A 42,758-nucleotide genomic window follows, 5' to 3' on the forward strand; every position below is an offset into this window, starting at 1 on the left:
GTCCCGGGCCGAGGCCGTCGAGTTGGCGCGGCGGGCGCGCGCGGAGGCGCGGCGGCAGTGGCCTGTGGTGCGGGCGTGGAGCATTCGGCATCGGGTGCTGATCGGGGGGATGACGGCGGTCCTGGTGTTCGCGAGCGCGGACGGGGCGCTGGGGTTGATCCCCACCGACGCCGCGGTGAGTCCCGGTGTGGCGGTGCGTATTCCGGTGCGGTATCCGCTGCAGATCCAGGCCACGCAGGAATCCTCGAAGCGATACCTCGACGCCATCAACAATGGTGAGCACCTGCGCGAGCAGGCCGTGGTCTCGGCGGCCGCGGCGGCAACTCTGGAGCGCGCGAAGGCCGAGGCGGCAGCCGCCGTCGCCGGGCAGCCGCAGCCGTGGCTGACCCCGTCCCCGGACGCCACCCTGCCGCCGGGATTCGTGCTCCCCGGCGTCGGCGGTTTCGCGCTGCCCGCGAAGGGCCTGTTCACCTCCGGATTCGGCGCGCGCTGGGGCACTTTCCACGCGGGCATCGACATCGCCGCCCCCCTGGGCTCACCGATCTACGCGGTCGCCGCGGGCACGGTCATCGACGCGGGCCCCGCCCAGGGTTTCGGCCTCTGGGTCCGCATCCGCCACGACGACGGCGCCATCTCGGTGTACGGCCACATGTACGACTTCTCGGTCTCCGTCGGCGAACGCGTCCCCGCCGGCATGCAGATCGCCCGCATCGGCAACCGCGGCGACTCCACCGGCCCCCACCTGCATTTCGAGATCGTCATCAACGGCCAGCACGTCGACCCCCAACCCTGGCTCGCCCAGCGCGGTATCGTCCTGGGCTGATCCGGCCGAGACGCGATCAGTTCCCCAACGCGATCGGCCCGGGCCCGGGTCCGGCCGAGACGCGAGAGCGCCCGGGCGCGGAATATGGCCGGTCCACACCCGGATACGGGAACGCCCGTCCGAACCAGGTTCGGGCGGGCGTTCTTTCGTCGAGCGCGGCGCCGGAGTCGGCCGCGGCGAGCGGGATTCAGTTCGCGGACGGCACCGCGATGCGGCCCTCGGTGGCGGCCAGGGCGATGTCGGTGCGGAAGTGGCCGCCCGGCAGCTTGATTCCGGCGAGGCGGTCGTAGGCGTTCTTACGGGCCTCGACCAGGTCGGCGCCCTGGCCGACGATGGCGAGGACGCGGCCGCCGGCGGAGACCAGCGCGCCGTCCGCGCGCTGGGCGGTGCCGGCGTGCAGGACCTCGGATTCGACTCCGGTGCCGGTGGATTCGGCGCCGGTGATGACGTCGCCGCTGCGCGGGCGGGCCGGGTAGTTCTCGGCGGCCAGCACCACGGTGACGGCGGCGCCGTCCTTCCAGCGCGGCGCGGCGACCTGGTCGAGGGTGCCGGTGGCGGTGGCGTGCAGGAGTTCGCCGAGCGGGCTGTCCAGCATGGCGAGCACCGCCTGGGTCTCGGGATCGCCGAAGCGGCAGTTGAATTCGACCACGGCCGGGCCGTTCTGGCCGATGGCGAGTCCGGCGTAGAGCAGGCCGCTGAACGGCACGCCGCGCTTCACCATCTCGGCGGCGACGGGCTTGACCACGTCGTCGACGATGGCCCGCAGCGTGGCCTCGGGCAGCCACGGCAGCGGCGTGTACGCGCCCATGCCACCGGTATTGGGCCCGGTGTCACCGTCGCCGACCCGCTTGTGGTCCTGGGCGGGCAGCAGCGGCACCACGGTCTCACCGTCGACCAGGCAGAACAGCGACACCTCGGGGCCGTCGAGGAACGACTCCAGCAGCACCGGGTGGCCCTGCTCGAGCAATTCCGCCCCGTGCTCACGGGCGACCGACCGGTCAGGGGTCACCACGACGCCCTTGCCTGCGGCCAGCCCGTCGTCCTTGACCACCCAGGTCGGGCCGAAACGGTCCAGCGCCGCGTCCAATTCGCCCGGGTGATCCACGATCTCGCTGTGCGCGGTCCGCACGCCGGCCGCGTTCATCACGTCCTTGGCGAACGCCTTCGAGCCTTCGATCCGCGCGGCGGCGGCCGACGGGCCGAACACTGGGATCCCGGCCGCGCGCACCGCGTCGGCCACCCCGAGCACCAGCGGCACCTCGGGCCCGACCACCACGAGGTCGGCGGCCAGCTCCTGAGCCAGCGCCACCACCTCGTCGCCGGAGGAGGCGTCGACGGCCCGCACCTCGGCATGCTGGGCGATGCCGGCATTGCCGGGCGCCGCGTAGACCGCGGTCACCGCCGGGTCCTTGCGCAGTGCCAGGACGAGGGCATGTTCACGGGCTCCGGAACCGATGACGAGTACGCGCACGGCGAACAGCTTAGAGGGCTGGGATGACGCCGCCGGTAGCGGTCTGTTCGTGCGTGCGCGCGGGCTCGCGCGCCCGCGCGTAATGTCCCCCCCATGGCTTCTGTTTTCTCCGCAATCATCGACGGTCAGCTGCCCGGCCGGTTCGTCTGGGAGGACGACGAATTCGTCGGTTTCCTCACGATCGCCCCGGTGACACAGGGGCACACCCTCGTGGTGCCGCGCAAGGAGATCGACCAGTGGCAGGACGTCGATCCGGGCACGATGGCCCGCCTGACCGGCGTCGCCCAGAAGATCGGCCAGGCCGTGCGCACCGCCTGGGACGCCCCGCGCGCGGGCCTGCTCATCGCCGGGCTCGAGGTGCCGCACCTGCACGTGCACGTGTTCCCGGCCTTCTCGATGGGCAACTTCGACATCTCCGGCGCCGACCATCAGCCCAGCGCCGAATCCCTGGACGAGGCCCAGGCCAAGATCAAGCAGGCCCTGCGCGACCTCGGCTTCGGCGCGAACGTCCCGGAGTGACCCGATCGGGTGCGCGCCCACAGCGCGCACCTGGCGGTGGCCACGCCGCGTGACGCCACCTCCTGCGGCTCACCGCCCGCATTCACCCTTCGGCCCCTCCGCGGGGCTGACCTCTCGCAGCCCGGTTCACGACTCCGCGCGCGGCAGCCGCACGGTGAACGTCGTGCCCTCCCCCGGCACACTCGTCACCGACACCGCTCCCCCATGCGCCGCGACCAGCGCCTGCACGATCGACAGTCCCAGCCCCGTCCCGCCGCTGACCCGGCTGCGCGACACATCGGTGCGATAGAACCGCTCGAACACCCGCTCGGCCTGTTCGGCCGCCAATCCCGGGCCGGTGTCGGCCACCTCGATCAGCACCTCGCTCGCGGCGGGAGTGAGCCGCACCGCCACCTCCGCGTCGGGTGGGGTGTGCACGAGCGCGTTGTTGATCAGGTTGGCCAGCACCTGCCGCAACCGGGTCTCGTCGCCGAGGATCTCCAAAGTGCCGGGGCCGGGCCGGATTTCGAGGTCGATCTTGCGTTCCGGCCCTTCCGGGTGCTGCGCCGCCGCCAGGGCGCGCGCCCCGTGCACGGCATCGCTGGCCAGCATGAGCAGATCCACCGATCGCCGCTCGACGGGCCGCTGCGCGTCCAGGCGCGCCAGCATCAGCAGGTCCTCGACCAGTAATCCCATCCGGTTGGATTCACGTTCGATGCGGTCCATGAGCAGGTCCGGCTCGGTGATCGCGCCCTGCCGGTACAGCTCGGAGAACCCCTTGATGGTGGTGAGCGGGGTGCGCAGTTCGTGGCTGGCGTCGGCGACGAACCGCCGCATCTTGGCCTCGGAGCGCCGCGCCGCCTCCTCCGACGCCTCGGTGGCGGCGAAGGCCTGCTGGATCTGGGTCAACATGGTGTTCAGCGACTGCGAGAGATGATCGACCTCGGTGTCGGTGCCGCGCACCGGAACTCGCCGATGCAGGTCCCCGCCCGCGATGGCGGCCGCGGTGCCCTCGACCTCCCGCAATGGCCGCAGACTGCGCCGGATCACCATGCGCGCCACCGCGGCCAGGGCCGCCAGCACCAGCGCGCCGATCACCAGTTGCAGCACGATCAGCTTGTCCAGCAGCGAGTTCGTCTCGTCCATGCGCAGCGCGATGGTGCTGGTGCCCTGGTCGTTGACGGTTCGCAGCACCCGCCATTCCTCGCCGGCGGCCCCCACCGAGCCGACCGTGCGCGGCTTGCCGCCCAGGTCCGCGGGCACGTCGGGTTCCTGCACCCCGGCGGTCAGGGTCAGCGTCGGCTGCCCGGCCGCGTCGCGCACCTGCACCCAGTACAGGTGCGGCGGCCGTTCCCGCCCGCGCAGGGTGGGCAGCGGTTCGGGTCGTTGCGCGCCGGGCGCGGCCCAGCTGTGGGCGGCGTCGGACAGCTGCCGGTCGATGCGCTCGACCAGCACATTGCGCATGAGCGAGGTGACCGCGATGCCGGAGACCAGCAGCCCGAACCCGACCAGCGATACCAGCGCCAGCACCAGGGTGGTGCGCAGCGGCACCGCGGCGAGCCGGTCGGCGATCTTGCCGCGCAGTCCGCGGGCCGCCTCGGCCGCGTTCACTGCACCGCCGTGCGTCCGCGCGGCTCCCGCATCACGTATCCGACCCCGCGCAGCGTGTGGATGAGCCGATCCGGCCCGGTGTCGACCTTCTTGCGCAGGTACGACACGTAGGTCTCGACCACGCCGACCTCGCCGCCGAAGTCGTAGCGCCACACGTGGTCCAGGATCCGCGGCTTGCTCAGTACGGTGCCCGCGTTGACCAGGAAGTACCGCAGCAGGGTGAACTCGGTGGGCGACAGGGCGACCGGTTCGCCCGCCTTCCACACCTCGTGGGTGTCGTCGTCGAGTTCGATATCGGCGAATCGCAGCCGCGAGGACTTGGTCTCCGGCGCGGCCCGCCCGGCGCGGCGCAGGATCACCCGCAGCCGGGCCACCACCTCCTCGAGGCTGAACGGTTTGGTGACGTAGTCGTCGGCCCCGAGCGTCAGCCCGGTGATCTTGTCGTCCACGTCGTCGCGGGCGGTCAGGAACAACACGGGCGCGTCGATCCCGTCGGCGCGCAGCCGCCGCAGCAGCCCGAATCCGTCCATGCCGGGCATCATCACGTCGATGATCATGGCGTCGGGCCGGAAGGTCTTGGCCCGGTCGAGCCCTTCGGTCCCGCTGGCGGCGCTGGCGACCTCGAAGCCCTGATACCGCAGGCTCACCGACAGCAACTCGACGATCATCGGCTCGTCGTCGACGACGAGCACTCTGGCCTCGGGCTCGCGTCCTTGCGCAGGCACACCTGTCATGGCCTCATATTCTGCGCCGCACCCGCGAGAACGCTGGTCCTTCCCTGGGAGTTTCCTGGGAGAGCCGACTCCCGGCGGCTCTCAGGACCCGGATACAGGTGTGGGGCCGAGGGTGTACCTCGGCCCCACCTGTCATTGCCCTGGCAGCTTCTGCTGCCCACCGAGCCCCCTGTCAGGATTGAACTGACGACCTTCGCTTTACAAGAGCGGTGCTCTACCACTGAGCTAAGGAGGCGGAAAGCGGTGCCATCATAACCGGGGTGGCCGGCTGCGCGGAAAAACCGGCTTCCCGGTCGGAACGACACTGGCCGCGAACACCGGGACGCGGCCGGTCGACGCTCGTGGCATCGACGGCCGCGTTCGGAAGTCGTTCGCGCAGTATCGGACTAACCGCTGAGTGTCAGGACTGGGCCGCCTGACGAGCCGCGTCGTCCGCCGCCATGGCATCACGCAGGCTCTTGGGCCGCATGTCGGTCCAGTTCTTCTCGACGTACTCGACGCATGCGGCGCGGGAGTCCTCGCCGAACACGACTCGCCAACCCGCCGGAACCTCGGCGAAGGCCGGCCAGAGGGAGTGCTGTTCCTCATCGTTGACCAGGACGAAGAACCGGCCGTCTTCGTCATCGAAGGGATTGGTGCTCATTTCACCTCACTGGATACTGGCGCTGTGTACGGGTACGTAGACGGATCGTCCAGCCACCGCAGTGTTGGAACGAGCCCCCGACGTTGATTCGACCCTAGCAAGGCAGGCGTTACCGCTGGGCGGTTACCTACACTTCGTTCAGGCTACGAAGAATTCGACGAGGATCTTATTGACGACCTCCGGTTGTTCCAGGTAGCCGAAGTGCCCGGCGTCGGGAACCTCCTGGTAGCGGGCACCCGGAATGATATCGGCGACCTCGCGCGCGAGGTAGGGCGGGATCATCCGGTCGTCGGCGAAGCCCAGCGCCAGGCAGGGCACGGTGATGCCCCGGTAGGCCGCGGTGCGGTCGAAGTCGTGGTCCATGCGGCGCTGCGCCCGCACGCCCGGGGTGACCGGGCCGCCGGTGAATTCGAACAGGTCGAGCCAGTCGCGGGCGGCGTGCTGGTCGGCCAGCGAGGCCGGGGACAGGTTCATCAGGGCGGTCATGGCGGCCTCGTATTTGGCGGGCAGCCGCACCCCGGCGTCGTCGAGATCGTGCTCGCCGAGCCCCAGGGTCTTCTGGAACTGGTCCAGCCGGGCGTGCCCGGCCATGAACACGGCCTTGCGGACCAGGTCGGGCCGGGCCAGCGCGACTTCCTGCGCGACCCGCGAGCCCATCGACTGGCCGACCAGGAAGACCGGTCCCTCGCCGAGGAATTCGATCAGGGCGACGGTGTCGCGGACCAGGTCCTCGATGGTGATCCCGGCGGGCGATTCGAAGGAGGGCGCGATGCCGCGGTTGTCGAAGGTGCAGACCCGGTATCCGGCCGCGACCAGGGCGGGCACCTGGTGCAGTTCCCAGACCCGGCCGCCGCTGCCGGTGCCCATGATCATGACGACCAGCGGCGCGGACCCCTTGACGTCGGTGCCTTTGGACCGGTCTCCCTTGACCTGGTAGTTCAGCGAGATTCCGTTCACCGTCGCCAACGGCATGCTTGCGACCCCTTACATCAGGTGTTGCCACTCTTTTGTCCGTCCACCGTATAGGTCGGGACCGACGGAATGTTTCGTCCCCGCGCATTGCGGTTAGGGCTCGCAATGCACGCGGCGGCGAGGCCCGGCTCACCCGGCAGATACGATGGACTCCTCGCACCGAGCAGACTTCTCCGAGAGGACATGAGATGGCCGCGAAGACCGGCGCAAACGACATCGCGGACGACGATCTGGAGCCGCTCGCCGACGAGACCGCTCGCCAGGCGCAGCGCGTGGTGGCGGCGTACGCCACCGACGCCGACGAATGCCGCATGCTGCTGTCGATGCTGGGCATCGCTCCGACGCGAGGCGAATGACCCGTGCACCCGGATAGCTCCGGCTCCGGTTTCGTCGTCGTCGCCAACCGGCTCCCGGTGGACCTGGAGCGCCTGCCCGACGGAACCACTCGCTGGAAGCGCAGCCCCGGCGGCCTGGTCACCGCGCTGGAGCCGGTGCTGCGCAATAACAAGGGCGCCTGGGTCGGCTGGGCCGGCGTCCCGGACGTGGAGCTCGATCCGATCGTCGAGGACGGTCTGGAACTGCACCCCGTCCCATTGTCGGGCGACGAGGTCGCCGACTACTACGAAGGCTTCTCCAACGCGACGCTGTGGCCGCTGTATCACGACGTGATCGTGCGCCCGGTCTACGACCGCCAGTGGTGGCAGGCGTACGTGCAGGTGAACCGGCGTTTCGCCGAGTACACCGCCAAGGTGGCCGCCGAGGGCGCGACCGTGTGGGTCCAGGACTACCAGCTGCAGCTGGTGCCGAAGATGCTGCGCATGCTCCGCCCGGACCTGACCATCGGTTTCTTCCTGCACATTCCGTTCCCGCCGGTGGAACTGTTCATGCAGATGCCGTGGCGCACCGAGATCGTCGAGGGCCTGCTCGGCGCCGACCTGATCGGCTTCCACCTGCCCGGCGGCGCGCAGAACTTCCTGTACCTGGCCAGAAGACTGGCCGGACAGCCGACTTCGCGCGGCAATGTGGGTGTGCGCTCGAAACTCGGTGTGGTGCAGGTGGGTTTCCGCACCGTGCGGGTGGGCGCGTTCCCGATCTCCATCACCTCCGCGGAGCTGGACGAGTATTCGCGCCGCCGCGATGTGCGGGAGCGGGCCGCGAAAATCCGTGCGGAGCTGGGTAATCCGAAGACGATCCTGCTGGGCGTCGACCGCCTGGACTACACCAAGGGCATCGACATCCGGCTCGCCGCGCTCGAGGAGCTGCTGCACGACGGCCGCATCGACCCCGCGGACACGGTGATGGTGCAGCTGGCCACGCCGAGTCGCGAACGCGTCGAGTCCTACAAGCAGATGCGCGGCGATATCGAACGCCAGGTGGGCCGCATCAACGGCGAGTTCGCCCGCGTCGGTTACCCGGTGGTGCACTACCTGCACCGTCCCATCCCGCGCGAGGAGCTGATCGCGTTCTTCGTGGCCGCCGACGTCATGGTGGTGACCCCGCTGCGCGACGGCATGAACCTGGTCGCCAAGGAGTACGTGGCCTGCCAGGGCAGCCTCAACGGCGCTCTGGTGCTGAGCGAGTTCACCGGCGCCGCGGCGGAATTGCGCCAGGCCTACCTGTGCAACCCGCATGACCTGGACAGCGTCAAGGACGCCTTGATCGGCGCCATCGACGACGACCGCGACACCCGCCGCCGGCGCATGCGCTCCATGCGACGCCAGGTCCTCACCCACGACGTCGACCGCTGGGCCCGCGCCTTCCTCGACGCCCTGGCCACCGACCGCGTCGCGGGCAGCGCCCTGCTCACCGACGACGACGTGGACCCGGACCCGCGGCGCTGACGGCGACGAAACTCGAACGCCCCCTGGACTTCCCAGGGGGCGTTCGCCGTATCGCGGTCTATTCCGCTGGCTCAGCGCCGAATTCGCCTAACCGGTAGGTGACACCGGTGAGCCGCTCGGATTCGGCCCACACCCGCGCCGCCAATTCCGGATCGAGCGCCTGCGCACTGGCCTCGTTCAGTGCCGGGTAGCCCTTGGTGAACCCGCTCGGCCCGAACAGATCTCCGGGCTGGACGCCGGGATCGGTGGCCGCCCGCAGCGTCGGGAGCGCACCCATCTCGACGGTCTGCATGGCGAACCGGAACACCCAGCGCAGCGACGGCCGCGACAGGAAGGTGATGGCGGGCCCGAGGTTCCGGGCGAAATCCGATTCGGCCGCCCCGGGATGCGCGGCGATCGACATCATCTCGGTATCGGTGCCGTTGAGCCGCCGCTGCAACTCGAACGCGGTCAGCACATTGGCCAGCTTGGACTGCGCGTACGCCTGAAATCCCTTGTAGGGCCGCCGTTCGAAGAACAGATCGTCGAGATCGATCGGGGCCTCCTTCTTCGAGGCGAACCCCGTGGTCACGGCCACCACCCGCCCCGCCGGCGCGGCCCGCAGCAGGTCCAGCACCAGCCCGGTGAACGCGAACGGCCCGAGATGGTTGGTCGCGAGGGTGGTCTCGAACCCGTCCACGGTCAGACTCCGCGTCCGGCCCAGCATGCCCGCGTTGTTGACCAGCAGATCAACCCGCTCGACCTCGTCGTGCAATCGCGCCGCGGCCTTGCCGACCGAATCCAGCGAAGCCAGATCGAGTTCCACGAACGGCAATTCGGCGTCCGGCACCCGCGCCCGGATGAGATCCGCGGCCGCCCCGGCCTTCTCGGCGTTGCGGCAGGCCATGACCACCCGAGCGCCGTGCTCGGCCAGCCGCAGCGCGGTCTCCAGCCCCAGGCCGCCACTGGACCCGGTGACGATCGCGGTGCGCCCGTGGAGATCCGGAATGTCGGCGGCGGTCCAGCGCATGTTCTTGGTACCCATGCGTTACATCCTGAACGGTCGGCTTCCACTTAGCGCATCGAGCGTCCCCGAAATACCGCCTACCGCAGCGGCTTCCGTTCCGGAACCGACAAGGCCGTGGCGCGCAGGGTTTTTCCCGCACGCCACGGCCTTCGCATGGTGATCGTCAGATCGGGGTGACCTCCGAGACGAGCCAGCGGTTGCCGCTCTTCTCCAGGTCGACCCGCACCCGGCTGCCGCTCGCGGTGGCCTGCGGGTTCTCCTTGCTGGTGGTCATCTGGTTGAGGAACAGCAGCACCTTGGCGTGCTTGGTGTCGAGGTCGATGACGCCGCCCGCCTGCGTGGCGGCGATGACCGTGAGCTGCTTCTCCTTGGCGCCGGGGGCGATGGATTCGTTGACGAGCTTGAGGTAGTCGTCCTTGAACCCGCCGGAGAGATCGTTGGCGACCTTGGGCAGTTCCTTGTCGACGGAATTGAAGTTGTAGCTGAACATCGCCTCGACCGTCTTGCGGGCGGCGTCCACCGAATCGGTGCGCGCGTGATCGAGCTGCTTCATGTGCCAGGCGTCGTAGCCGAACCAGCCGGCCGCCGCCAGCATGGCCACCATGACGGCCGCGATGGCCGAGACCCGGATGCGCTTGTTGTTCACGAGACGAACTCCAGCTTCGAGGCGGTGAAATGGTCACCGTCGTGGGTGATCGTCACCCGGAATCGGTAGACGCGCTGCTGCGGCTGATCCGAGCCGGCGTTGGTGAGGTTCTGCTTGGCGGCGACCAGGATCTGGGCGGAGTTGTCGTCGTAGGACTCGACGGCGGTCTCCACGACCTGGCCGCTGGCCTTCACGTTCGCCTGCTTGATGACATCGGCGTAAGCATCGCTGCGCGAGGAGTATTCGTCCTTGAGCTGGCCCGACGCCACCGAGAGCACCCGGTTGATGTCGTCCTTGACGGTGTCCACCTTGATGGTGGTGATATTGAGGACGGCCTGCTTGGCGGTCTGGGTATAGTCCGCGCGCAGTTGCTCGTTCTTGTCCGCGGCATTGTGCGCCGGAATCCAGAAGATCAGGCTGGTCGCCAGCGCGACCAGGCAGAGCGCCGCCGCGGCGCCGAGCAGCAGGACCGGCCACTTGCGGCCGCCCTTCGTCTCGTCGTCCTCGGCGCCGGCCTCGGAATCCTCGGTGTCGGCCGCGACCGCCGGAGCGCCCTCGACCACCTCGAGCGACTCGTCCTCCGGCTCGGCCGATTCCGCCGTGACCGGAGCGTCGGCGGCATCCCCCGCATCGTCGCCGGCTTCCGGCGTCACGACCGTCTTCGCGATCGTCACCGTGGGTTCGGCGACCTCGGGGGTTTCGGCCTCGGGGGTCGCGGCGGCAGCCTCGACACCCGTGGCCTGCACGGTGGTGACCTCCGCTATGGGTGCATCCCCGTCGTGGACCGGCGGTCCTTCTGACCGCACGGCCTTCCGCCGGGTCTTGCTGTTCACCACCGTGGGATCACTCATCGTTGTTGCTCCTGAAGCATTGTTTGCCAGTTAGCCGGCACGATGCCGGAACCATCGGGCCCGATATCGGCCTGGCGGGTGAGTACACCGTCCGGCCCGAGATACGTGCCACTCTTCGGATCGTACGTTCTCGTCGTCACACTCGCAGGCGCGGCTCCCGGTTGCCCGCCGGTCTCCAGCGAACTCGGGGTGAACGTGGGCTTGCCATTGTTGTCCACCGGGTTCGGCTTACCGAAGGCCGGGTTGTCGCCGAGCGGCTGGTAGCCCTCGGCGGAGTGGCACTGTTCCACGGTGGCCGCACGCCTGCCCGGCACGTCCATACAGGGGTTGTTGCGGACACCGCGGACCACATCCTGGGAGTTCTGCGGAATCTTGCAGTACATCCCCTTCTGGGTCTCCGGAGTGGGCCCCGTGTAGTCGTTGGGCGAGCGCCGGTCCTCCGGCGCCAGGAAGCCCGTGGTGCAACCCTTCGGGTCATTGAGGCCGATCTTGAAGTCGACCTTGCCGCCGTACTCGGTCGGGCTGCCCTTGGCGAGGGTCATCAGCGCACCGATCAGCGGCGGGAAAACCACCAGCAACTGCTCCACGCTGGCGTGATAGGTGACGCCGACCTGACCGAGACTGACCAGATTCTGCGCCAGCAGCGGCACGGTGGGCTTCAGGTCCTCGAACAGCTTGGTCGCCTTGTTGAGGGCGCCCGGGCCGTGGTCGATCACGTTGCGCAGTGCCGGATCGTGTTCGCGCAGTTGGTCGGTCACCGTCGCCAGATCCTTGGTCCACCCGCGGATGGCGGAGTCGGACTCGATCTGGGTGTCCAGCAGCGGGCCGATCTTGTCGATCAGATCCTTGGTGGCGTCGGTGTTGGTCTTGGCCTCCTGGACCAGCAGCGACGCGGAGTCGAGCAGCCGTTCCAGATCCGGGCCCGCGCCGTTGAAGGCGAGGAAGGCCTGCTCGATCACCTGCTGCAGGCGGGTGTCGGCGACGCTGGAGAGCAGCCGGTCGGTGCGGTCCAGAATGCCGCCGATATCCATCGGCAGCTTGGTGCGATCCACCGGGATGACCGAACCGTCGCGCAGATTGCCGCCCTGCGGGTTGTCCTTGGGCACCAGATCCACGTACTGCTCACCGATGGCCGAGACCGACTTCACCCAGGCGTCCACATCGGACGGAATCTTGAAGTCGGATTCGATGGACAGCTTCGCGTCGACCCCCTGCGGGGTCAGCACCACCGAATTCACCTTGCCCACATTGGTTCCGCGGTAGGCGACATTCGCATGCTCGTACAGCCCGCCGGTAGCGGCCAGCTGCACCGTCACGTCATACCGGCCGATGCCGAACATGGCGGGCAGCTTCACGTACTCCCCACCCATCACCGTGATGCCGATGACGGTCAGCACGGTGAAGATGGCGAGCTGAATCTTGACGAAGCGACTCAGTTTCATTTGCCCGGATCCCCTTGCGGCACGGTGATTCCGGGAATGGCGGGCAGGCCCGGAATGTTCAGGCCCGGCATGCCGGGCACGGTCGGCGACGGCTGGGTCGAGGGTGGTTGCTGCTGCAGCGGAGTCTTGGCGGGATCGCCCTGATCGCCCGCCACACCGGCCCCTTGGCCGAGCGCGCCCTCCACACCGCCGAACCGTCCACCCAGCGGGGTTCCGGTCAGGAAGTTGGAATCCAGCCGGGCCGCGGTCAGATCGAAGGTGATCTTCACGTTCATGTAGTCACCGCGGATGTACCGGTCGATGTACTTGAAGGGGAACGGGAAGGTCAGCGCCATATTCAGCGACTTGGCGAAGTTGTCGCTGGTGTTGGCGATCTGTTCCAGAGTCGGTCCCAGATCGGCGATCTCGGCCTTCAGGTCGTCACCGGCGTTGTCGATGATCCGTTTCACCACATCGCTGAGGTCACCCGCCGCGGTCAGCGCGTTGGTGATCTGCTCCCGCTTGTTCGCGAGCACGGTCAGCGCGGGATGGATGTTGTCGATGGCACCGGCCACCCGATCCTTCTCCTGCGCAAGCGTTCCCGAGACACGATCCAGCCCGCTCATGGCGTTGATGATGTCGGTGGTCTGGGCGTTGAGCGTCCCGACCATCTGGTTCAACTGCGGCAGCAGGTCACGGATGGCGTCGGTGCGGCCGGTGAACGCGGTGTTCAGCTCGTGGGTGATGTTCTCCAGCTGGCTGATACCGCCACCGTTGAGCACCACCGACAACGAGGACAGCGTCTGCTCGGTGGTCGGGTACTGGCCCGCCCGCTCCAGCGTGATGGTGTCACCGTCGTGCAGCTGCCCGGTGGCGGGAATATCGGCCGGTGCGGCCAATTCGACGTGATTACTGCCCAGCAGTGAGGTCTGCCCGATCTTCGCGATGGCGTTCGCGGGCAGCTTCACGTCCTTGTCGAGTCCGATGCTGACCAGCGCGTGCCAGTCCTGCACCTCGATACCGGTCACGGTGCCGACGGTCACGTCGTTCACCAGGACCGGCGAATTGCGGGTCAGGGTGGTGACATTCGGCATCTGCACCTTGATGTGCCAAGCATCGGAACCGGTTCCGGCGGAACCCGGCATGGAGACGGTGTTGAGGCCGTCCCAATCACAGCCGGTGGCGCTCAGAGCGACCGCGACACCGATCGCCAGGCCCGCCACCCCGCGGCGACGAGTATTCATCAGTTCCCTCCCGGAATGGCGAGACCGGACAGCCCGTTCGGGATCCCGACCGGTGCCCGTTCACCCTGCGCGGCATAACGAGCGGCGACATCGGGCGTGCTGGGCACCAGCTGGTTCGGAAACGCCGCCGCGCCCGTGCCGTCGTTCATCAGCAGCGGCGGGTAGTTCATCGCCAGGTTCTGGATCACCGGGGCCAGGTACTGCGCGCACATCTTGGCACTCTGGTCGGCATTGCCGGCGGTGCCGAACGCGTCGATCGAGCCACAGATGAAGCTCAACGGTGAGTTGAAGCCGGCGAAGACCGGATAGCCGGCGACGGTGCCCTGCGCGGGGTTGTACAGCTGATAGAAGTTCACCAGCGCGGTCGGCGCGGTGTGCAGCACCTGTTCGATCTGCGGTTTGCTCTGCACCAGCGTGTTGGTGACATCGGCGAGCTGCGCCAGGTCGGTGCTCAGCGCCCCGCCGTGCGTGTCGAGGAACTTCTTCACGTCGGAGACCGCGGAGTCCAGATTGTCCAAACCCGCTCCGAGATCACCGGATACGCCCGCCAGCACCTGAGATACCGACGCCAGCCGGCCACCGAACTGCACGATCTGGTCATTGCTCTTGGAGAGCACGTCCACGAACTGCTGCAGGTTCTTGATGGTGCCGAACAGGTCGGTGCGACCGTCCGACAGCGTGGTCAGCGTGGCCGACAGCTCCTTGAGGGTGTCGCGGAAGGCCTGGCCGTTGCCGTCGAGGTTGTCGGCGGCGGTATTGACGAAGCGCCCGAACGAGCCCTGCTTGTCCTCGCCGACCGGGCCGAGAGACGTGGCCAGCTTGTTCAATTCGGTCTTGATGTCGTCCCACTCGACCGGGACGGCGGTGCGCTCGAGCGGAATGACCGAGCCGTCGTGCATCTTCGCGCCGCCGGTGTAGGCGGGCGCCAGCTGGATGAACCGAGCCGACACCACCGACGGGGAGACCAGCACGGCCTTGGCGTCGGCGGGGATGTCGATGCCGCGGTCGATGGTCATCTTGACCGTGGCCTTGTCCTTGCCCGGATCCACGGAGTCGATGGTGCCCACGCGGACACCGAGGATCCGCACCTCGTCGCCCTTGTACAGGCCGACGGTGGACGGGAAGTAGGCGGTGATCTGCGGCTTGCCGATCCGGGAGACCCCGGTGTACACGCCCCCGGCCACGATCGCGACCAAGGCCACGATCGCCGCCACGCGGGTCCAGCGCGGCAGACCGCGGATTTTACTGAGCAAAGTCGTCATTTCGGCAGCTCCGTGATCAGCGGGCGAGGCTGGATGCCGCCGCTCTGCATGTTCTTCAGCGCTTCGGGCAGGTTCTGCGGCCAGACCAGCGCGTCCGAAAGAGCCTGCAGCATCGGGCTGTTCCAGTTGACGACGTACGCCTGGAAGTACGGACCGCTGCCGACCTGCTCACCGAGCGCACTGGCGTAGGGGCCGAGCGCGTCGAGCGCGTCGGAGATGTTCTGCTTGTTCTTCTGCAGCAGTGCCAGCACCGAATTCAACTTGTCCAGCGCCGGTTTCAGCGCCGCCTGGTTGTCGTTGACGAAGCCGCTGAGCTGTTTGGCCAGGCCGTTGATGTAGGTGATCAGCTGGCTGATCGCGCCCCGGCGGGCATCCAGTTCACCGAGCAGGCTGTTGCCGTCCACGAGCAGCGCATTGATCTTCGCGGCCCGATCGGACAGCACCTTGGTGACGCCCTGGGCCTTGCCCAGCAGGTCGGTCAGCGCCTTGTCGCGGGTGTTGATGCTCTTGGACAGCTGGGTGATGCCGTCCAGGGCCGAGCGCAGCGGAGCCGGTGTGTCCTTGAAGGTGCTCGACAGCGCGTCCAGGGTCTGGTTGACCCGGTCCATGTCAAGGTCCTTCACGGTGCCGGACAGATCCTGCAACGCGTCGTTGAGCGAGTACGGGGACGTGGTGCGCTCCAGGGGAATCGGCTGATCGCGCTTCAGCGCGCCGTCCCCTTCCGGCGCCACCTCGAGCGACTTGCGGCCCAGCACCGTGTTGGTCTTGATCGCGGCGGTGGTCTTGGTGCCCAGCACGATCGACTCGTCCAGGGTGAAGGAGACCTTCACCTTCGGGCCGTCCAGCGCCACTTTGTCCACCCGGCCGGACTTCACGCCGGCCACCTGGACCTGATCACCCGGCAGCAGCCCGCCGGCGTCGGCGAAGTACGCGCTGAACTGCGCGCCCGAGCGGACGAACGGCAGCCGATCGAATTGCAGGGCGGTGAGGCAGATGCTCACGACCACGACGATGCCGATGACGCCGATATTGATGACGCGTTGTCCCATGACTATCCACACCTCCCGTCGAACTGGCTGCCAGGCAGGGCGAGACGCACGTCCTTGCCGTCGGGCCCAGTGAACATGATGTCGGTGCTGCACGCGTAGATGTTCAGGAACGATCCGTAGGCACCGATGCGGGTCAGCTTCTTGTAGGTACTCGGCAGCGCCGAGAGCACGGTCTGGAGCTCGTCGCGGCTGTCGTCGAGAGTCGTCGCCGCGCGGCCCAGCTGCTCCACCGTGTTCTTCAGGTCCGGCCGGGCCGTCCGGAGCAGATCGGTGAGATCACCGGTGGCTCCGGCGATCCGGGGCAGGGCCGCGCCGATCGGGTCCTTGTCTGCAGCCAATCCACTGACCAGACGCTGCAATTCGTCCAGCGTGGTGCCGAACGCCTTGTCGCGGTCGTCGATGGTGGCCAGCACCGTCTTCAGGTTCTCGATCACGCTGCCGATCAGGGCATCGCGTGAGGAGAGGGTCTTGCCGAAGTCGCCGCCGCTGTTCAGCAGCGAGACCAGCGTGCCGCCCTGGCCCTGGAAGATCTGCAGCAGCGCCTCGGTCAGGCTGTTGACCTGGGTCGGATTCAGGCCGCGCAGCAGCGGTTTGAACCCGCCCAGCAGCATGTCCAGATCCAGCGCGGGCTGGGTGTGGTCGAGGTCGATGGTGCCGCCGGAGCGCAGCGGGGTCGCCGTGCCCGGTCCGTCCATCAGTTCGAGGTAGCGGTCGCCGACCAGGTTCTCGTAGCGGATGGCCGCCTTGGTGCTGGCGTAGAGCTTGTACTTGCGGTCCACGTCGAACTCGACGTGCGCCTGGTGGTCCTTGCCGACGTAGACCCGGCTCACCGAACCGACCGGGACACCCGCGATCCGCACCTTCGACCCGGGCAGCATGCCCGAGGACGAGGTGAACACCGCGCGATAGCCGGTCTCGCGAGCGAACCGCATCTGGCTGAAGACGACCACCAGCAGCGCCAGGATCAGCAGCATGGCGATGCCGAAGATGCTGAGTTTGACCGTGGTGGCGTGTGGTTTGAATTTCACTTCTTACCCACCCCAGGCAGCTGGTCGAAAAGAATCTCGAAGACGGTCTTGGACGCGTGCGGCTGCGTCGGCGGCGCCCAGATGTGACCCTCCGAGGTATCGGTCATCAGGTAGTTGGCCTTCTGGCCACCCGTCAGGTCGTAGGTGTTCTCGCAGTGCGGGCCGCCGGTGGCGTTGACCTTCGGCAGGTCCTCGGGGAACGAGTACGGCGTACCGCTGGGCATGATGCCGGCGTTCATGGCGAAGGCCGGGTACCGGCCGCCGATGAGCTCGTCCATCAGGGGCACGTTCATACCGAAGGTCATGATCGTGCAGTACAGCGCCGAGCGGTACTCGAACAGCAGATCCGTGGTGGGCCGCAACAGGTTCAGCGACTTGATCAGATCGTTCTCGTTGGGCTTCAGCACCGAGTTCGAGGTGTCGGCCAACCCGATGAGGTTGGTCAGCAGATCGTCCACGCGAGCCTGCTCATCGGTAATCGTCTTACCGGTGACCTGCATATTGTCGGTGACGCGCAGCAGATCCCCCACGGTGTCGGCGTAGGTGCCGGTCACCGAGGCGGTCTTGCGCAGATCCTCCTGCAACGTGGGCAGCGAGGGGTTGATCTGCTTGAGGAACTCGTCGCTGTCCGACAGCAGCAGGCCCAGCTTCTCGCCGCGACCCTGCAGGGCGGTGCCCAGCGCGGTCAGCGTGGCGTTCAGCTTCTCCGGCTGCACCTTGTTGAGCACATCGCTCAAATGCTGGAACAGCGTATTGAATTCGACGGTCACGCCATCGGCCTGCACCACGGCTCCCGCGCGCAGCTGCCCCGACGGGTTCTGCGGCTCGATGAAGTTGATGTACTTCGCGCCGAACACGGTGGTGGAGTTGATGTCCACGGTCGCGTTGGCCGGCACCAGCTTCAGCTTGTCCGGATCCATGGAGAGTTCGATGCGCGCGCCCTCGGGCGTCTCGTCGATCGACTTGACCCGGCCGATCTCGACGCCGCGGATCTTCACCTTGGCGTCGCGATCCATGACCAGACCCGCGCGCGGCGAATTGACGGTCACCAGAGCGGTATTCGTGAAACCGCCGGCGAAACTCACCAGGCAGAAGACGACTACGGCGACCAGGCCGAGCACCAGGCCGGCGCCGGCCAGCCGGATCACCCACCCCTGGTCGAGGTAGCGCTTCGGCGCCGGCTTCTGGACGAACGGCGAGCCGATCGGGCTCGCCGTCCCGCCTTGTTGTTGGACCATGTTCGTCCCGCCCCTACCCGGAGAGATGGAAATTGCCGGAGGTGCCGTAGATGGCCAGCGACATCAGCAGCGTCACCGTGACGACTGCGATCAGCGAGGCCCGCACCGCATTACCTACCGCCACGCCTACGCCGACCGGTCCGCCCGCGGCGTTGTAGCCGTAGTAGGTGTGGATCAGCATGACCGCCATGGCCATGAAGATCGCCTGCGCGAAGGACCAGAGGATGTCGCTGGGGATCAGGAAGGTCGAGAAGTAGTGGTCGTACACACCGGCCGACTGCCCGTAGATCTGCACGGTCGCGAAGCGCGAGGCGATGAACGAGGCGATGACCGCCAGCGAGTACAACGGGATGATGGCGAGGATGCCCGCCAGCATGCGGGTGCCCACCAGGAAGGGGATGGGCCGGATGGCCATCACCTCGAGGGCGTCGATCTCTTCGGAGACGCGCATGGCGCCCAATTGTGCCGTGGTTCCCGCGCCCAGCGTCGCCGCCAGGCCGATGCCCGAAATGACCGGTGCCGCAATGCGAACGTTGATGAACGCCGCGAAGAAGCCGGTCAGGGCCTCGACGCCGATATTGCCGAGCGAGCTGTAGCCCTGCACGGCGATGGTGCCACCGGCGGCCAGGGTCAGGAAGCCGACGATGACGACGGTGCCGCCGATGACCGCGAGCGCGCCGGTGCCCATCGAGATCTCGGCGATGAGCCGAATGGTCTCGGTGCGGTAGTGCACCAGCGCCTTCGGCACCGACGCGACCGAGCGCGCGTAGAACACCGCGTGCTTGCCGACCGAGTCGAGCGCCTCGGTGAAGCGCTGAAAGCGCTTGGTCACCTTGGGAAAACGAGATTGGATCACGAAAGCCATCTGATCACCGAGCCGCGAACTTGATGCTGATGGCGGTCATCACGACATTGATGACGAACAGCGCCATGAAGGCGAACACGACCGTCTGGTTGACGGCGTCGCCGACGCTCTTGGGACCACCCTTGACGTTCAGACCCAGATAACAGGCGACCAGTCCGGCGACGAGACCGAACAGCATGGCCTTCACCTCGGAGATGACGAGCTCCGGCAGGTGGGTCAGCAGGGTGATGCCGTTGACGAACGCGCCCGGGTTCACGCCTTGCAGGAAGACCGAGAACACGAAGCCGCCCAGGATGCCGATCGCGGACACCAGGCCGTTGAGCAGGAAGGCCACGAACATCGAGGCCAGCACGCGCGGAACCACCAGGCGCTGAATCGGATCGATGCCGAGCACCTTCATCGCGTCGATCTCTTCGCGGATGGTGCGCGCGCCGAGGTCGGCGCAGATGGCCGTCGCGCCCGCGCCGGCCACGATGAGCACGGTGACCATCGGGCCGATCTGGGTGATCGCGCCGAAGGCCGCACCCGCGCCCGAGAGGTCGGCCGCGCCGATCTCGCGCAAAAGAATGTTGAGCGTGAAGACCACGAGCACGGTGAACGGAATCGCCACCATCAGCGTGGGAAACATGGAGACCCTGGCGATGAACCAGGACTGATCGATGAATTCCCGTCGCTGGAACGGGGGCCGTACCGCGGCGCGAGCGACAGCGCCGGCGAGTTCGAAGAACCCTCCGACCGCCCGCAGCGGTACGGCAAGGACTTCATTCATTCCCGCTATTCCTCCTGCCCCTGCCTAGCGATAGCACCGAAATCTGAATGTGATCTCGGTCCCGCCGAAGATTAGAACACGTTCTCATACGGTTCGGGAAGGTTTCCATTGCTTTGAACAGGCCCTCTTTCTGAACTGGTGTCCAGTTTCAAGAACATGTTCAGGTGAGCCTAACCGTCAGAGGTATGCCGCATTGTGAGGCGACACACATAGTTGATCCCCATTCCTACCAATGTTCGATCGCACGATCAACTGCAGGGTCGGGGGCCGGGTCCGTCAAGACGACACGCGGCCCCCGCACGGGGAAATCGAGGTGAAAACCTCAGCCCAGATCCTTCAGAGAGGAGGCCGAGAAAGTGGCGTCCGAACCACGGTCGGCGAAGTAGCCGCCCAGGGTCGCGGCCAGGCCCTCACGGGTGAACTCGCCCTCGGCGTCGAAGCGCTGCTCGACGACGGGGGCCGCCATCAGGGCCACCATCGGGCCGTAGACGACGAACAGCTGGCCGGTGATCCGCTCGGCCGCCGGGGAGGCCAGGAAGGCCACCAGGCGCGCGACGTGATCGGGCGACAGCGGGTCCGGACCCTCTTCGGGGGCCGCGGAGAAGACGTTCTCGGTCATGGCGGTACGCGCGCGGGGCGCGATCGCGTTGGCGCGCACGCCGACCTGCTCCAGCGCGCGGGCCGCGGACAGGGTCAGCGCGGTGATGCCGGCCTTGGCCGCACCGTAGTTCGCCTGACCGGCGGGGCCGAGCAGACCGGCCTCGGAGGAGGTGTTGATGATCCGCCCGTAGACCGGGGCGCCGGTCTCCTTGAACTTGGCCCGCCAGTAGGCGGCCGCGTTGCGGGTCAGCAGGAAGTGCCCGCGCAGGTGCACGGCGACGACCGCGTCGAAGTCCTCGTCGGACATGTTGAACAGCATCTTGTCCCGGGTGATCCCGGCGTTGTTCACCACGATGTCCAGGCCGCCGAGGGACTCCTCGGCGGTACGGATGATTGCGTCGGCGGTGGACCGCTCGGCAATGCTGCCGGCGACGAACTCCGCCTTGACTCCCAGCGCCCGGATATCGGCGAGGGTTGCGCTGACCGCGTCGTTTTCGGCAAGGTCGTTGACAATGACGGACGCGCCCGCGCGGGCCAGCTCGAGGGCTTCGGCCCGGCCGAGCCCGGCACCGGCACCGGTAACGACGGCAACCCGGCCGGAAAGACTCACATCAGATTCGCTCACGGGGCCGACTCTAGAACGTGTTCCACCCGCCGGGCAAGGACCGATCCCGGCGGGCGGGGTGGGCCTCAGACCAGCTTCAGCGCCGCCTTGGGGCACTGCGCCACGGACGACTCGATGTCCTTGCGGTTGGCCTCGGTGACCGCGACCTCGTTGACGTGCAAGTTGTCGTCGTCATCGAGATCGAACACGTCAGGGGCGATTCCAACGCAGATCCCGTTCGCTTCGCACTGATCGAAATCGACGATGACCTTCATAGTTCTCTCCTTCAACACAGGTTGTGTCCGAGCCTAACAAGCAGACCCCGGCTCAGAACAGCAAAGCAGCCCTAACCAGAACCCGTTACTGGAACAAGTTCCAGTAGGTATGTCATGATCGGCCTAACCCGAAGGTTCGTGGCCCGTCTCGTTCTGGACTGAGTGGAGCGGGGGAGCGAAGCGGAGGAGCGGAGGGAGGGAAGAACGAGACCTCCAGGGCCGCGAACCCGCCGCGCCGCAGGCGCGGCAGAAAGGTACGGACTGCTATGCGTATCGCCTACACGCCGCAACAGGAACAGCTGCGTGCCGAGCTGCGTGACTATTTCACCAAGCTCATCACTCCCGAACGGCGGCAAGCGCTTTCGGCCCAGACCGGAGAGTACGGCGAGGGCAATGTCTACCGCGAGGTCGTCGAGGAGATGGGCCGCGACGGCTGGCTCGCCCTGGGCTGGCCCAAGGAGTACGGCGGCCAGGACCGGTCCACCATGGATCAGCTGATCTTCACCGACGAGGCCGCCATCGCCGGCGCCCCGGTGCCGTTCCTGACCATCAACTCGGTCGCGCCGACCATCATGCACTACGGCACCGAGGAGCAGAAGAAGTTCTTCCTGCCCAAGATCGCCGCCGGTCAGCTGCACTTCGCCATCGGGTATTCGGAGCCGGGCGCCGGCACCGACCTGGCCTCGCTGCGCACCTCCGCGGTCCGCGACGGCGACGACTGGATCATCAACGGCCAGAAGATGTGGACCTCCCTCATCGCCTACGCCGACTACGTGTGGCTGGCCGCGCGCACCGACCCGAATGCCAAGAAGCACAAGGGCATCTCGATGTTCATCATGCCGACCGACGCCGAGGGCTTCTCCTGGACGCCGGTGCACACCATGGCCGGTCCGGACACCTCCGCCACCTACTACCAGGACGTGCGGGTCAAGAACTCGGACATGGTGGGCCCGGAGAACGGCGGCTGGGCGCTGGTCACCAACCAGCTCAACCACGAGCGGGTCGCGCTGACCTCCTCCGCGCCGCTGGCCCTGGCCGTCGCGCAGGTCACCGAATGGGCGCGCAACACCAAGACCGCCAACGGCCAGCGCGTCATCGACCAGGAATGGGTGCAGGTCTCGCTGGCCCGCATCCACGCCAAGGTCGAATACCTGAAGCTGACCAACTGGGAGATCGCCTCGCGCGCCGACCAGGGCGGCGACGCCGCGCCGCGGCCGTGGGACGCCTCCGCGACCAAGGTGTACGGCACCGAACTGGCCACCGAGGCCTACCGGGCGCTGATGGAGATCCTCGGCCCGCAGGCCTACCTGCGCCAGGACTCGGCCGGTTCGCAGCTGCGCGGCCGCCTCGAGCGCATGCACCGCGCCTGCCTGATCCTCACCTTCGGCGGCGGCACCAACGAGGTGCAGCGCGACATCATCGCCATGACCGCCCTCAAGCAGCCCGCCGCCGCGCGTTAAGAAACCAAGGTACCCATCATGGATTTCACCCTCACCGAGGCGCAGCAGGATCTGGCCCGCCTCACCGCCGAGGTCACCGGCAAGCTGGTCACCGCCGACCGGCTGCGTGAGCTCGACAAGAACACCGACGCCGACGGCAACCGCACCGTGCGCTTCGACGCCGGCCTGTGGGACTCGCTCGCCGAGACCGGCGTGCTGGCCGCGGCCCTGCCGGAGAGCGTGGGCGGCAGCGACTTCGGCGTGCTCGAGCAGACCGCCATCCTGCGCGAGATCGGCAAGTCCGTCGCCCCCGTGCCCTACCTGTGGTCGATCGTGCTCGGCGCGGGCGCGCTCGCGCAGTTCGGTTCCGCCGCCCAGCGCGAGCTGGCCGCCCAGGCCGCGACCGGCGAGGTCATCCTCACCGCCGCGCTGAGCGAGGAGCGCAACTGGGAGCTGACCAAGCCCGTCACCACCGCCATCGCGGGCGACGGCTGGCAGCTCACCGGCCTCAAGACCACCGTGCCCTTCGCCCGCCAGGCGGCACGAATCCTGGTGTCCGCCAGCGTCGACGGCGCCCCCGCCGTCTTCCTGGTCGACCCGTCGCACGCCTCGGTGCGCGTCGAGGACCAGATCGTCACCGACCGCTCCCCCGAGGCCGAGGTCGAATTCGCCGGCACCCCCGCCGAACTGGTGGGCACCGTCGAACAGGGCGGCGAGATCCTGACCTGGCTGCTGGAGCGGGCCTGGCTCGGCCTGGCCGCCACCCAGCTCGGCGTGGTCGAGAAGGGCCTGGAACTGGTCGCCGACTACGCCCGCGAGCGCGAGCAGTTCAACCGCAAGATCGGCAGCTTCCAGGCCGTGGCCCAGCGCCTCGCCGACGGGTACATCGACGTGCAGGGCGTGCGCCTGGCCGTGCAGCAGGCGGCCTGGCGGATCGCCGAGGGTCTCCCGGCCGCGGCCGAGGTGCACACCGCCAAGTTCTGGGCCGCCGAGGCCGGACACCGCGTCGCCCACACCGTGGTGCACGTGCACGGCGGCGTCGGCATCGACCGCGACCACATCGTGAACCAGTACTTCACGGCGGCCAAGCACAACGAGTTCGCGCTCGGCGGCGCGACCGACCACCTGCGCGCCCTGGGCTCCCTGCTCAGCGACGCGCAGTAGGCCTGATCAACTCTCCTGAACTCCGCGGCCCAGTCGGGCCGGGCGAGACGCGGCCGACCCTGCACAAGCGGCCGACGGCGAGGTAGTGGCTCCCATACCGGCCACTGCCTCGCCGTTTTCCTTGTGGCGGAGAACCCCTGCGCAGGAACGGATTACGCGGTCAGGGCACCAGTGGACCAGCGAGCACGCGTTTGCCCTCCGCCCAGTTGCCCTGCCAGTTCAACGCCGGGTCGTCGAGCTCCTTGCGCGCCCACAGCGCCAGCAGCAGATCCGACGCGGCGCCCGAGAGTTCGGCCACCGGCGCGCCCGGGCCGTAGGTCCAGTGGTCACCGGTGTCGGTGGCGCGCAGGCTGATCGCCGCCGTCGGCTCGCTCGCCAGACCGCGCAGGATCATGCGGGGCGCGAACAGTTCGAAGACCTCGGTCACGCCGTCGGCCGCGAGCACGGGCTCGAACGCCTCGGCGGTGCCCAGCGCGTCCTGCCCGTCCCACAGGTGCATGAGGGTCTCCTGCGCCCGACGGCGCTGCCAGAAGCCGACCTTGCGCGGCATCTGCGAGGTGAACGTCCAGGCCGGAGTCTCGGGATCGACCGACAGCGCGTCGATCATCGCCTTCGCCGTGCCGTCGAACCAGGCCCGCAGTCCCACCGGGTCCCTGGGCGCGGGCTCGCCCTGAAAATCGCCGCGCTGTTCCAGGACCGCCGCGGTCACCCACAGATTCCCCTGACCGACATGGTCGGCCAGGTCGTAGAAGGTCCAGTCGCCACAGGACGGGACGGGCGCGGACAGCTCGACCTCCGGCGTGATCAGGTCACCGAACTCGTCCAACTTCTCGCGCACCACGGTCAGGAAATCCATGCGGCTCACGCTAAACAGTGAAGCCGCAGCGTGCCAGCCAAATCCGGCCGGTGGCGCGCGAATTTCGGCCAAACCTCGAGCGTCTGGCGGGTGCTCAGGATCGGAGTCCGCGCACGGAGAAGGCCCGCTCCCCCACCTGCTCGGGGTGTTCGGGCGACGGTTCCAGCTCGCGCAGCAGTGCCTCGCCACGCGCGTCACGGCGGATGGCCCGGCCCAGCTCGGCGGCGGCGCGATAGTGGGCGGGGGTACGCAGGGTGTGGCGGACGGCGCGGGCGATACGCTGGGCGGTGGCCGTGCGCGGCAGGACGATTCCGGCGTCGTGACCGCGGACCCGGGCGGCGTTGTCGGCGTTGTCGCGGCCGTGCGGGAGGACCACGACCGGGAGGTCGGCCGCGAAGGATCTCATCAGCGTGCCGTGGCCGCCGTGGGTGACGACCAGGCTGGCGTGGCGCATGATCTCGCGGTGCGGGGCGCCCCGCAGGACCGATACATTCCGGGGCACACGGAGTTCGGCGGGATCGAGGGCGGGGCCGGTGGTGATGACACCGCGCACGGGTAGCTGGCCCAGGGCCTCGGAAATTCTTTGCAGGCAGTCGGTTTGACGCTGGAAGGTGGTGGACAGGGCGACCAGGACCAGTGGATCACCGCCGTCGGCCGGGGTCCAGGTGGTGTCGGCGACCCAGTCGGGTTCGTCGAGGATGGGGCCGACCCATCGCACCCCGTCGGGCCCCTGACCCGGGAAATCGAAAGCGGCACTCGACAAGACGAGCTGACGGCGGGCCAGTCGCGCCTGATCCTGGTAGTGCGCCAGGCGTTCCAGCCCGAAATCCGCGCGCAGGGCATTGAGCTTGGGTAGTAGCTCCTCGTCCCAGCGCCGCTGCACCAGCGAACCCACCATTCGGTCGCGTAGCCGCCCGACCGGTCCGTGCGCCGGCGCGAATCCGGTGCCCGGCGGCGGACCGCCCTCCACGGGTAGTGGATAGACGCCGGGGATCAGCACCGAGAACGGCGTCTCGCAGGCCTGCGCGGCGACCATGGCGCCGAAGGCGAAGAAGGAGGCCAGCACCAGATCGGGTCGATTCGCGTCGATCTCGTCGGCGGTGTCGCGCGCGAATCCGGCCCCGGCCCGGGGACGCAGCCGCGCGCCGGTCGCGGCCACCGCCTCGGTCAGCGATTCCTCCGCCAGCACCGTCACCCGATGGCCCCGGCGCACCAGCCGCCGCACCACCCCCAGCTCCGGCGGAACCGTTCCCCCGCTGCCGGTGAGGGCGATCAGATAGCTGTAGCTCATCGGGCACCTCCACCGGCAACTCTCGCACGACCGATGAGTTTCGCGCACCCGCTTCGTCCTCATCAGTACATCGAATGAGAGGGGAACGCGCCACCATGCCGAGCAAGATGATCTTCATCAATCTGCCCGTCGCCGACCTGGACCGGTCCAAGCGCTTCTACGAGTCCATCGGCTGGAAGGTGAATCAGGACTTCACCGACGGCAATGCCGCCTGCATCGTGGTCGACGACAACATCTGCGTCATGCTGCTCACGCACGACTTCTTCACCACCTTCGGCCGCCGGCCGCTGGGCGACACCCGCGGCACCGTCGGCAGCGTCTACGCGCTCGCGCTGGGCAGCACCCACGAGGTCGACGCCCTGGTGGACGCCGCCGTGGCCGCGGGCGGCCAGGAGGAGGTCAGCACGGACCGCCGGGCCCAGGAAGCCGAGGTCGGCATGTACGGCCGCACCTTCCTCGACCCCGACGGCCACCAGTGGGAGCCGTTCTACATGGCCTATCCCGGGTGAGCGACGCGCGCCGATAGCCCCGAGTCCGAAGGCCGTGCGATCGCCCCGTGACAGCTTCCTGCCAACCGATGAACCAGCGCTCCACTCCCGCGAAAACGAGGGTGGATCCATGGCTTTCAACGTCGCAGACCTGTTCGAGCACGCGGTCGACGCGGTCCCGGAGCGGACCGCCCTCATCTGTGAGGACCGCCGCCTCACCTACCGTGAACTCGACGAGCGGGCCAATCGGCTCGCCCACCACCTGGCTTCCCGCGGCATCGGCCCCGGCGACCACGTCGGCGTCTACTCGCGCAATTCCATCGAAGCCCTGGAAACGATGCTCGCGACCTACAAACTGCGGGCCGTGTCGGTGAGCGTGAATTATCGCTACGTGGCCGACGAGGTGCGCTACATCGTGGACAACGCGGATATGAAAGCGCTTGTGCACGAGGCGCGATACAGCCGCGTCGTCGCCGAGGTCCGGGCGTCGGTGCCGGGGCTGACCGACACGCTCGCCATCGGGGCCGACTACGACGCGGCGTTGGCGGTGCAGTCCCCGGAGCGGGATTTCGGGCCGCGCAGTGGCGACGATCTGTACATCCTCTACACCGGCGGCACGACCGGCATGCCCAAGGGCGTGATGTGGCGACACGAGGACGTCTGGCGGGTGCTCGGCGGCGGCATCAATTTCGTGACCGGCGAATACGTCTCGGACGAATGGGAATTGGCGAACAACGCCAAGTCCGCGCCGGAGGGGATCGTCATGGCGCCGCTCTCGCCGCTCATCCACGGCGCGGCGCAGTGGGCCGCGTTCATCGGCCTGAACTCCGGCGGCACAGTCGTTTTCGTCCCGCGGTTCGACGCGCACGAGGTCTGGCGCGCGGTGGAGAAGCACGGGGTCCACGTGCTCACCGTGGTCGGCGACGCCATGGCCAAACCGCTGTTGGAGGCCTACCGCGCGGGGCGGTACCGGGTCTCGACGCTGTGGTCGCTCAGCAGCCACGCCGCGCTGTTCTCCCATTCGCTCAAACAGCAGTACATCGAGACCTTCCCCACCCTGTTGATCACCGACGTGATCGGATCCTCGGAGAGCGGCAGCACCGGATTATCCGTGGTCACCAAGGATTCCGACCACACCCAGGGCCCCCGGGTGAAGTTCGGCGCGCAGTCCGCCCTGCTCGACGACGACGGACGGCTGGTGACGCCGACCCCGGGGGCCGTCGGGCGGATGGCGCGAACCGGGCATGTGCCGCTCGGGTATTACAAGGACCCCGAGAAGACGAGGACGATCTTCTTCGAGGTCGACGGCAAGCGGTATGTGGCGCCGGGCGATTACGCCCGGTACGAGGCCGACGGCACCGTCACGCTGCTCGGGCGCGGCTCCGAATGCGTCAATACCGGTGGCGAGAAGGTGTTCCCGGAGGAGGTCGAGACCGCGCTCAAATCCCACCCCGACGTCTTCGATGCCCTGGTGATCGGCATCCCGGACGAGCGCTTCGGGCAGGCCGTGGCGGCGGTGGTACAGCCCCGCCCCGGGGCGCTGATCGAACTCGCCCACCTGGACGCCCACCTGCGCACCAAGGTCGCGGGATACAAAGCGCCGCGCGGCTATTGGCTGGTCGACGAGGTCATGCGGCAGCCCAGCGGCAAGGCGAACTATCCCGCGGCCAAACGCCATGCGGCCGCCCACCCGGCCGAGATGCGCACGCCCAGCGGGGACCGCGCCCAGCCGAGTGGCTCGGTCGATCGGCCCGGAAGCCCACCGCGCTGAGCGCGGGGCCACCGAGCACGGTCGCTCAGCTCAGCAGCCCGAGTTCCCGTACCCGCACCCCGAGCTGGAAGCGGGTGCTCACCTCGAACCGCGTCATGAGCTGGGCGACGTAGCGCCGGTAGGTGCGCAGCGACACCCCCAGCGCCCGCGCCGCCGTCTCGTCCTTCGCCCCGGAGTACAACTGCTCGACCACCGCGAGCGCCACCGGGTCCAGGCCGTCCCGCACCTCCAGGTGGTCGCGCAGGGCCCGCGCGGAATGCCAGGTGCGGGTGGCGAATTGGTGCACCACGCCGAGCAGGGCCGGTTCGGCCACCAGGTATCCGCGCGGCTCCTCCCCCGGCGCGGCCGACCACAGCGCCGCCCGCTCGCGATCGACGATCAGCGCATTGCAGAAATCGGTGTCGGTGACCCGGATCCGCGAGCCGAGGGTGAACTGCCGCAGCACCGACTGGCGGCCCCGGCTGCTCACGTACGCGGCCGACAGCAGCACCCGCACCTGCTTCCCGGCTTCGTGCAACTGCCGGAAAACCGTGTCCTCCGCGCGATATTCGGTCTCCGGCCGCACCGGGCTGGCGATGGCCATGACCGCCTCGTGGCGCGCCCCCACCAGCATGCGGCGCAGGTTCTGCGCCCACCGCTCGTCCGCGTGCAGCTCGACCGTCATGCGCCCCTCCCCGGACTCCCGTGGCGCCGAGCCTAGTTCGGGCGCAGCTCCATGGGGAGACCGAAGAGCGGGAACAGCTTCTCCGTGTCCAGGAAGAAGGTGAGTCCGGAGATGCGGTCGCCGGAGAGTTCCAGCGTGGTGATGGACCACGGTGTCCAGACGCCGGGCTCGTCGCCGGGCTTGTAGTGGCCGAAGGCGGGCAGACCGTTCGCGCCCGCCAGCGGCACCATCCGGGAATCGCGGCAGGCCTGGCCGGTGCCGAGCATGAAGGCGGCCACGTTCTCCGGACCGGACACCCAGAGCGAGAACGGCGGCATGGACAGGGCCACATCGGCTTTCAGCAACTCGGTGAGGGCGCTCATATCGTAGGCCTCGAAGGCCTTCACGAAGTCGTCGACCAGCTTGCGCTGCTGCTCGTCGCGTTCGTCGAACGGGTCCGAGACGGTGGCGGTCTCCTGCACCTTCGACATGGTGGCGCGGGCGCGCTGCAGGGCGCTGTTCACCGAGGCGGGTGAGACGTTCAGCATGTCCGCGGTCTCGCCGGCGGAGAAGCGCAGCACCTCACGCATGATGAGGATCGCGCGCTGGCTCGCGGGCAGGTGCTGCACGGCGGCGACGAAGGCCAGCCGCAGCGTGTCCTTGGTGCTGGCGGCCTCGGCGGGGTCGGCACCGAAGGCGAGCGCGTTCGGAATCGGTTCCACCCAGACGTAATCCGGCTCCGGCGCCGGCAACTGCGAATCGGGCGTGGAGGGTCCGTTGAGGTCCATGGGCCGGGCCCGGCGCTGCGGGCCGTCCAGCATGTCCAGACAGACATTGGTGGCGATCTTGTACAGCCACGAGCGAACGCTGGCCCGCCCCTCGAACGAGTCGTAGGACTTCCAGGCGCGCGTGAAGGTCTCCTGCACCGCGTCCTCGGCCTCGAACGAGGACCCGAGCATTCGATACGCGTAGGCGCACAGTTCACGCCGATGCCCCTCGAAAGACCGCAGTACATCATCCGATACGGTGCCGCCCGCCTTCTCGCTCATGCCTGAAAGCCTGACACACCCCACCGACAAGAAACACCCGTCGAAACGAGCGAATACCCGCCCGCAGAAAGCGGACGGGCACAGTTCGCCGCAACAAATCTCGGATCGTGCCGAACGCGACCGCGGACGGGCGCAATCGACCCACCACAACCTAGGGCCGTGCCCGCCTGCGACAGCAGGCGGGCACGGGAGGTTCGGAGAGCTGGGCCGAGCTACTTCGAGGACGCCTGGGCGTGGTTGTCGGCCTCACGGGCCTCGGTCTGCGCCTTGGCCCACTTGTAGTCGGGCTTGCCGGCCGGGGACCGCTTGATCTCGTCCACGTACCACAGGCTGCGCGGCATCTTGTAGGAGGAGATCTCCTTGACCAGGGTCGGGCGCAGCTCTTCCAGGGTCGGGCGGGCCTCGCCGCGGCAGGCCACGACCGCGACCACGCGGTTGCCCCAGCGCTCGTCGGGCACGCCGACGACCAGCGCGTCGAACACGTCCGGGTGCGCCTTGAGCGCGCCCTCGACCTCTTCGGGGAAGATCTTCTCGCCACCGGAGTTGATCGACACCGAGCCGCGGCCGAGCATGGTGACGGTGCCGTCGTCCTCGACCCGGGCGAAGTCGCCGGGGATGGAGTAGCGCTTGCCGTTGAAGGTCTTGAAGGTCTCGGCGGTCTTGACCGGGTCGTTGTAGTACCCGATCGGGATATTGCCGGTGCGGGCGAGCATGCCGACCTGGCCGGAGCCGGGCGCGACCTCGTTGCCCTCCTCGTCGATGACCTTGGTGGAGCCGTCGATCTTCACGCGCGGCCCGCCGGTGTGGGTGGCGCCCTTGGTGGCCACGGCCAGACCGCCGAAGCCGGTCTCCGAGGCGCCGATGGAGTCCGTGATCAGCGCGTTCGGGAAGCGCTCGATGAACTCGTCCTTGAGCACGGGCGAGAACAGCGCCGCGCTGCTGGCCAGCACCCACAGGGCCGAATGGTCGTACGGCGCACCGGTTTCCGGGTTGCCCTCGGCCAGCGCGTCCAGGATGGGACGGGCCATGGCGTCACCGGTGATGAAGATCATGTTGACCCCGTGGTTCTGCACCGCGCGGCAGACGCCGTGGCCGCTGAACTCGGGCAGCATGACGGCCTTGCCGCCGTCGAAGAGGCTGTGCAGGGTCGCGGTGAACGCGCCGCCGTGGATCAGCGGCGGGATCGGGTAGCGCACCATCGGGGCGCTGCCACTGGCGCCGCCCTTGGACTGCTGCCACTCGTCCTCGACGAACTCACCGGTGTAGAAGTTGATGCCGCCGCCGAGCACGCGCCACCAGTCCTCCTGCCGCCACATGACGCCCTTGGGCATACCGGTGGTGCCACCGGTGTAGATCATCATGATGTCGTCGGAGGTGCGCTCCTCGAAGTCGCGCTCGCCGTGCGAGGAGGCCAGCGCCGCTTCGTATTCGACGGCGCTCGGGGGCAGCGGCAGGTCGGTGCCGTCCTCGACGGTGATGACGGACTTGATATTCGGCGTGTTCGGCAGCACATTGGCCACCTTGTCGCTGTAACGCCGCTCGTGAAGCAGCGCGACCATGTCCGAGTTCTCGAAGATGTACTGCAACTCGTTCTCAACGTAACGGTAGTTCACGTTGATCATCACTGCCCGCGCCTTGAAGATGGCCACCATGGCCTCCACGGCCTCGATGGTGTTGCGCGAGTAGACGCCGACCTTGTCACCCGGCTGCACACCCTGTTCCTGCAGGTAGTGCGCCAGCCGGTTGGCCCGGTCCTCCAGCTCGGCATAGGTGACCGAACGGGTGTCGTCAACCAGCGCGACACGTTCGGGCATGAGGTCGATGGTGTGCTCGACAAGGTCCGCGATGTTGTAGCTCACAGGGACCAAAATAGAACGTGTTCTTGTGTGTGACAAGCCACTGTTTTCACGCACGTCCCGCTGAGCGGACGTGCCCCCGGTCACAACAGTACGGTGGCGTATCCCCGAATGGGAACAAACGGAAAGAGCGAACCCCGCTCAGCAGGGCGCGCTCTTCCGGACCGTCCGGCCCTACGACTCGATGAGCGGCCGCAGCTTCTCGAACTGCGCCACGTCGCGGACCCCGACCAGCATCATGGTGACGCCGGCCTGCTCCCACACCTTCAGCTGCTCACGCACCTGCGCCTCGTTGCCGATGATGGTGGTGTCGAGGATCAGCTCGTCGGGCACGACGGCCGCGGCCTCCTCCTTGCGGCCGGTGCGGAACAGGCGGGTGATCTCGTCGACCTGCTCGCCGTAGCCCATGCGCCGGTACACCTCGGCGTGGAAGTTGAGTTCCTCCGCGCCCATGCCGCCGATATAGAGCGCCATGAACGGGCGCAGCCGGTCCAGTTCGGCCTTGGGGTCGTCGGTGAGGATGACCTGCGCGGTGGCCGCGATCTCGAAGTCCTCGCGCGAGCGCCGCGCGCCCGGCCGGGAGAAGCCCTCGTCGAGCCATTCGTTGTACATGTCGGCCAGCCGCGGCGTGTAGTAGATGGCCAGCCAGCCGTCGGCGATCTCCGCGGTCAGGGCCACGTTCTTGGGCCCCTCGGCGCCGAGCCAGATCGGCACGTCCGAGCGCAGCGGGTGGGTGATCGGCTTGAGCGGCTTGCCGAATCCGGTGGCGCCCGGGCCGCTGTAGGGCAGCGGGTAGTGCGGGCCCGCGCTGGTCACCTTGGCCTCGCGGGCCAGCACCTGCCGCACGATCGAGACGTACTCGCGGGTGCGGGCCAGCGGCTTGGCGAAGGGCTGGCCGTACCAGCCCTCGACTACCTGTGGGCCGGAGACGCCGAGGCCGAGGATGTGCCGGCCGCCGCTGAGGTGATCGATGGTCAGCGCGGCCATGGCGGTCGCGGTGGGGGTGCGCGCCGACATCTGCACCACCGAGGTGCCCAGCCGCACCCGGCTGGTGTCGGAGCCGTACCAGGCCAGCGGGGTGAAGGCGTCCGAACCCCACGACTCGGCGGTGAAGACGGCGTCGAATCCGCTCTCCTCCGCGGCCGCGATCAATTCCCGCGTATTGGCGGGCGGCTGCGCGCCCCAATATCCGAGTTGCAAGCCAAAGCGCATTTCCATGTCCTTCCTAGAACATCCGGGACCGGTCGTCAGGGCCGCAGCCCGTACTCTTGCCACCGTCACTAGAACCTGTTCTACTCGATCTCGTGACTCTGGGGAACACCGAAGTACTGTCCGCACCGCTGCGGATGAAATTCGACTACACCCGCTCCACCGGTCCGACCATCGGGCGCTTCCTCACGGAACTGCGCGCCGGCAAGGTCGTCGGGGTGCGGGGTTCCGACGGGCGCGTGATCGTGCCGCCCGCGGAATTCGATCCGAAGACCGCGGAACCGCTGACGGAATTCGTCGACGTCTCCGATGTCGGCACCGTGCAGACCTGGTCCTGGGTGGCCGAGCCGCTGCCGGCCATGCCGTTCGACCGGCCCTTCGCCTACGCGCTGATCAAACTGGACGGCGCGGACACCGCCATCCTGCACGCGGTGGATGTGGCGAGCCCCGCCGACATCTCGACCGGCATGCGCGTGCGGGCCCGCTGGGCCGCCGAGCGCACCGGCGACATCCACGACATCGCGGCCTTCGAGCCGGGCGACACCTCCGCTCCCGCAACGACTTCCGACACGGGAGCCGAGCCGGTCACCGGCATCGTGACCCCGGTCGACTACTCGATCGACCACACCGCCGCACCGCAGGAAGCCGTCTTCCTGAAGGGCCTGATGGAGGGCAAGCTGCTGGGCGCCCGCGCCAAGCTGGACGGCAAGGTGTACTTCCCGCCGCGCGGCGCCGACCCGCGTGACGGCTCGCCGACCGACGACTTCGTCGAGGTGTCCGACAAGGGCATCGTGACCACCTTCTGCATCGTGAACGTGCCGTTCCTGGGCCAGCGCCTCAAGCCGCCGTACGTGGCCGCGTACGTGCTGCTCGACGGCGCCGACATCCCCTTCCTGCACCTGGTGCTGGGCGTCGACGCCAGTGAGGTCCGGATGGGCATGCGGGTCGAGGCCGTGTGGAAGCCGCGCGAGGAGTGGGGCCTGTCGATGGCCAATATCGACCACTTCCGCCCGACCGGCGAGCCCGACGCCGACTACGACTCGTTCGCGCACCATCTGTAGAGAGGCGCTGAAATACCTTGAGTAACACAGCAACCGACATCGCGGTGGTGGGCTTCGCCCACGCGCCGCACGTGCCGGAGACCTTCGGCACCACCAACGGCGTCGAGATGCTCGCGCCCTGCTTCCACGAGATCTACGCCAAGCTCGGCATCGGCGTCGCCGACATCGACTTCTGGTGCTCCGGATCCTCGGATTACCTTGCCGGGCGCGCGTTCTCGTTCATCTCGGCCATCGACTCCATCGGCGCGGTGCCGCCGATCAACGAGTCGCACGTGGAGATGGACGCGGCCTGGGCGCTGTACGAGGCGTGGGTGAAACTCCGCTCCGGACAGGCGCAGACGGCGCTGGTCTACGGCTTCGGCAAGTCCTCGGCCGGCACCCTGCGCCAGATCCTGGGTCTGCAGACCGACCCGTACCTGGTCGCGCCGCTGGGCGTGGACTCGCTGTCCCTGGCGGGTCTGCAGGCCCGCGCGGGCCTGGACGCCGGCGTCTGGACCGAGGCCGACATGGCCGCGGTGGCCGCCCGCACCAGCGGCGGTGACATCGACAAGCTGCTGGCCGCACCGAAGGTCAACGACCCGCTGCGCGCCCACGACATCGCGCCCATCACCGACGGCGCGGCCGCGGTCGTGCTGGCCGTGGGCGACCGGGCCCGCGAACTCTGCGAGCGTCCGGCCTGGCTGACCGGTATGGCGCACTACATCGACTCCCCCGTGCTGGGTGCGCGCGACCTGACCGTGTCGCCGTCCGCCACCAAGGCCGCGAACGCCGTGACCGGCGGTGACGCGAGCGGTTTCGACATCGCCGAGCTGCACGCGCAGTTCACCCACGAGGAGCTGATCCTGAAGCAGGCCATCGGCCTGAACGGGGACACCCGGATCAACCCGTCCGGCGGCCCGCTCTCGGGCAACCCCATGTTCGCGGCCGGCCTGGAGCGCATCGGCTTCGCCGCTCGCGAAATCATCAATGGCACCGCGAATCGCGCACTGGCGCATGCCGCCAGCGGACCCGCGTTGCAGCAGAACCTGGTGGCCACCTTGGAGGCACGTTCATGAGCTACGCAGCTGCCGTCCTCGGCACCGGTCAGACCCATCACGTGACCAAACGGTCCGATGTATCGATGGCCGGAATGATCCGCGAGGCCGTCGATCGGGCGCTCACGGACTCCGGCCTGACCATGGCCGATATCGACGCCGTGATCATCGGTAAGGCCCCCGACTTCTTCGAGGGCTCCATGATGCCGGAGCTGTTCCTCGCGGATGCCCTGGGCGCCACCGGAAAACCGCTGCTCCGGGTGCACACCGCCGGTTCGGTCGGCGGCTCGACGGCCATCGTCGCGGCCAACCAGGTGCAGGCGGGCGTGCACCGCCGCGTCCTGGCCGTGGCCTGGGAGAAGCAGTCCGAGTCCAACGCCATGTGGGCGCTGTCGAGCCCGGTGCCGTTCACCATGCCGGTGGGCGCGGGCGCGGGCGGCTATTTCGCCCCGCACGTGCGCGCCTATATCCGCCGCTCCAACGCCCCGCTGCACGTGGGCGCCATGGTCGCGGTGAAGGACCGCCGCAATGGCGCGCGCAACCCGTTCGCCCACCTGCACCAGCCCGACATCACCGTGGAATCGGTGATGTCGTCCCAAATGCTGTGGGACCCCATTCGTTTCGACGAGACCTGCCCGTCCTCGGACGGCGCGTGCGCCATCGTGATCGGTGACGAGGCCTCGGCCAAGGCCGTGGAGGCGCAGGGCAAGAAGGTGGCGTGGGTGCACGGCACCGCCATGCGCACCGAACCGCTCGCCTACGCGGGCCGCGACCAGGTGAACCCGCAGGCCGGCCAGGCCGCGGCCAAGGCGCTGTGGAAGCAGGCCGGGATCACCAACCCGCTCGAGGAGATCGACGCCGCCGAGATCTACGTCCCCTTCTCCTGGTTCGAGCCGATGTGGCTGGAGAACCTGGGCTTCATGCCCGAGGGCGAGGGCTGGAAGCTCACCGACGCGGGCGAGACGGCCATCGGCGGGAAGCTGCCGGTCAACTCGTCGGGCGGCGTGCTGTCGTCCAACCCGATCGGCGCGTCGGGCATGATCCGCTTCGCCGAGGCCGCCAAGCAGGTCATGGGCCGCGCCGGCGACTACCAGGTGGAGAACGCGCGCAAGGCCTTCGGCCACGCGTACGGCGGTGGCTCGCAGTACTTCTCGATGTGGGTGGTCGGGAGCGAGCAGCGATGACGACCACCACCGAGCACCCCGCGCGGGTGGCGGGCGCGGCCTCGCAGGCCGCGGTGCGCGCCAAGGACAAGGACGCCTGGGTGGCGCTGTTCGCCGCCGACGGGATCGTGGAGGATCCCGTCGGGCCGTCGTTCTTCGACCCCGAGGGCGTGGGACACCGTGGCGCGGAAGCGATCGCGGCGTTCTGGGACAAGGCGATCGCGCCGACCGAGTCGATCGAGTTCCTCTTCGACGACTCCTTCGCCTGCGGTCGTGAGGTGGCCTTCACCGGCCGCATCCGCACCACCATGGGCGGGCACATCGTGGATGCCGAGGGCGTGTTCACCTACAAGGTGGACGAGGACGGCAAAATCCTTGCCCTGCGCGCTTTCTGGGAGACCGAGCGCGCCATGGCAACTCTCACACCTCGCTGAATCCCCGTGCCCCGCATGCCTTCGCATGCGGGGCACGGATTGGTTCGGGGTCCAACAAGACCGAAGCGGGCGACCGGATTACCCGGTCGCCCGCTTCTTTTTGTCTCCGCCCTGAGGAGTGAGAGGGGTGCAGGGCGGATCAAACCATCAGTCGCTCAGTGCTTTACCGGGCAGCCGCCGCTGTAGTCCACCTGGAATTCCTTGATGCCGTTGAGCCAGCCCGAGCGCAGGCGCTTGGGGTCGCCCAGCTTGGTGATGTCGGGCATGTGGTCGGCGATGGCGTTGAAGATGATCTCGATCTCGAGTCGAGCCAGGTTCGCGCCGATGCAGAAGTGCGCGCCGGTACCGCCGAAGGACAGGTGCGGGTTCGGGTCACGCAGGATGTTGAAGGTGTACGGGTCCTCGAACACCTCTTCGTCGAAGTTGGCCGAGCGGTAGGACAGGATGACCCGCTGACCCTTCTTGATCTCCACACCGCCCACCTCGACGTCCTCGAGCGCGGTGCGCTGGAAGGAGCTGACCGGGGTGGCCCAGCGGATGATCTCATCGGCGGCGGTCTTGGGCCGCTCCTTCTTGAAGAGTTCCCACTGGTCGGGGTTCTCCATGAAGGCGATCATGCCGTGCGTGGTGGCGTTGCGGGTGGTCTCGTTGCCCGCGACGGCCAGCATCATGACGAAGAAGCCGAATTCCTCGGGCAGCAGCGCCTCGCCGTCCATGTCGGCGTTGATCAGCTGGGTGACGATGTCGTCGGCCGGGCAGGCGCGACGGGCCTCCGCCATCTGGTACGAGTAGCCCAGGATCTCGGTCGACGCGACCACCGGGTCGGCGTCGGAGTCCGGATCGTCGTAGCTGGTCATGTCATTGGACCACTGGAAGAGCTTCATGCGGTCTTCCTGCGGCACGCCGATCAGCTCGGCGATGGCCTGCAGCGGCAGTTCGGCCGCCACCTGCTCGACGAAGTCACCGGTGCCGCCCTCGGCCGCGGCCTTGACGATGGCCTCGGCGCGCGCGGTCAGCTCGGCGCGCAGGCCGTTGATGACGCGGGGTGTGAAGCCCTTGGAGATGATCTTGCGAAGCTTGGTGTGCTCCGGGGCGTCCTTGTTCAGCAGGACGAAACGCTGCAGATCGATCTGCTCGCGCGTGATGTCGTCCTGGAACCGCGGGATGGCCGTGTTCTCGTAGGTGGAGAACACGTCGTCGCGACGCGACACCGTCTTCACATCGGCATGCTTGCTCAGCACCCAGAAGCCGTCGTCAGTGAACCCACCGACCTCCGGCGACTGGGGGTTCCACCAGATAGGCGCGGTTTTGCGCAGTTCGGCGAGCTCCTCGGCCGGCACTCGCTTCGCCCAAATTTCGGGGTCGGTGACGTCGAATCCATCCGGCACTCCGGGCCGGGCTGCAGTGTCAACCACCAGCAGTCTCCTTTGACCAACTGAAACACGTTCTACCGCTATTGAAGCACAGGGGGTAGAACAAGAGAAGGGACTAGGTAATAGTCCGGAACAGGCTTACGTTACTGGTCGTGAACTCGTTGCAGTTCCAATCCGGAAGGAAAGACACATGGGTACTCCCGTCATCGTCGAGGCCGCGCGCACTCCCATCGGGAAGCGCAACGGCTGGCTCGCCGGCCTGCACGCCGCCGAGCTGCTCGGGGCCGCCCAGAAGGGCGTGCTCGAGCGCGCGGAGCTGAACCCGGCTCTGGTCGAGCAGGTGATCGGCGGCTGCGTCATGCAGGTGGGCGAGCAGGGCAACAATGTCACCCGCACCGCGTGGCTGCACGCCGGACTGCCGTGGCAGACCGGCGCGGTCACCGTCGACAACCAGTGCGGTTCGGCCCAGCAGGCCGCGGGCCTGGTGGCCGGTCTCATCTCCGCGGGCGCCATCGAGGCCGGCATGGCCTGCGGCATCGAGTCCATGAGCCATGTTCCGTTGGGCGCCAACGTCGGAACGCACGCCGGGCCGCGCCGCCCCGCGTCGTGGGACATCGATATGCCCAACCAGTTCGAGGCCGCCGAGCGAATCGCCAAGCGGCGCGGCATCACTCGTGACGACGTCGAGGAGCTCGGCGTGCGCTCGCAGCGGCTGGCCGCGCAGGCGTGGGCCGAGGGCCGCTTCGACCGCGAGGTGCTGACCATCAAGAACGCCCCGCAGGTCGACAAGGAGGGCAACCTCACCGGCGAGTTCGCCGACATCAGCAAGGACCAGGGCCTGCGCGCCACCGACCGCGAGGGCCTGGCGAAGCTGAAGCCGGTGCTGGAGGGCGGAATTCACACCGCCGGTACGTCCTCGCAGATCTCCGACGGCGCCGCCGCGGTATTGCTGATGGACGAAAAGGCCGCGCAGCGTGAGGGTTTGCGTCCGCGCGCCCGGATCGTGTCGCAGTGCCTGGTCGGTGGCGAGCCGGAATTCCACCTGGACGGCCCGGTGCAGGCGTGCGAGCGACTGCTGGAGCGTTCCGGCATGAGCATCTCCGATATCGACTTGTTCGAGATCAATGAGGCTTTCGCGTCCGTGGTGCTGTCGTGGGCCTCGGTGCACAAGCCCGATTTCGATCGCGTGAATGTCAATGGCGGTGCGATCGCGTTGGGCCACCCGGTGGGCAGCACCGGATCCCGCTTGATCACAACGGCTTTGCACGAGCTGGAGCGCACCGACAAGAGCACCGCCATGATCCTGATGTGCTGCGGCGGCGCCCTCGCGACGGGCACGATCATCGAACGGATCTAGTCCCTCAATGATTTTCGGCCAGGTTGAACGTTCATCCGTACCAACCTGGGACGTGGCGTACGCCACACAAAATCCGGTACAGACAAGAAGATGATCTGTCAGCTATCTTATAGCTACCCTGAGCCCGTCCGGGAAGACCCTCGCGACGGGCCAGAACCGGGCCTCTTAAGCCCTTGGCAAGAGCCGTGGGGTTAACCCGCAAACGCCCAAGCCACAGCGGGTGAACCGGACCACCGCCTAGAAGCTTCAAGGAAATCGCGAATCAGGCGTAGGTTTTCAGTTACTGAGCCGCTAATATCAATGATACGTATCCGAGATAACGACTGTTAGTACAGCGAAGGGAATTGGGCGGCTCACAATGGCTGATTTCGCGGCGCGGCTGAACAAGCTGTTCGAAACCGTGCATCCCCCGGGGCGTAAGCCGCACACGAACGCAGAGGTGGCGGCCGCCTTGACGGCATCCGGCCATCCGATCTCGAAACCGTATCTGTCGCAGTTGCGGTCGGGACAGCGCACGAACCCGTCGGATGAGACGGTGGCTGCTCTGGCAAAGTTCTTCAAGGTCAAACCGGACTACTTCTTCAACGACATCTACGCGGCGAAGATCGATCACGATCTCGAGCTGCTGTCCCAGCTGCAGGGCTATGGACTCCGTCGTCTGTCGAGCAGGGCGTTCGACCTGTCCGAAGAATCTCAGAATCTCCTCACGTCTATGGCGGAGAAGTTGCGGGCAAGCGAAGGCTTGCCCGAAATTCCTCCGGATGGCACGGAATAAGCACTGCCACAGAGCAACACAGTGCGGCTAGCTCGGAGGCCGCACTGTGTTGGTTTGTTACAGGGCTTGCTCCAGACCGGACATAAGGCGGTCGCCGGTGCTGCTTGCAGGGCAGTACCGGCGCCCCCGCCGGACCATGCGGTCCGCGTGCAGGATGTTGCACCGGTCTCAGCGCGCTGAGGCCATGTGGCGCAGACCCCTGCGCTGGTGCAGTATGCACAAAACTGGCATAACGCCGTCCAGGTGCACCGGGATGGCCGAATCAGTTGTTTTGTGCACTATGTCGTTTTGTGCACTGTGAGTGTTTCGCCCCTTTGCACCAACCGCGACAAGCAAGAGTGACAACTTCAGGTGACAAGCAAAGTCCCGTACCTCGCACGGCGGGTTCGGTGAGACGAAACCTCGGATACGAAGTCTCATCGAGAAGACCCGCCGGAATGCCGCGCCCATGGCAATCACGCGAGGTACGGGACTTGCGCATTTGCGACAAGATCACAAAACGGTCGGTGATCTTCGCGTGATCAACTTCGAGGCCCTTCCGGACGGTAATGCCCGGCTGCCTCGAAAGGTAATGGAAGAGTAAATGTCTACCGTTTGGCCGATCCCGGAACCGCGGCCCGCGCCGGCGCCGCGTCGTACGCGCGGGCGATGGCCTGCACCCAGCCGCGCGGGCTGACACCCGCGGGCGGCGAGATCCAGCGGCCGTCGATCACCACCTCGCCGAACGGATTCCGCGCCCACTCGGCCACCCGCCGCGCGCGCTCGGACACCGAGACCGGCGGCTGACCCGCCGCGGTCAGTTCCACACCGCCACCGGACTGCAGGTAGAGCGCATCCATGATCTGCGCGACCTGGTCCGACGCTTTGAGCTGGGTGCCCGAGCCGGTCTGCTCGTGCGCCACCACCTCCGGGAACCGCGCGATCAGCACCCGGTGCAGGGTGCGAATCTGCTTGAGCAGCACCCGGGCCCGCCACCACAGCTCGATCACGATCCACACCGCGCCGATGGCGATGAGCAGCGCCGCGATCTGCCACATCGGCCAGAACCAGCCCCCGTCACCCGGTTTCGGCATCGGCTCGTCGCGGACCGCCCGGCGAATCGACATCGCCGCCAGCAGCCCGACCACCGCGGTGCCGGTCGTGTACAGCGCGATGCCGCGACCCAGGGTGGTCCAATCCAGGTTGCGCACACCGGTGATCACGATGAAGACGCACTCCACCAGCACGATCGCCCAGCCGAAGGTGATCGACCAGAGCAGGGTCAGCAGCATGGCGAGCGCGCCGCCGCCGTAGATCATCATGGCGATCTGGCGCAGGTTGCGCCGCGATACCACCGGCCAGGCGGCCGACGCCACCACCGAGGTGGCGGTGGCGAACATGATCCACGCGGCCGTCACCACCCGGTCGCCCAGCCACATACCGTGCACACCGTTCGGTATCAGATGGTCAACGGCCAGACCGATTTCCGGCACCCCGACCGTCGCCGCCAGCGCCACCGCGGCCACCGCGATCACGATCGCGACCCGAGCGGTCGTCGCCGGTTTCACCAGCACGCGCCCAACACGTGCACCCGAGGCCATCCACACCAGCATGGCCACCAACCAGAAGGTCATGCCGCATCCTCCTCCGAACGCCCCATGGGCCCTTTGTGGTTACGCAAGCAAGCGCGGGGAGGGGGAGCGGCTCCTCCGGGCCTTGACTCGGTCATCCGAGCGCCTCATCGAATCGAAGGACCGAGACGCCCGCGCCCCGGCTGTTGAACACGCGTAAGCGGGTCATGAGCATGCTCGCGAACGTCTCCGCCTCCCACTCGCACTGCTCGTCGTCGCCCAGATCGATGGACTTCTGGTGCGCGCGCTGGCTGAGCATGTAGGCGATCAGGTCGTCGCTGGCCTCCAGCACCACCTCGGTCGCCGCCTCGCCCGGATGGTCGAAGACGATGTGGCCGAGCTCGTGCGCGAGGGTGTGCTCGCGGCTGGGCAGCGCCTGCGCCAGCACGATCACGTCCCGGTCCGGGTAGCTGCGGCGCTGGCCGCACACGCCCGGACCCAGTGTGGCGCTGGCGATCTCGATCGGCCGCCGCCGCTCGGCGGAGATGGCGAGCACCACCTCGTCCAGGTCGGTGGCGTCGAAATCGGCCGCCACCGCGCACACCGCGTCCACCGCGGCGGCCACCCGGCGGTAGGACCCGATGCTATGAGCCTTGCTCTCGGTCATCGCGGTCCCCTCATGCCCTCGGTCCGAAGAATGCCGCGCGTCACGGTCCGGCATCCCTTCGGGCGCGCCCCTCCGATAGACCGGCCGCGCGGGTGCGTTCCCGCCGGCCGCCACCACCAATTCGTCC

At 67.8% G+C, this 42,758-nt stretch carries 41 protein-coding genes and 1 tRNA gene; 14 read left to right on the forward strand and 28 right to left on the reverse strand.

Going from position 1 to position 42,758, the window contains the following annotated elements; genetic code table 11:
- The first annotated feature begins 22 nt into the window (after window positions 1-22).
- Entirely contained in the window at window positions 23-823 is an 801-nt protein-coding gene (locus ACWELJ_RS16065) for a M23 family metallopeptidase (RefSeq protein WP_452366941.1), read from the forward strand.
- Window positions 824-1,010: 187 nt separating this feature from the next.
- On the opposite strand, the gene purD is transcribed toward ACWELJ_RS16065, so the two are convergent.
- Window positions 1,011-2,294, reverse strand: a complete 1,284-nt coding sequence (gene purD / locus ACWELJ_RS16070; protein ID WP_452366910.1) for a phosphoribosylamine--glycine ligase — start codon at window positions 2,292-2,294, stop codon at window positions 1,011-1,013.
- Window positions 2,295-2,387: 93 nt separating this feature from the next.
- Between purD and ACWELJ_RS16075 the strand changes: the two genes are divergently transcribed.
- Window positions 2,388-2,813 (forward strand): HIT family protein, encoded by a 426-nt coding sequence (locus ACWELJ_RS16075; protein ID WP_452366911.1) that lies wholly within the window; start codon window positions 2,388-2,390, stop codon window positions 2,811-2,813.
- A gap of 126 nt (window positions 2,814-2,939) precedes the next feature.
- On the opposite strand, the gene ACWELJ_RS16080 is transcribed toward ACWELJ_RS16075, so the two are convergent.
- The 5 genes from ACWELJ_RS16080 to ACWELJ_RS16100 form a co-directional block, all read right to left on the reverse strand.
- Entirely contained in the window at window positions 2,940-4,403 is a 1,464-nt protein-coding gene (locus ACWELJ_RS16080; protein WP_452366912.1) for a sensor histidine kinase, read from the reverse strand.
- Complete coding sequence (locus tag ACWELJ_RS16085) at window positions 4,400-5,137, reverse strand: response regulator transcription factor (protein WP_452366913.1); 738 nt, start codon at window positions 5,135-5,137, stop codon at window positions 4,400-4,402. Before ACWELJ_RS16085 ends, ACWELJ_RS16080 begins: the two co-directional genes overlap by 4 nt.
- Window positions 5,138-5,300: 163 nt before the next feature.
- A tRNA-Thr gene (locus ACWELJ_RS16090) sits at window positions 5,301-5,372 on the reverse strand.
- A 165-nt stretch (window positions 5,373-5,537) separates the two neighbouring features.
- Window positions 5,538-5,780 carry an MbtH family protein gene (locus tag ACWELJ_RS16095; RefSeq protein WP_019931522.1) on the reverse strand — a complete coding sequence of 81 codons (243 nt, stop codon included), beginning with the start codon at window positions 5,778-5,780 and terminating at the stop codon, window positions 5,538-5,540.
- A 138-nt stretch (window positions 5,781-5,918) separates the two neighbouring features.
- Window positions 5,919-6,752, reverse strand: a complete 834-nt coding sequence (locus ACWELJ_RS16100; RefSeq protein WP_379105930.1) for an alpha/beta fold hydrolase — start codon at window positions 6,750-6,752, stop codon at window positions 5,919-5,921.
- Between the two features lie 188 nt (window positions 6,753-6,940).
- Between ACWELJ_RS16100 and ACWELJ_RS16105 the strand changes: the two genes are divergently transcribed.
- Together ACWELJ_RS16105 and ACWELJ_RS16110 are read left to right on the forward strand one after the other, a co-directional pair.
- Complete coding sequence (locus tag ACWELJ_RS16105; RefSeq protein ID WP_167659823.1) at window positions 6,941-7,108, forward strand: hypothetical protein; 168 nt, start codon at window positions 6,941-6,943, stop codon at window positions 7,106-7,108.
- 3 nt (window positions 7,109-7,111) lie between these two features.
- Complete coding sequence (locus ACWELJ_RS16110) at window positions 7,112-8,593, forward strand: alpha,alpha-trehalose-phosphate synthase (UDP-forming) (RefSeq protein WP_452366914.1); 1,482 nt, start codon at window positions 7,112-7,114, stop codon at window positions 8,591-8,593.
- A 58-nt stretch (window positions 8,594-8,651) separates the two neighbouring features.
- On the opposite strand, the gene ACWELJ_RS16115 is transcribed toward ACWELJ_RS16110, so the two are convergent.
- The 13 genes from ACWELJ_RS16115 to ACWELJ_RS16175 form a co-directional block, all read right to left on the reverse strand.
- Window positions 8,652-9,617 carry an oxidoreductase gene (locus ACWELJ_RS16115; RefSeq protein ID WP_452366915.1) on the reverse strand — a complete coding sequence of 322 codons (966 nt, stop codon included), beginning with the start codon at window positions 9,615-9,617 and terminating at the stop codon, window positions 8,652-8,654.
- 145 nt (window positions 9,618-9,762) lie between these two features.
- Complete coding sequence (locus ACWELJ_RS16120; RefSeq protein ID WP_452366916.1) at window positions 9,763-10,245, reverse strand: h domain protein; 483 nt, start codon at window positions 10,243-10,245, stop codon at window positions 9,763-9,765.
- Window positions 10,242-11,096: a hypothetical protein gene (locus ACWELJ_RS16125; protein WP_452366917.1), complete on the reverse strand. Its 855-nt coding sequence runs from the start codon at window positions 11,094-11,096 to the stop codon at window positions 10,242-10,244. The genes ACWELJ_RS16120 and ACWELJ_RS16125 overlap by 4 nt, the downstream gene beginning before the upstream one ends.
- On the reverse strand, window positions 11,093-12,538 hold the full coding sequence (locus ACWELJ_RS16130) for an MCE family protein (RefSeq protein WP_452366918.1): 1,446 nt from the start codon (window positions 12,536-12,538) through the stop codon (window positions 11,093-11,095). Before ACWELJ_RS16130 ends, ACWELJ_RS16125 begins: the two co-directional genes overlap by 4 nt.
- Window positions 12,535-13,761 (reverse strand): MCE family protein, encoded by a 1,227-nt coding sequence (locus ACWELJ_RS16135; RefSeq protein ID WP_452366919.1) that lies wholly within the window; start codon window positions 13,759-13,761, stop codon window positions 12,535-12,537. The genes ACWELJ_RS16130 and ACWELJ_RS16135 overlap by 4 nt, the downstream gene beginning before the upstream one ends.
- The gene (locus tag ACWELJ_RS16140; RefSeq protein ID WP_452366920.1) at window positions 13,761-15,023 is read right to left on the reverse strand and encodes an MCE family protein; all 1,263 of its coding nucleotides are present in this window, start codon (window positions 15,021-15,023) and stop codon (window positions 13,761-13,763) included. Before ACWELJ_RS16140 ends, ACWELJ_RS16135 begins: the two co-directional genes overlap by 1 nt.
- A complete protein-coding gene (locus ACWELJ_RS16145; protein WP_452366921.1) occupies window positions 15,020-16,072 on the reverse strand; it encodes an MCE family protein in 1,053 nt (350 codons plus the stop codon). The genes ACWELJ_RS16140 and ACWELJ_RS16145 overlap by 4 nt, the downstream gene beginning before the upstream one ends.
- A 2-nt stretch (window positions 16,073-16,074) precedes the next feature.
- Complete coding sequence (locus ACWELJ_RS16150; protein ID WP_452366922.1) at window positions 16,075-17,100, reverse strand: MCE family protein; 1,026 nt, start codon at window positions 17,098-17,100, stop codon at window positions 16,075-16,077.
- Window positions 17,097-18,338 carry an MCE family protein gene (locus ACWELJ_RS16155; protein ID WP_452366923.1) on the reverse strand — a complete coding sequence of 414 codons (1,242 nt, stop codon included), beginning with the start codon at window positions 18,336-18,338 and terminating at the stop codon, window positions 17,097-17,099. The genes ACWELJ_RS16150 and ACWELJ_RS16155 overlap by 4 nt, the downstream gene beginning before the upstream one ends.
- A 13-nt stretch (window positions 18,339-18,351) precedes the next feature.
- A complete protein-coding gene (locus ACWELJ_RS16160) occupies window positions 18,352-19,203 on the reverse strand; it encodes an MlaE family ABC transporter permease (RefSeq protein WP_452366924.1) in 852 nt (283 codons plus the stop codon).
- A 4-nt stretch (window positions 19,204-19,207) separates the two neighbouring features.
- Complete coding sequence (locus ACWELJ_RS16165) at window positions 19,208-19,972, reverse strand: MlaE family ABC transporter permease (RefSeq protein WP_357282736.1); 765 nt, start codon at window positions 19,970-19,972, stop codon at window positions 19,208-19,210.
- 322 nt (window positions 19,973-20,294) lie between these two features.
- The gene (locus tag ACWELJ_RS16170; RefSeq protein WP_452366925.1) at window positions 20,295-21,197 is read right to left on the reverse strand and encodes a 3-oxoacyl-ACP reductase; all 903 of its coding nucleotides are present in this window, start codon (window positions 21,195-21,197) and stop codon (window positions 20,295-20,297) included.
- Between the two features lie 65 nt (window positions 21,198-21,262).
- Window positions 21,263-21,451, reverse strand: a complete 189-nt coding sequence (locus ACWELJ_RS16175; protein WP_379346507.1) for a ferredoxin — start codon at window positions 21,449-21,451, stop codon at window positions 21,263-21,265.
- A gap of 266 nt (window positions 21,452-21,717) precedes the next feature.
- Here ACWELJ_RS16175 and ACWELJ_RS16180 point away from each other — a divergent pair, with 266 nt between their 5' ends.
- Window positions 21,718-22,911 carry an acyl-CoA dehydrogenase family protein gene (locus tag ACWELJ_RS16180; RefSeq protein WP_357282739.1) on the forward strand — a complete coding sequence of 398 codons (1,194 nt, stop codon included), beginning with the start codon at window positions 21,718-21,720 and terminating at the stop codon, window positions 22,909-22,911.
- 18 nt (window positions 22,912-22,929) lie between these two features.
- The gene (locus ACWELJ_RS16185) at window positions 22,930-24,054 is read left to right on the forward strand and encodes an acyl-CoA dehydrogenase family protein (RefSeq protein WP_452366926.1); all 1,125 of its coding nucleotides are present in this window, start codon (window positions 22,930-22,932) and stop codon (window positions 24,052-24,054) included.
- A gap of 160 nt (window positions 24,055-24,214) precedes the next feature.
- Here ACWELJ_RS16185 and ACWELJ_RS16190 read toward each other — a convergent pair whose 3' ends face one another.
- Together ACWELJ_RS16190 and ACWELJ_RS16195 are read right to left on the reverse strand one after the other, a co-directional pair.
- Window positions 24,215-24,910, reverse strand: coding sequence for a maleylpyruvate isomerase family mycothiol-dependent enzyme (locus tag ACWELJ_RS16190; protein WP_452366927.1), 696 nt, complete (start codon window positions 24,908-24,910; stop codon window positions 24,215-24,217).
- A gap of 94 nt (window positions 24,911-25,004) precedes the next feature.
- Window positions 25,005-26,201 carry a glycosyltransferase gene (locus tag ACWELJ_RS16195; RefSeq protein ID WP_452366928.1) on the reverse strand — a complete coding sequence of 399 codons (1,197 nt, stop codon included), beginning with the start codon at window positions 26,199-26,201 and terminating at the stop codon, window positions 25,005-25,007.
- Between the two features lie 95 nt (window positions 26,202-26,296).
- On the opposite strand from ACWELJ_RS16195, the gene ACWELJ_RS16200 reads away from it, so the two are divergent.
- Together ACWELJ_RS16200 and ACWELJ_RS16205 are read left to right on the forward strand one after the other, a co-directional pair.
- Window positions 26,297-26,710, forward strand: a complete 414-nt coding sequence (locus ACWELJ_RS16200; RefSeq protein ID WP_452366929.1) for a VOC family protein — start codon at window positions 26,297-26,299, stop codon at window positions 26,708-26,710.
- A gap of 109 nt (window positions 26,711-26,819) precedes the next feature.
- On the forward strand, window positions 26,820-28,460 hold the full coding sequence (locus ACWELJ_RS16205) for an acyl-CoA synthetase (RefSeq protein ID WP_452366930.1): 1,641 nt from the start codon (window positions 26,820-26,822) through the stop codon (window positions 28,458-28,460).
- A gap of 25 nt (window positions 28,461-28,485) precedes the next feature.
- Here ACWELJ_RS16205 and ACWELJ_RS16210 read toward each other — a convergent pair whose 3' ends face one another.
- From ACWELJ_RS16210 to ACWELJ_RS16225, 4 genes are all read right to left on the reverse strand, one after another.
- Entirely contained in the window at window positions 28,486-29,124 is a 639-nt protein-coding gene (locus ACWELJ_RS16210; protein WP_452366931.1) for a hypothetical protein, read from the reverse strand.
- A gap of 32 nt (window positions 29,125-29,156) precedes the next feature.
- Window positions 29,157-30,152 (reverse strand): sigma-70 family RNA polymerase sigma factor, encoded by a 996-nt coding sequence (locus ACWELJ_RS16215; protein ID WP_452366932.1) that lies wholly within the window; start codon window positions 30,150-30,152, stop codon window positions 29,157-29,159.
- Between the two features lie 212 nt (window positions 30,153-30,364).
- Window positions 30,365-32,011: an acyl-CoA synthetase gene (locus ACWELJ_RS16220; protein WP_452366933.1), complete on the reverse strand. Its 1,647-nt coding sequence runs from the start codon at window positions 32,009-32,011 to the stop codon at window positions 30,365-30,367.
- Between the two features lie 171 nt (window positions 32,012-32,182).
- Window positions 32,183-33,220 carry an LLM class F420-dependent oxidoreductase gene (locus ACWELJ_RS16225; protein ID WP_452366934.1) on the reverse strand — a complete coding sequence of 346 codons (1,038 nt, stop codon included), beginning with the start codon at window positions 33,218-33,220 and terminating at the stop codon, window positions 32,183-32,185.
- 134 nt (window positions 33,221-33,354) lie between these two features.
- Here ACWELJ_RS16225 and ACWELJ_RS16230 point away from each other — a divergent pair, with 134 nt between their 5' ends.
- From ACWELJ_RS16230 to ACWELJ_RS16245, 4 genes are read left to right on the forward strand one after another with little or no spacing between them, the layout of a single operon-like run.
- Window positions 33,355-34,278 (forward strand): Zn-ribbon domain-containing OB-fold protein, encoded by a 924-nt coding sequence (locus ACWELJ_RS16230; protein WP_452366942.1) that lies wholly within the window; start codon window positions 33,355-33,357, stop codon window positions 34,276-34,278.
- A 17-nt stretch (window positions 34,279-34,295) separates the two neighbouring features.
- Window positions 34,296-35,333, forward strand: coding sequence for a thiolase domain-containing protein (locus ACWELJ_RS16235; protein WP_452366935.1), 1,038 nt, complete (start codon window positions 34,296-34,298; stop codon window positions 35,331-35,333).
- Window positions 35,330-36,496, forward strand: a complete 1,167-nt coding sequence (locus ACWELJ_RS16240) for a thiolase domain-containing protein (protein WP_452366936.1) — start codon at window positions 35,330-35,332, stop codon at window positions 36,494-36,496. The genes ACWELJ_RS16235 and ACWELJ_RS16240 overlap by 4 nt, the downstream gene beginning before the upstream one ends.
- Entirely contained in the window at window positions 36,493-36,909 is a 417-nt protein-coding gene (locus tag ACWELJ_RS16245; protein WP_452366937.1) for a nuclear transport factor 2 family protein, read from the forward strand. The genes ACWELJ_RS16240 and ACWELJ_RS16245 overlap by 4 nt, the downstream gene beginning before the upstream one ends.
- A gap of 155 nt (window positions 36,910-37,064) precedes the next feature.
- Here ACWELJ_RS16245 and ACWELJ_RS16250 read toward each other — a convergent pair whose 3' ends face one another.
- Entirely contained in the window at window positions 37,065-38,327 is a 1,263-nt protein-coding gene (locus tag ACWELJ_RS16250) for a cytochrome P450 (RefSeq protein ID WP_452366943.1), read from the reverse strand.
- Between the two features lie 145 nt (window positions 38,328-38,472).
- On the opposite strand from ACWELJ_RS16250, the gene ACWELJ_RS16255 reads away from it, so the two are divergent.
- Together ACWELJ_RS16255 and ACWELJ_RS16260 are read left to right on the forward strand one after the other, a co-directional pair.
- Window positions 38,473-39,639, forward strand: a complete 1,167-nt coding sequence (locus ACWELJ_RS16255; RefSeq protein ID WP_452366938.1) for a steroid 3-ketoacyl-CoA thiolase — start codon at window positions 38,473-38,475, stop codon at window positions 39,637-39,639.
- 358 nt (window positions 39,640-39,997) lie between these two features.
- The gene (locus tag ACWELJ_RS16260; protein ID WP_011207048.1) at window positions 39,998-40,414 is read left to right on the forward strand and encodes a helix-turn-helix domain-containing protein; all 417 of its coding nucleotides are present in this window, start codon (window positions 39,998-40,000) and stop codon (window positions 40,412-40,414) included.
- A 587-nt stretch (window positions 40,415-41,001) separates the two neighbouring features.
- Here the strand turns inward: ACWELJ_RS16260 and ACWELJ_RS16265 are convergent.
- Complete coding sequence (locus tag ACWELJ_RS16265; RefSeq protein WP_452366939.1) at window positions 41,002-42,027, reverse strand: hypothetical protein; 1,026 nt, start codon at window positions 42,025-42,027, stop codon at window positions 41,002-41,004.
- Window positions 42,028-42,118: 91 nt separating this feature from the next.
- A complete protein-coding gene (locus tag ACWELJ_RS16270; protein ID WP_452366940.1) occupies window positions 42,119-42,631 on the reverse strand; it encodes an ImmA/IrrE family metallo-endopeptidase in 513 nt (170 codons plus the stop codon).
- Between the last annotated feature and the right edge of the window lie 127 nt (window positions 42,632-42,758).

The sequence above is a fragment of the Nocardia sp. NPDC004582 genome (assembly GCF_053602115.1).

Coding starts and splice junctions, on each gene's coding strand:
- ACWELJ_RS16185 (WP_452366926.1), top strand. CDS start 22,930: ATGGATTTCACCCTCACCGAGGCGCAGCAGGATCTGGCCCGCCTCACC.
- ACWELJ_RS16105 (WP_167659823.1), top strand. CDS start 6,941: ATGGCCGCGAAGACCGGCGCAAACGACATCGCGGACGACGATCTGGAG.
- ACWELJ_RS16180 (WP_357282739.1), top strand. CDS start 21,718: ATGCGTATCGCCTACACGCCGCAACAGGAACAGCTGCGTGCCGAGCTG.
- ACWELJ_RS16085 (WP_452366913.1), bottom strand. CDS start 5,137: ATGACAGGTGTGCCTGCGCAAGGACGCGAGCCCGAGGCCAGAGTGCTC.
- ACWELJ_RS16165 (WP_357282736.1), bottom strand. CDS start 19,972: ATGAATGAAGTCCTTGCCGTACCGCTGCGGGCGGTCGGAGGGTTCTTC.
- ACWELJ_RS16190 (WP_452366927.1), bottom strand. CDS start 24,910: ATGGATTTCCTGACCGTGGTGCGCGAGAAGTTGGACGAGTTCGGTGAC.
- ACWELJ_RS16160 (WP_452366924.1), bottom strand. CDS start 19,203: ATGGCTTTCGTGATCCAATCTCGTTTTCCCAAGGTGACCAAGCGCTTT.
- ACWELJ_RS16155 (WP_452366923.1), bottom strand. CDS start 18,338: ATGGTCCAACAACAAGGCGGGACGGCGAGCCCGATCGGCTCGCCGTTC.
- ACWELJ_RS16135 (WP_452366919.1), bottom strand. CDS start 13,761: ATGAATACTCGTCGCCGCGGGGTGGCGGGCCTGGCGATCGGTGTCGCG.
- ACWELJ_RS16095 (WP_019931522.1), bottom strand. CDS start 5,780: ATGAGCACCAATCCCTTCGATGACGAAGACGGCCGGTTCTTCGTCCTG.
- ACWELJ_RS16115 (WP_452366915.1), bottom strand. CDS start 9,617: ATGGGTACCAAGAACATGCGCTGGACCGCCGCCGACATTCCGGATCTC.
- ACWELJ_RS16130 (WP_452366918.1), bottom strand. CDS start 12,538: ATGAAACTGAGTCGCTTCGTCAAGATTCAGCTCGCCATCTTCACCGTG.
- ACWELJ_RS16075 (WP_452366911.1), top strand. CDS start 2,388: ATGGCTTCTGTTTTCTCCGCAATCATCGACGGTCAGCTGCCCGGCCGG.
- ACWELJ_RS16210 (WP_452366931.1), bottom strand. CDS start 29,124: ATGACGGTCGAGCTGCACGCGGACGAGCGGTGGGCGCAGAACCTGCGC.
- ACWELJ_RS16200 (WP_452366929.1), top strand. CDS start 26,297: ATGCCGAGCAAGATGATCTTCATCAATCTGCCCGTCGCCGACCTGGAC.
- ACWELJ_RS16265 (WP_452366939.1), bottom strand. CDS start 42,027: ATGACCTTCTGGTTGGTGGCCATGCTGGTGTGGATGGCCTCGGGTGCA.
- ACWELJ_RS16205 (WP_452366930.1), top strand. CDS start 26,820: ATGGCTTTCAACGTCGCAGACCTGTTCGAGCACGCGGTCGACGCGGTC.
- ACWELJ_RS16215 (WP_452366932.1), bottom strand. CDS start 30,152: ATGAGCGAGAAGGCGGGCGGCACCGTATCGGATGATGTACTGCGGTCT.
- ACWELJ_RS16260 (WP_011207048.1), top strand. CDS start 39,998: ATGGCTGATTTCGCGGCGCGGCTGAACAAGCTGTTCGAAACCGTGCAT.
- ACWELJ_RS16255 (WP_452366938.1), top strand. CDS start 38,473: ATGGGTACTCCCGTCATCGTCGAGGCCGCGCGCACTCCCATCGGGAAG.
- ACWELJ_RS16270 (WP_452366940.1), bottom strand. CDS start 42,631: ATGACCGAGAGCAAGGCTCATAGCATCGGGTCCTACCGCCGGGTGGCC.
- ACWELJ_RS16225 (WP_452366934.1), bottom strand. CDS start 33,220: ATGCGCTTTGGCTTGCAACTCGGATATTGGGGCGCGCAGCCGCCCGCC.
- ACWELJ_RS16145 (WP_452366921.1), bottom strand. CDS start 16,072: ATGGGACAACGCGTCATCAATATCGGCGTCATCGGCATCGTCGTGGTC.
- ACWELJ_RS16230 (WP_452366942.1), top strand. CDS start 33,355: ATGAAATTCGACTACACCCGCTCCACCGGTCCGACCATCGGGCGCTTC.
- ACWELJ_RS16140 (WP_452366920.1), bottom strand. CDS start 15,023: ATGACGACTTTGCTCAGTAAAATCCGCGGTCTGCCGCGCTGGACCCGC.
- ACWELJ_RS16100 (WP_379105930.1), bottom strand. CDS start 6,752: ATGCCGTTGGCGACGGTGAACGGAATCTCGCTGAACTACCAGGTCAAG.
- ACWELJ_RS16125 (WP_452366917.1), bottom strand. CDS start 11,096: ATGAGTGATCCCACGGTGGTGAACAGCAAGACCCGGCGGAAGGCCGTG.
- ACWELJ_RS16195 (WP_452366928.1), bottom strand. CDS start 26,201: ATGAGCTACAGCTATCTGATCGCCCTCACCGGCAGCGGGGGAACGGTT.
- ACWELJ_RS16175 (WP_379346507.1), bottom strand. CDS start 21,451: ATGAAGGTCATCGTCGATTTCGATCAGTGCGAAGCGAACGGGATCTGC.
- ACWELJ_RS16245 (WP_452366937.1), top strand. CDS start 36,493: ATGACGACCACCACCGAGCACCCCGCGCGGGTGGCGGGCGCGGCCTCG.
- ACWELJ_RS16240 (WP_452366936.1), top strand. CDS start 35,330: ATGAGCTACGCAGCTGCCGTCCTCGGCACCGGTCAGACCCATCACGTG.